Origin of the sequence: Mesorhizobium sp. M4B.F.Ca.ET.203.01.1.1 (genome assembly GCF_004791025.1) — a bacterium.
Lineage (GTDB): Bacteria > Pseudomonadota > Alphaproteobacteria > Rhizobiales > Rhizobiaceae > Mesorhizobium > Mesorhizobium abyssinicae.
In genome coordinates this window covers 1-56,995 of the sequence record NZ_SRUO01000015.1, presented here as the reverse complement: position 1 = coordinate 56,995, position 56,995 = coordinate 1, and the positions used below count along the sequence as shown (strand labels likewise).

The 56,995-nt window shown below is 64.1% G+C and carries 51 protein-coding genes, 1 tRNA gene and 1 pseudogene (1 of these 53 cut by a window edge); 21 read left to right on the top strand and 32 right to left on the bottom strand.

The window, feature by feature from the left end; genetic code table 11:
* Positions 1–1,079, top strand: partial view of a SpoVR family protein gene (locus EN846_RS25880; protein ID WP_127285328.1) — the 3' portion only. Its footprint begins 472 nt before the window's first position; the window shows 1,079 of its 1,551 coding nt (coding positions 473–1,551); its start codon lies off the left edge, out of view; the stop codon is at positions 1,077–1,079.
* A gap of 39 nt (positions 1,080–1,118) precedes the next feature.
* On the opposite strand, the gene EN846_RS25875 is transcribed toward EN846_RS25880, so the two are convergent.
* The 3 genes from EN846_RS25875 to EN846_RS25865 are packed head-to-tail and all read right to left on the bottom strand — an operon-like array spanning position 1,119 to position 3,738.
* A complete protein-coding gene (locus tag EN846_RS25875) occupies positions 1,119–2,012 on the bottom strand; it encodes a transporter associated domain-containing protein (protein ID WP_127285327.1) in 894 nt (297 codons plus the stop codon).
* Positions 2,009–3,130, bottom strand: coding sequence for a 3-dehydroquinate synthase (aroB, locus tag EN846_RS25870; RefSeq protein ID WP_127391144.1), 1,122 nt, complete (start codon positions 3,128–3,130; stop codon positions 2,009–2,011). Before aroB ends, EN846_RS25875 begins: the two co-directional genes overlap by 4 nt.
* Positions 3,127–3,738 (bottom strand): shikimate kinase, encoded by a 612-nt coding sequence (locus EN846_RS25865; protein WP_127310078.1) that lies wholly within the window; start codon positions 3,736–3,738, stop codon positions 3,127–3,129. Before EN846_RS25865 ends, aroB begins: the two co-directional genes overlap by 4 nt.
* Positions 3,739–3,936: 198 nt before the next feature.
* Here EN846_RS25865 and EN846_RS25860 point away from each other — a divergent pair, with 198 nt between their 5' ends.
* The 6 genes from EN846_RS25860 to EN846_RS25840 all read left to right on the top strand — a co-directional run bounded on the left by EN846_RS25860 (position 3,937) and on the right by EN846_RS25840 (position 8,275).
* Positions 3,937–4,089, top strand: a complete 153-nt coding sequence (locus tag EN846_RS25860; RefSeq protein WP_126058048.1) for a histidine kinase — start codon at positions 3,937–3,939, stop codon at positions 4,087–4,089.
* A gap of 10 nt (positions 4,090–4,099) precedes the next feature.
* Entirely contained in the window at positions 4,100–5,011 is a 912-nt protein-coding gene (locus tag EN846_RS25855) for a site-specific tyrosine recombinase XerD (RefSeq protein ID WP_127391145.1), read from the top strand.
* 100 nt (positions 5,012–5,111) lie between these two features.
* Complete coding sequence (locus EN846_RS25850) at positions 5,112–6,062, top strand: acetyl-CoA carboxylase carboxyltransferase subunit alpha (protein ID WP_127286898.1); 951 nt, start codon at positions 5,112–5,114, stop codon at positions 6,060–6,062.
* 234 nt (positions 6,063–6,296) lie between these two features.
* On the top strand, positions 6,297–6,425 hold the full coding sequence (locus EN846_RS36435) for a hypothetical protein (protein WP_281015756.1): 129 nt from the start codon (positions 6,297–6,299) through the stop codon (positions 6,423–6,425).
* Positions 6,426–6,680: 255 nt separating this feature from the next.
* Entirely contained in the window at positions 6,681–7,970 is a 1,290-nt protein-coding gene (locus EN846_RS25845; protein ID WP_127391146.1) for a murein L,D-transpeptidase family protein, read from the top strand.
* 53 nt (positions 7,971–8,023) lie between these two features.
* Complete coding sequence (locus EN846_RS25840; RefSeq protein ID WP_127286900.1) at positions 8,024–8,275, top strand: sulfurtransferase TusA family protein; 252 nt, start codon at positions 8,024–8,026, stop codon at positions 8,273–8,275.
* Positions 8,276–8,293: 18 nt separating this feature from the next.
* Here EN846_RS25840 and EN846_RS25835 read toward each other — a convergent pair whose 3' ends face one another.
* Both EN846_RS25835 and EN846_RS25830 read right to left on the bottom strand, forming a co-directional pair.
* The gene (locus EN846_RS25835) at positions 8,294–9,418 is read right to left on the bottom strand and encodes a GTP-binding protein (RefSeq protein ID WP_127286901.1); all 1,125 of its coding nucleotides are present in this window, start codon (positions 9,416–9,418) and stop codon (positions 8,294–8,296) included.
* Positions 9,419–9,422: 4 nt separating this feature from the next.
* Entirely contained in the window at positions 9,423–10,595 is a 1,173-nt protein-coding gene (locus EN846_RS25830) for a D-alanyl-D-alanine carboxypeptidase family protein (protein WP_127311736.1), read from the bottom strand.
* 217 nt (positions 10,596–10,812) lie between these two features.
* Between EN846_RS25830 and EN846_RS25825 the strand changes: the two genes are divergently transcribed.
* Together EN846_RS25825 and EN846_RS25820 are read left to right on the top strand one after the other, a co-directional pair.
* Positions 10,813–11,976 carry a M20 aminoacylase family protein gene (locus tag EN846_RS25825; protein WP_127391147.1) on the top strand — a complete coding sequence of 388 codons (1,164 nt, stop codon included), beginning with the start codon at positions 10,813–10,815 and terminating at the stop codon, positions 11,974–11,976.
* Between the two features lie 164 nt (positions 11,977–12,140).
* A tRNA-Arg gene (locus EN846_RS25820) sits at positions 12,141–12,217 on the top strand.
* A gap of 39 nt (positions 12,218–12,256) precedes the next feature.
* Here EN846_RS25820 and EN846_RS25815 read toward each other — a convergent pair.
* From EN846_RS25815 to EN846_RS25785, 7 genes are all read right to left on the bottom strand, one after another.
* Positions 12,257–13,060 carry a TerC family protein gene (locus tag EN846_RS25815; RefSeq protein WP_127391148.1) on the bottom strand — a complete coding sequence of 268 codons (804 nt, stop codon included), beginning with the start codon at positions 13,058–13,060 and terminating at the stop codon, positions 12,257–12,259.
* Positions 13,061–13,228: 168 nt separating this feature from the next.
* Positions 13,229–14,794 carry a BCCT family transporter gene (locus EN846_RS25810; protein WP_135913968.1) on the bottom strand — a complete coding sequence of 522 codons (1,566 nt, stop codon included), beginning with the start codon at positions 14,792–14,794 and terminating at the stop codon, positions 13,229–13,231.
* A gap of 404 nt (positions 14,795–15,198) precedes the next feature.
* Entirely contained in the window at positions 15,199–16,194 is a 996-nt protein-coding gene (locus tag EN846_RS25805; RefSeq protein ID WP_348630796.1) for a GlxA family transcriptional regulator, read from the bottom strand.
* A 67-nt stretch (positions 16,195–16,261) separates the two neighbouring features.
* Positions 16,262–18,163, bottom strand: coding sequence for a mechanosensitive ion channel family protein (locus tag EN846_RS25800; RefSeq protein ID WP_127391151.1), 1,902 nt, complete (start codon positions 18,161–18,163; stop codon positions 16,262–16,264).
* A gap of 53 nt (positions 18,164–18,216) precedes the next feature.
* Positions 18,217–19,176, bottom strand: a complete 960-nt coding sequence (locus EN846_RS25795) for a formylglycine-generating enzyme family protein (RefSeq protein ID WP_245493358.1) — start codon at positions 19,174–19,176, stop codon at positions 18,217–18,219.
* Between the two features lie 37 nt (positions 19,177–19,213).
* Positions 19,214–20,719, bottom strand: coding sequence for an arylsulfatase (locus EN846_RS25790; RefSeq protein WP_127391152.1), 1,506 nt, complete (start codon positions 20,717–20,719; stop codon positions 19,214–19,216).
* Positions 20,720–21,361: 642 nt separating this feature from the next.
* A complete protein-coding gene (locus EN846_RS25785; protein WP_127391153.1) occupies positions 21,362–22,156 on the bottom strand; it encodes a hypothetical protein in 795 nt (264 codons plus the stop codon).
* 223 nt (positions 22,157–22,379) lie between these two features.
* Between EN846_RS25785 and EN846_RS25780 the strand changes: the two genes are divergently transcribed.
* Positions 22,380–23,354, top strand: a complete 975-nt coding sequence (locus EN846_RS25780; protein WP_127391154.1) for a helix-turn-helix domain-containing protein — start codon at positions 22,380–22,382, stop codon at positions 23,352–23,354.
* 246 nt (positions 23,355–23,600) lie between these two features.
* The gene (locus EN846_RS25775; protein ID WP_128346335.1) at positions 23,601–23,924 is read left to right on the top strand and encodes a hypothetical protein; all 324 of its coding nucleotides are present in this window, start codon (positions 23,601–23,603) and stop codon (positions 23,922–23,924) included.
* A 362-nt stretch (positions 23,925–24,286) separates the two neighbouring features.
* On the opposite strand, the gene EN846_RS36430 is transcribed toward EN846_RS25775, so the two are convergent.
* From EN846_RS36430 to EN846_RS25710, 13 genes are all read right to left on the bottom strand, one after another.
* Positions 24,287–24,628: an ATP-grasp fold amidoligase family protein gene (locus tag EN846_RS36430; RefSeq protein WP_210236123.1), complete on the bottom strand. Its 342-nt coding sequence runs from the start codon at positions 24,626–24,628 to the stop codon at positions 24,287–24,289.
* Complete coding sequence (locus EN846_RS36425; protein ID WP_135913966.1) at positions 24,625–25,323, bottom strand: ATP-grasp fold amidoligase family protein; 699 nt, start codon at positions 25,321–25,323, stop codon at positions 24,625–24,627. Before EN846_RS36425 ends, EN846_RS36430 begins: the two co-directional genes overlap by 4 nt.
* Positions 25,324–25,512: 189 nt before the next feature.
* Entirely contained in the window at positions 25,513–26,571 is a 1,059-nt protein-coding gene (ugpC, locus tag EN846_RS25760; protein ID WP_127393413.1) for a sn-glycerol-3-phosphate ABC transporter ATP-binding protein UgpC, read from the bottom strand.
* Between the two features lie 37 nt (positions 26,572–26,608).
* Positions 26,609–27,430, bottom strand: coding sequence for a carbohydrate ABC transporter permease (locus EN846_RS25755; protein ID WP_127393414.1), 822 nt, complete (start codon positions 27,428–27,430; stop codon positions 26,609–26,611).
* Entirely contained in the window at positions 27,431–28,369 is a 939-nt protein-coding gene (locus tag EN846_RS25750) for a sugar ABC transporter permease (RefSeq protein ID WP_127282663.1), read from the bottom strand. It lies immediately after the preceding gene.
* Positions 28,369–29,706 carry a sugar ABC transporter substrate-binding protein gene (locus tag EN846_RS25745; protein ID WP_127393415.1) on the bottom strand — a complete coding sequence of 446 codons (1,338 nt, stop codon included), beginning with the start codon at positions 29,704–29,706 and terminating at the stop codon, positions 28,369–28,371. Before EN846_RS25745 ends, EN846_RS25750 begins: the two co-directional genes overlap by 1 nt.
* 63 nt (positions 29,707–29,769) lie before the next feature.
* Positions 29,770–30,429: a GntR family transcriptional regulator gene (locus EN846_RS25740; RefSeq protein WP_127282661.1), complete on the bottom strand. Its 660-nt coding sequence runs from the start codon at positions 30,427–30,429 to the stop codon at positions 29,770–29,772.
* 18 nt (positions 30,430–30,447) lie between these two features.
* Complete coding sequence (locus EN846_RS25735; protein WP_127393739.1) at positions 30,448–31,332, bottom strand: dihydrodipicolinate synthase family protein; 885 nt, start codon at positions 31,330–31,332, stop codon at positions 30,448–30,450.
* Positions 31,333–31,529: 197 nt separating this feature from the next.
* Positions 31,530–32,921 carry a multicopper oxidase family protein gene (locus EN846_RS25730; RefSeq protein ID WP_127393738.1) on the bottom strand — a complete coding sequence of 464 codons (1,392 nt, stop codon included), beginning with the start codon at positions 32,919–32,921 and terminating at the stop codon, positions 31,530–31,532.
* Between the two features lie 208 nt (positions 32,922–33,129).
* Positions 33,130–34,512, bottom strand: coding sequence for a chromate efflux transporter (chrA, locus tag EN846_RS25725; RefSeq protein ID WP_127393737.1), 1,383 nt, complete (start codon positions 34,510–34,512; stop codon positions 33,130–33,132).
* Positions 34,509–35,327 carry a chromate resistance protein ChrB domain-containing protein gene (locus EN846_RS25720; protein ID WP_128274853.1) on the bottom strand — a complete coding sequence of 273 codons (819 nt, stop codon included), beginning with the start codon at positions 35,325–35,327 and terminating at the stop codon, positions 34,509–34,511. Before EN846_RS25720 ends, chrA begins: the two co-directional genes overlap by 4 nt.
* Before the next feature lie 158 nt (positions 35,328–35,485).
* Entirely contained in the window at positions 35,486–36,274 is a 789-nt protein-coding gene (locus EN846_RS25715) for a 3-hydroxybutyrate dehydrogenase (RefSeq protein ID WP_127391308.1), read from the bottom strand.
* Positions 36,275–36,595: 321 nt separating this feature from the next.
* Positions 36,596–37,135 carry a TetR/AcrR family transcriptional regulator gene (locus EN846_RS25710; RefSeq protein WP_127282655.1) on the bottom strand — a complete coding sequence of 180 codons (540 nt, stop codon included), beginning with the start codon at positions 37,133–37,135 and terminating at the stop codon, positions 36,596–36,598.
* Between the two features lie 145 nt (positions 37,136–37,280).
* Between EN846_RS25710 and EN846_RS25705 the strand changes: the two genes are divergently transcribed.
* On the top strand, positions 37,281–38,543 hold the full coding sequence (locus EN846_RS25705) for an efflux RND transporter periplasmic adaptor subunit (protein WP_245493363.1): 1,263 nt from the start codon (positions 37,281–37,283) through the stop codon (positions 38,541–38,543).
* Positions 38,540–41,623, top strand: a complete 3,084-nt coding sequence (locus EN846_RS25700) for an efflux RND transporter permease subunit (RefSeq protein WP_127282653.1) — start codon at positions 38,540–38,542, stop codon at positions 41,621–41,623. Before EN846_RS25705 ends, EN846_RS25700 begins: the two co-directional genes overlap by 4 nt.
* A 153-nt stretch (positions 41,624–41,776) precedes the next feature.
* Here EN846_RS25700 and EN846_RS25695 read toward each other — a convergent pair whose 3' ends face one another.
* Positions 41,777–42,235, bottom strand: coding sequence for a L,D-transpeptidase (locus EN846_RS25695; RefSeq protein WP_127311127.1), 459 nt, complete (start codon positions 42,233–42,235; stop codon positions 41,777–41,779).
* A gap of 347 nt (positions 42,236–42,582) precedes the next feature.
* Between EN846_RS25695 and EN846_RS25690 the strand changes: the two genes are divergently transcribed.
* Positions 42,583–42,915: a hypothetical protein gene (locus tag EN846_RS25690; RefSeq protein ID WP_127282651.1), complete on the top strand. Its 333-nt coding sequence runs from the start codon at positions 42,583–42,585 to the stop codon at positions 42,913–42,915.
* A gap of 32 nt (positions 42,916–42,947) precedes the next feature.
* The gene (locus tag EN846_RS35275; RefSeq protein WP_187331470.1) at positions 42,948–43,115 is read left to right on the top strand and encodes a hypothetical protein; all 168 of its coding nucleotides are present in this window, start codon (positions 42,948–42,950) and stop codon (positions 43,113–43,115) included.
* Between the two features lie 64 nt (positions 43,116–43,179).
* Here EN846_RS35275 and EN846_RS25685 read toward each other — a convergent pair whose 3' ends face one another.
* A complete protein-coding gene (locus tag EN846_RS25685) occupies positions 43,180–43,866 on the bottom strand; it encodes a response regulator transcription factor (protein ID WP_127282650.1) in 687 nt (228 codons plus the stop codon).
* Positions 43,867–43,912: 46 nt separating this feature from the next.
* Between EN846_RS25685 and EN846_RS25680 the strand changes: the two genes are divergently transcribed.
* Together EN846_RS25680 and EN846_RS25675 are read left to right on the top strand one after the other, a co-directional pair.
* Positions 43,913–44,689, top strand: a complete 777-nt coding sequence (locus EN846_RS25680) for a response regulator transcription factor (protein WP_187331469.1) — start codon at positions 43,913–43,915, stop codon at positions 44,687–44,689.
* A 230-nt stretch (positions 44,690–44,919) separates the two neighbouring features.
* Positions 44,920–47,007, top strand: coding sequence for a hybrid sensor histidine kinase/response regulator (locus EN846_RS25675; protein WP_245478382.1), 2,088 nt, complete (start codon positions 44,920–44,922; stop codon positions 47,005–47,007).
* A gap of 262 nt (positions 47,008–47,269) precedes the next feature.
* Here EN846_RS25675 and EN846_RS25670 read toward each other — a convergent pair whose 3' ends face one another.
* Positions 47,270–47,674 carry a hypothetical protein gene (locus EN846_RS25670; protein WP_127282675.1) on the bottom strand — a complete coding sequence of 135 codons (405 nt, stop codon included), beginning with the start codon at positions 47,672–47,674 and terminating at the stop codon, positions 47,270–47,272.
* A 513-nt stretch (positions 47,675–48,187) separates the two neighbouring features.
* On the opposite strand from EN846_RS25670, the gene EN846_RS25665 reads away from it, so the two are divergent.
* Positions 48,188–49,390: an aromatic ring-hydroxylating dioxygenase subunit alpha gene (locus EN846_RS25665; RefSeq protein ID WP_127391306.1), complete on the top strand. Its 1,203-nt coding sequence runs from the start codon at positions 48,188–48,190 to the stop codon at positions 49,388–49,390.
* Positions 49,391–49,660: 270 nt separating this feature from the next.
* Here EN846_RS25665 and EN846_RS25660 read toward each other — a convergent pair whose 3' ends face one another.
* Positions 49,661–51,079, bottom strand: coding sequence for an aminotransferase (locus EN846_RS25660; RefSeq protein ID WP_127391305.1), 1,419 nt, complete (start codon positions 51,077–51,079; stop codon positions 49,661–49,663).
* A 315-nt stretch (positions 51,080–51,394) separates the two neighbouring features.
* On the opposite strand from EN846_RS25660, the gene EN846_RS25655 reads away from it, so the two are divergent.
* The 3 genes from EN846_RS25655 to EN846_RS25645 are packed head-to-tail and all read left to right on the top strand — an operon-like array spanning position 51,395 to position 54,262.
* A complete protein-coding gene (locus EN846_RS25655; protein WP_127286991.1) occupies positions 51,395–52,312 on the top strand; it encodes an ABC transporter permease in 918 nt (305 codons plus the stop codon).
* A complete protein-coding gene (locus tag EN846_RS25650) occupies positions 52,309–53,133 on the top strand; it encodes an ABC transporter permease (RefSeq protein ID WP_127391304.1) in 825 nt (274 codons plus the stop codon). The genes EN846_RS25655 and EN846_RS25650 overlap by 4 nt, the downstream gene beginning before the upstream one ends.
* A gap of 55 nt (positions 53,134–53,188) precedes the next feature.
* Positions 53,189–54,262: an ABC transporter ATP-binding protein gene (locus tag EN846_RS25645; RefSeq protein WP_127391310.1), complete on the top strand. Its 1,074-nt coding sequence runs from the start codon at positions 53,189–53,191 to the stop codon at positions 54,260–54,262.
* Here EN846_RS25645 and EN846_RS25640 read toward each other — a convergent pair.
* The 3 genes and pseudogenes from EN846_RS25640 to EN846_RS25625 form a co-directional block, all read right to left on the bottom strand.
* The gene (locus EN846_RS25640) at positions 54,226–55,536 is read right to left on the bottom strand and encodes a flavin monoamine oxidase family protein (protein WP_127287035.1); all 1,311 of its coding nucleotides are present in this window, start codon (positions 55,534–55,536) and stop codon (positions 54,226–54,228) included. The two genes, EN846_RS25645 and EN846_RS25640, sit on opposite strands and share 37 nt — an antisense overlap.
* On the bottom strand, positions 55,533–56,609 hold the full coding sequence (locus EN846_RS25635) for an extracellular solute-binding protein (protein WP_127391303.1): 1,077 nt from the start codon (positions 56,607–56,609) through the stop codon (positions 55,533–55,535). The genes EN846_RS25640 and EN846_RS25635 overlap by 4 nt, the downstream gene beginning before the upstream one ends.
* 284 nt (positions 56,610–56,893) lie before the next feature.
* Positions 56,894–56,995 (bottom strand): annotated as a pseudogene (locus tag EN846_RS25625) (IS110 family transposase); the annotation flags it as partial.

Here is a 56,995-nt window from a genome sequence, read left to right as displayed (position 1 = left end):
GCGAGGAGCGGCATGGGCTGGCGGCGGTCGAGGCGGTCCTCGATTCGGCGCATGCGTTGATGGAACAGGGCGTGTTCCGCTACCGCCGGCCGCCGAAGCTGTCGTCGGAGCGGCAGCGCGAAGGCCTGCGCGAGCGCCTCGAATATGAGGAACGCTCCTACAATGATTTGTGGCGCACGCTGCCGGCCTCGCACGAGGCCGGCAAGACCGGCGAGAAGGACGAGAGCCTGGCGGAACGGAAGAAGTCGCTCAATCTACCCGAGGAGAACCTGCTCTATTTCCTCGAGAAGAACAGCCTTGTGCTGGAACCGTGGCAGCGCGAAATCGTCCGCATCGTCCGCATCATCGCGCAATATTTCTACCCGCAGCGGCAAACCCAGGTGATGAACGAGGGTTGCGCCACTTTCGTGCACCACACGCTGATGAACCTGTTGTTCGATCGCGGGCTGATCGGCGAGGGCGCCATGCTCGAAATCCTGCGCAACCATTCCAATGTGGTCTTCCAGCCCGGTTTCGACGATCCCCGCTTTTCCGGCATAAATCCCTACGCGCTCGGTCTCGACATGATGCAGGACATACGGCGCATCTCGACCGAGCCGACGGCGGAGGACCGCGACTGGTTTCCCGACATTGCGGGCCGCGGCGACTGGCGCGAGACGCTGCTCGAGGCATGGGCCGACCATCGCGACGAGTCCTTCATCCGCCAGTACCTCAGCCCAACACTGATCCGGAAATGGCGGCTCTTCGCGCTTGCCGATCGAGCCGACGAACCGCATCTGGAGGTCGCGTCGATCCACAACGAGCGCGGCTATGAGAAGATACGCAGCGCCCTGGCCCACAGCTACGACGTGGGGGCGAACAGGCCCGACATCCAGATTGTCGATGTCGACCTGCGCGGCGACAGGCAACTGCGGCTGCAGCACAAGGTGAAGGCCGGCATCCTCCTTGAGGAAGGCAGCCGCGACGCGACTTTGCGCCATATCCGCAGCCTCTGGGGCTACGAGGTCAGTCTTGCGGCGGTCGACGCCGAAACAGGCGCGACGCTGCACGAGCGCTCGACCAGGGAGATCGTGGAGTAGCGCCGGAGGCAAGCCGCGTCGCTCACCCCGTGTGTTTGATTAAGCGTCGCCCGCCGGCTTTATCCGCAGCCTGGCGATGCGGTTCTTGTCGCGCTTCATGACCACGAAGCGCTTGCCGTGGAAAGTGAAGGCCTGCTTTTCATCGGGGATCGACTGGGTCTCGTGGATGACGAGGCCGGCAATCGTGGTGGCCTCTTCGTCCGGCAGGTTCCAGTCGAGCGCCCGGTTGAGATCGCGGATCGCCACCGTGCCGTCGACCACGACCGAGCCGTCGGCCTCCTGCTTGACGCCCTGGATGTCGACGTCGTGCTCGTCGGCGATCTCGCCGACAATCTCCTCGATGATGTCCTCCAGCGTCACCAGCCCTTCCACTTCGCCATATTCGTCGACGACGATGGCGAAATGCGCCTTGCGGCGCAGGAAGGCGTTGAGCTGGTCCTGCAAGGTGGTGGTGTCCGGCACGAACCAGGGCTTCGACGCGATCTTCATCACGTCGATCCTGGAAAAGTCGTTGCCGACCTCGTTCAGCGCCCTCAGCAGGTCCTTGGCGTGCAGCACGCCGACGATGTTGTCGAGCGAGCCCTTCCACAACGGCATGCGGGTATGCGGGCTGTTCAGGATCTCGCGCACCACCGCTTCCGACGGGTTGTCGGCATTGACCGAGCGCATGTTGGTGCGGTGGACCATGACGTCGGACACTTCGAGTTCCTCGAGGTCGAACAGTCCCTCCAGGCGATTGCGCTCCTCGCGCGCACCCTGGCCGTCGCGGCGGAAATCGTCGGCCGGCTCGCGCGATTGGTCATCAGCGAAACCTTGCGGATCGACTGGCCGCAATTCGTAGCCGAAGGCAGCGAGCAGGCGGGCACGAAACAGCAACGCCAGCAGTACCAGACCGGCAAGGATGGCCGCGACGATCCAGCCGGGCTCGTTCATCCCGGGTGGTTTTCCGCAAGGAAGCCAAGCACTTCCGACGCCGGCACGTCCCTGGCGATGAAGGCCTGGCCGACACCGCGCGTCAGGATGAAGGTCAGCGCGCCGCGGGACACCTTCTTGTCCTGGGCGATGTACGAGAGCAGCGCCTCAGCGTCGGGCAGTTCGCCCGGTATGTCGGCCATCCGCCATGGCAAGCCGACAGCGCGAAGATGCGCCTCGACGCGCCCCGCATCGTCCGGGCTCGCCAGGTTGAGCCGCGCCGAGAAGCGATGCGCCAGCGCCATGCCGATGGCGACCCCCTCGCCGTGGACGAGCCGGGCGCCGTCATAGTGCGTGGCGGCTTCCAGCGCGTGGCCGAACGTATGGCCGAGATTGAGCAGTGCGCGGTCGCCGGTCTCGAACTCGTCGCGGGCGACGACATCGGCCTTGGCGCGGCAGGCCTCGGCGATCGCCTCAGCCCGCGCCGGACCGCCGGCGAACACGTCCTGCCAGTTCGCCTCCAGCCAGGCGAAGAAGGCGGGGCGGTCGATCAGCCCGTACTTGGCGAGCTCGGCGTAGCCGGCGCGGAATTCGCGGATCGGCAACGTGTCGAGCACGCCGGTGTCGGCCAGCACCAGCTTCGGCTGATGGAAGACGCCGACAAGATTCTTGCCGCGCGGACTGTTGATGCCGGTCTTGCCGCCGACCGAGGAATCGACCTGTGCGAGCAGCGAGGTCGCGATCTGCACGAAATTCATGCCGCGCCGCACGATGCCGGCGGCAAAGCCGGCAAGATCGCCGATGACGCCGCCGCCGAGCGCGATAACGATATCGCCGCGTTCGAGCTTGGCGGCGAGCACGCCGTCGACCACCTCTTCGAGATGGGCAAAACTCTTGGTCTTCTCGCCCGCCGGCAAGGTGATTACGGCCGGCTGGATGCCACTGGTCTCGAGACCGGCCTTCAGCGTGCCGAGCTGCGCGGCGGCGACGTTCTCATCCGTGACGACGGCCGCTCGCCTGCCCGGCAAGCGGCGCGAGATCTCCTGGCCGGCGCCGGACAGCAGGCCGGGGCCGATCAATATGTCGTAGCCGCGCTCGCCGAGCCCGACTTCGACGGTGACAGGTGCGATGGCGCTCATGGCCGCGCCTCGTCGCCGGCCGCGACCATGGCGACGCCGAAATGTCCGCAGAGCGCGGCGACGACCTCGGCGGCGATGACCTCCTTGCGGTCGTCGCGGGTCGGCACGGTGACGTCCGATGTGGCGTAGACCGGATAGCGCTCGCCCATCAGCCTTTCCAGCACAGCGCGCGGATCGGGGCTTTTGAGCAACGGCCGGTTCTGCTTCTTGGACACGCGCTCCATCAACAGGTCGAGCTCGGCCTTCAGCCAGACCGACACGCCATGGCCGGCGATCGCCTCGCGCGTTTGCGCGTTCATGAAGGCGCCGCCGCCGGTCGACAGCACCTGCGGGCCGTTTTCAAGGAGCCGCAGGATGACGCGCTGCTCCAGCGCGCGGAATTCCGTCTCGCCATAACGCTCGAACAGTTCGGGCACGGTCATGCGCGACACGCTTTCGATCTCCTGGTCGCTGTCGATGAAGGGCAGCGAAAGCATCGCCGCCACCTTGCGGCCGATCGCCGTCTTGCCGGCGCCCATCAGGCCAACGAAGACGATGGAGCGGGTGCCCAGCCGCTCGAGCAGCTCGGTATGGCCTTCAGCGGGTGGATTTGCTTGTAGCGCGTTCATACGGGCCCCTTTGCCGGCGTTATCGACATCAAAAGCCTGGTTGCGTCAAGCATGGCGCGCAGCTCCCGGAAAAGTGTCATACGGTTTTCCGAACAGAACCCGCGCCAGGACGACAGGCTTCTACCTTGAATTGGACGGATTGGCGTCCCATAAGGGCACAGGGTTTGGAAATGCAGAACAAGAGACGGGCGCATATTGATGCCGACACTGTTTCGCTTTGTCGTGACGCTGACGATTCTGGCCGGCATTGCCTATGGAACGATGTTCGCGCTGGCCATGTTCGTCGAACCGAAAAAGGCCGAAATGAGCGTGCGCATTCCGCCGGAAAAGCTGAACCCCAAGAAGAACTGATGCCCGGGACATGAACAGCGCGGCGCGCATCGAGGCCTTTCTGGAGATGATGAGCGCCGAGCGGGGCGCGGCCGAAAACACGCTGTCCTCCTATCGCCGCGACCTGGAAGACGCTTCGATGGCGATCAGCGGCGGGCTTGCCGCCGCCGCGGCCGCCGACATCCGCGCCTATCTCGACGATATCGCCGCGCGCGGCTTCGCCGCCACCTCGCAGGCGCGCAAACTGTCGGCGATCCGCCAGTTCTTCAAGTTCCTCTACGCCGAGGGCCTGCGCGGCGACGACCCGACCGGCACGCTGGACAGCCCGAGGAAGGGCCGGCCGCTGCCGAAGACGATGAGCGAGGCCGAAACCGGCCGGCTGATCGACCGCGCCGCCACGGAAGCGGGCGAAGCCGACGGCGACGATCGGCTGGCGCGGCTGCGCCTGCATGCGCTGGTCGAGGTGCTCTACGCCACCGGCCTGCGTGTTTCCGAGCTGGTCGGCCTGCCGGTGACGGTGGCGCTGCGCGACGACCGCTTCTTCATGGTGCGCGGCAAGGGCAACAAGGAACGCATGGTGCCGCTCTCGGCCAAGGCGCGCGCCGCGATGCGCGCCTGGCTTGCCGCCAGGGCAGAGCGGCCGGCGCTCGCTAACAGCCCCTTCCTGTTTCCGGCCGCCTCCGACACCGGCCATCTGTCCCGCCAGGTCTTCGCCCGCGACCTGAAAGGCCTTGCCGCAAGGGCCGGCATCGCCTCGGCCAAGATCTCGCCGCATGTGCTGCGCCACGCCTTCGCCAGCCACCTGCTGCAGAACGGCGCCGATCTCAGGGCCGTGCAGCAGCTGCTCGGCCACGCCGACATCTCGACCACGCAGATCTACACCCATGTGCTGGAGGAGCGGCTGGTGCGGCTGGTCAATGATCATCATCCGCTTGCCGACTAGGCCTCATGTCGCTATGTGAGGACGACGTTCCACCGCCCGGAGCCCCGGTTTTCGAGGGTTTCGCCAGCCACTGCCTTCCGAACTGTCGGTCCGCTCAAGAATGTACAACTACCTCGATTTCGAAAAGCCGGTGCAGGATCTCGAAGGCAAGATCCTCGAGCTGAAGAAGCTTGCCGAGAACGGCGAGGCCGTCGATGTCGGCGATGAGATCAGCCGCCTGGAGAAGCGTTCGCGCGACGCGCTGCGCGAGGCCTACAAGTCGCTGACGCCCTGGCAGAAGGTGCAGGTGGCGCGCCATCCCGACAGGCCGCATTGCGTCGACTACATCAAGGCCCTGCTCAGCGATTTCACGCCGCTCGCCGGCGACCGCAATTTCGGCGAGGACCAGGCGATCGTCGGCGGCTTCGCCCGCTTCCGCGGCGAGCCGGTGGCGGTTATCGGCCAGGAGAAGGGCTCGGACACGGCGAGCCGGCTGAAGCACAATTTCGGCTCGGTGCGGCCGGAAGGCTATCGCAAGGCGGTGCGGCTGATGGAGCTAGCCGACCGCTTCAAGATCCCGCTTCTGACGCTGGTCGACACCGCCGGCGCCTATCCCGGCGTCGGTGCCGAGGAACGCGGCCAGGCCGAGGCGATTGCCCGCTCGACCTCGGCCTGCCTGGCGCTCAAGGTGCCCTCGATCTCGGTCGTCATCGGCGAAGGCGGCTCCGGTGGCGCCATCGCAATCGCCACCGCCAACCGCGTCTACATGCTGGAGCATGCCATCTATTCGGTGATCTCGCCGGAGGGCGCTGCCTCGATCCTGTGGCGCGACACCACCCGCTCCAAGGATGCGGCGACCAACATGAAGATCACCGCCCAGGATCTTTACGAAATGAAGATCATCGACGCCATCGTCCCCGAGCCGCTCGGGGGCGCCCATCGCGCCCCCGAAACGGTGATCGCCGCCACCGGCGACCTCATCGCCAAGACGATGAAGGATTTTGCCGGCGCCAACACCGATTTCCGCGAGCAGCGTCGCGAGAAATACCTTGCCATGGGCCGCAGCCTCTAGTGCCCGGAAATGTGGGCGGTTCCGGGAGGGCTTAAGGCGCGTCGCCTGACTCCGTTTCAGCCCGACGCGCTTTATATCCGGGCAATTCCAGCAAACTTCTGGAACGGTTTTCCGTCCGGAAGGTGCCACCACATCGGTGGTCCAGGGCAACGATCCGGTGGTTCGGAGCGGGGCCGCCATAGACACTTTGCTTTAACGGCTGCTAATTAAGCTTCTCGTTTCGGGGGATTTGAAATGAAGAAATACGAGAAACCCACGCTGATCAAAGTCGCCCGCCTGCAAGCAGTGACGGCTCAACAAGCGACTTCCCAGCCGCCAGTGGAAAACGGCAACAGCAATGGCAGCGGCACCGACATCAACTAGTCCCCGTCAAATCCGTCTCTATCAAAACGTTTGATCGCCTTGGAATAGCTTCGGCCGCTACGCGGCAAAGTGGTGTACGGGCACGATTCCGCCACAAAAATGCCGCCGCGTTCGGCTCAATGAAATTGCCGCGAGGGGTCGTTCGAGGCTTGCGGTAAGGATTTTTCAAGGTTAACGGGCTTACGGTCCGCTAATGTTCAGCGTGCGGGCCTGGCGGTTGAACCCGTGGCCCGAGGGAAAGACTAAGCCGTACCCATGTTTGCCAAGCTTGCCCGCACCGGAGTCCTGATCGCCGCCATCGGCGTCGCCGGCTGCAACGATTCCTCGATGAAGGACTTCGCGCCGGAGGCCAACAAGCCGCTGCCGGACAAGATCCTGGCCGACATGAAGGCCAAGGGCATGGTCCGCACCTCGTCGGTGATGGCCCGTATCTTCAAGGAAGAGGGCAAGCTGGAGATCTGGAAGGCCAAGACCAATGGCCGCTACGAGATGGTGGCCAACTACGACATCTGCAAATGGTCGGGCAAGCTCGGGCCGAAATACACCGAGGGCGACCGCCAGGCGCCGGAAGGTTTTTATACGGTTCGCCCTTCGCAGATGAACCCGCGCTCGAACTACCATCTGTCCTTCAACATCGGCTATCCCAACGCCTACGACCGCGCCAATGGCCGCACCGGCTCCAATCTGATGGTGCATGGCGCCTGCTCGTCGTCGGGCTGCTATTCGATGACCGATGCCCAGATCGAGCAGATCTACGCTTTCGGCCGCGATGCCTTCCAGGGCGGGCAGACCGAGTTCCAGATCCAGGCCTTTCCATTCCGCATGACCGCCGCCAACATGGCGCGTTACCGCAACGACCCGAACTACGATTTCTGGAAGATGCTGAAGGTCGGCTACGACAATTTCGAAATCACCAAGGTGCCGCCGAAGGTCGACGTCTGCGAAAAGCGCTACGTCTTCAATCAAGTGGCGCCGGAGGGCACGACCTTCGATCCCACCGGGCCCTGCCCCGCCACGACGCAGCCGGATTCGCTGAAGAGCGCCTATAGCGCCTATCAGAGCACCTATGACTCGGCCTTCAACGGCGCCGTCAAGTCGAGCGCGCCGGCGCCCAAGCCGACGATTGCCGGCATCAAGGAAGCCAGTATCGTTTCCGACTGGTCGAAGCGCCGGGCCCGCGGCGAGCGCGTGCCGATCGACCCGCCGTCGATGAATGGCGACGGCTCGGTGACCGAGACCGCGCGCATGGGCCGCATCGATTCGCCGCTCGGCCGCAAGATGGCCGCGCTCGACGCCGAGAAGGAAGCCAAGCGCAAGGCCGAGGAACAGCGGCTCGCGGCCATACAGGCAGCAAAGGCCGCCAAGGAAGCTGCCAAGGCCCAGGCATTGGCCGAGGCGGAAGCCGCCAAGCAGGCTGCCCAGCAGCCGGTCACCACCGCGGGCGTCGAAGCGGCCGAGCCGGCAGCCGAAACGCAGGCCGCGAGCGCCGACGACGGCACGGTGACGAAGCTGAAGAAGAAGCTGCTCGGCATGTTCGGCGGCTGAGGCTTTGGCTGATGCATGTCGCCCAAAAGTGTGGGGCGGTTTGAGACAACGACATGCATGAAAAAACAGAAAGCAAGCGCCCTGCCGTCTACGATCTCAAGGGGCTGAACTGTCCCCTCCCCGTGCTCAAGGCGAAGAAGCGCCTGGCCGCGATGCGGCCGGGTAGCCTGCTCTGGCTGGAAACCACCGATCCGCTTGCCGTCATCGACATTCCGGCCTTCTGCTCGGACGCAGGCCATCAGCTCGTCGAAACGGCCGCGGTGTCCGGCGGCCATCGCTTCCTGGTCGAGCGCGGCGACGCCTGAGTTCGCGGTCCTGGCTCCCTACCGCCGCCCGGCTATGGCCAGCGGATTGTCCTCCAGCGCCGCGCGGTCGGGCGTGTCGATCGACGGCCTGTTGGTGAAGGCGGCGAACAGCCGGCGCACATAGTCCTCCGGCATGTCGAGCGTGATCAGCACCAGCCTGGTGCCGCGATTGCCCTCCGGCCAGGCCGGCAGCCTTGCCGGCGGGTGCAGGATCTTCTGCACGCCATGGATGACCAGCGGCCGCGACGGATCCTCCAGCAATTCGATGACGCCTTTCATACGCAGCAGCTTCTCGCCATGCGTCGAGCGCAGCAGATCGAGAAACATCTCGATCGCCGAGAACGGCACCGGACCGTCATGGACCAGCGAATGCGAGCGCACACGCGAATCGTGGCGATGCTGGTGATCGTGATGATGATCGTCGCCATGATGGTGGTGGTGGCCATCATGATCATGGTGATGATGACCAGCCTCTTCGCCCAGCCAGCGCTGCACATCGGCCGATTTGGTTTCGGGGTTGTAGAGCCCGCAGTCGAACAGCGCCGCGGCGCCGGTTCCGCTGTCATCGGCATCGAGCAGAACGGCGCCGGGATTGAGCTGACGCAGGCGCGCTCGCAACGCCGCGACATCGCCGGCATCGGTGACGAGGTCGGTCTTGGTGAGCACGATGCGGTCGGCGACCGCCGCCTGTTTCACCGCCTCGACATGAGCGTCGAGGGTCGCATTGCCGTTGACCGCATCGACCAGAGTGATCACGCCGTCGAGCCGGAAAGCCTGCACCAGCGCCGGATGCGCCATGATCGACTGCAGCACCGGCGCCGGATCGGCAAGCCCGGTGGTTTCTACCACGACGCGCGCCAGCCTGGCGATGCGGCCGGTCTGCAGCCGGTCGACGAGGTCGGCCAGCGTATCGACCAGTTCGCCGCGCACCGTGCAGCACAGGCAGCCGTCGGAAAGCTGGATGATGCCGTCTGAGGCCTGCTCGACCAGCAGATGGTCGATCGCCACCTCGCCGAACTCGTTGATGATGACCGCCGTGTCGGTAAGTTGCGGGTCCTTCAGCAGCCGGTTGAGCAGCGTCGTCTTGCCGGCGCCGAGGAAGCCGGTGAGCACCGAGACCGGGATGGGAAAGCTGCCGCCCATCGGGCTAGTTCGCGGCCTTGACCGGCTGGTCGCCCTGCACGGCAACCGCGGCCGTCCCGCTTGCGGCCGGCTCGGCGCCGGTCGGTGCCGGAATGTCGGGCCGCCAGCTCGGCAGCGGCACATCGGCATATTCCTGGCCCGACTGGTCGAGCATCGCCTTCGGCGTCGGCCCGGTTGCGCCGCCGAGGCCGACGGCGACCAGGGTCGGGTGAGCGAGCTTCACCTGGTAGGGCGACTTCGGCGCATCCTTGGCGGCGACGGCGGGGGCGGCCTCCGACTGCTCCGCCTTCGGCTTCTTCTTGCAGATCTCGTCATGCAGATCGTTGGGCGACAGCGTATCGCCATAAGACGGCAAGGCGGCAAGCGTAGCCGAGCCGGTCGCCGGCGTGTCAAAACCCTGGTCGAGCAGCTTCGCCACGGTCTCGGCGCGGCTGACGGCGGATTTCTCGCCGAGCACCACGGCGACCAGCGTGCGCCCGTTGCGCGTCGCCGAGCCGATCATGTTGAAGCCAGAGGAACAGACGAAGCCGGTCTTCATGCCGTCGGCGCCCGGATAGCGGCCGATCAAGAGGTTGTAGTTCGGGATCGCCTTCTTGCCGACCGCCAGCCCCTCGATCGAGAACCAGGGCGCGTATTGCGGAAACTCGCTGCGGATTGCCGTCACCAGCAGCGCGAGATCGCGCGCGGTGGTGTACTGGTCCGGCGAAAACAGCCCGTTCGGATTGACGAAATGGGTTCCCGTCATGCCGAGGCGCGCCGCTTCCGCGTTCATGCGGTCGGCGAAGGCCGCCTGCGACCCGCCGATATTCTCGCCGACGGCCATGGCGATGTCGTTGGCCGATTTGACCAGCATCATCTTCAACGCATTGTCGAGCCGCATCACCGAGCCCGGCTTGAAGCCCATCTTGCTGGGCGGCTCGCCGGCGGAATGTTTCGTCACCTTGATCGGCGAATCGAGCTGAACCTCGCCGGCGGCGATCGCCCGAAACGTCACATAGGCCGTCATCAGCTTGCTCAGCGACGCCGGATACCAGCGCTTGAAGGCGTCCTGGTGCTCGAGGATCTTGCCGCTCTGCAGGTCGAAAAGGATCACCGGGTTGGCGCGCGCGACGCCCGCCAGCATCGGCAAAGCCAGCGCGCCGGCCAGCAATAGTTTGAGGAAATGCCCGTGCCGCATCATGGAATCCGAAATCGCCTCTTGCCGTAGTCGCCCCTGGCTCCGTAAGATTTCGTTACGCGATCGCCAGCATGGTGCGCCCGGCCCTCGATTCCCCAGGCTGCATTGTTGCGGTGCTATTTACCCTATGTGACGTCAACATGGCAAAGCGCCTGGCAATCACAATTACAATGCAGCAGGCTGGAACTGGCTGCTTCAACGATGAAATGGGACAATCATGCCGATTTTGAACCGCGCCGCCGAGATGCAAGACGAGGTCGCCGGCTGGCGCCGCCATCTGCACCAGACGCCGGAACTGAATTTCGACGTTTTCCGGACCGCCGCCTTCGTCACCGGAAAGCTGAAGGAGTTCGGTTGCGACGAGGTGGTGACAGGCCTCGGCAAGACCGGCGTCGTCGGCATCATCCGCGGTCGCAACGGCGACGGCACGACGATCGGGCTGCGCGCCGACATGGATGCGCTGCCGATCAGCGAGATCACCGGCAAGCCCTATGCCTCGACCGTTCCCGGCAAGATGCATGCCTGCGGCCATGACGGCCACACGGCGATGCTCCTGGGCGCCGCCAAATATCTCTCCGAAACCCGCAATTTCACCGGCTCGGTCGCGGTCATCTTCCAGCCGGCCGAGGAGGGCGGCGGCGGCGGCAACGAGATGGTCAAGGACGGCATGATGGAACGCTTCGGCATCTCAAAAGTGTTCGGCATGCACAACATGCCGGGCCTACCGGTCGGCCAGTTCGCCATCAGGCCGGGCCCGATCATGGCGGCGACCGCCGAATTCACCATCACCGTCAAGGGCCGGGGCGGCCACGCGGCGATGCCGCACGGCACCATCGATCCGATCGTCATCACCAGCCAACTTGTCGGCGCGATGCAGACGATCGCCTCGCGCAGCACCGACCCGGTCGAGTCGGTGGTTGTGTCGGTGACGAAATTCCATGCCGGCGACGCCTACAACGTCATCCCCGAAAGCGCCGAGATCGCAGGCACGGTGCGCTCGCTGAAGAAGGAAGTGGCCAAGAAGGCCGAGGAGCGCATCCGCGCCCTTTGCGACGGGTTGGCCGCCGCCTTCGGCGCCACCATCACCTTCGACTACGAGCCCAACTATCCGGTCACCTTCAACCATCCCGAAGAGACGGTCTTTGCCGCCGACGTCGCCGCCGACATCGCCGGCAATTCCCAGGTTCACCGCGCCATCCAGCCGGTGATGGGCGGCGAGGATTTCTCCTACATGCTGGAAGCGAGGCCGGGCGCCTTCATCTTCATCGGCAACGGCGACACGGCCGGCCTGCACCACCCCGCCTACGACTTCAACGACGAGGTCATCCCGCACGGCATGAGCTATTGGGTGAAACTGGCGGAGACGGCGCTGGCCGCCTGAGGCTGGTTCCGGCAGGGAGCTAATCCTCGGGCACGGCGAGGCGTTGCCCGGGCATGGCGCAGGGACCGGGGCAAGAGTTGTGAGCCCTGCGCGACGGCGCCCCGATTTGCGTTCACTACGCCTCTTGGCGAACCGGTCCGAAGCGGCTATGTGTCGGGCCGCGTGGTCCCGTAGCTCAGTAGGATAGAGCGGCAGATTCCTAATCTGTAGGTCACAGGTTCGATTCCTGTCGGGATCACCATAATTTTCAGGCACTTGCCGAGAAATACGCCGCGTCGCGTCAGGCTTCCTGTTTGCGTGTTTGAGCGACCGCCGCGGATCGCGCGTATCCGTCGTTGGCCGCAACCGCAGCCTCCGGTCCATACTGATTGTGCAAATGAACCGGCCTGGCTTTTCGGCGGTGCAGCATGTTCACGCCTTCGACCGCCATCGAGAAAATCATCGCCGAATAGATGTAACCCTTGGGGACATGGACGCCAAAGGCGTCCGCGACCAACGTCATGCCGATCATGATGAGGAAGCCGAGTGCCAGCATCTTCACTGTGGGATGGGCATCGACGAATTTTCCAACCGGTCCGGCGGCAGCGATCAGGACGGCCATCGACGCGACGACAGCGACGGCCATGACCCAGATCTGGTTGGCCATGCCGACGGCGGTCACGATCGAGTCGATGGAAAACACGAGGTTGATCAGGGCGATCTGCGACACGACGGCTAAGAAACCTGCGCGCACGGTAGCGCCGATGTGGCCCTCTTCTCCCTCGAGACTTGCATGTATCTCCTGGGTGGCCTTGTAGATGAGGAACAGACCGCCGCCTGCCAGGATGAGATCCTTCCCGGAAAAGCCGTGCCCGAAGGCCTCGAACAAAGGCTCGGTCAAGCCGATGATCCAGCCGATGAACAGCAGCAGGATCAGTCGTGGAACCAGGGCCAGCGTCATTCCAAGAAACCGCGCCTTTGGCTGCAGCTCGGGAGCAAGTTTGCTGACCAGAACCGAGATCACGACCAGGTTGTCGACACTCAGGACGATTTCAAGCGCTGTAAGCGTCAGCAGGCTGAGCCAGATTTGCGGGTCGGTTATCATCTTCGCCCTTCCTTCGAGCACCCGGTTGGATTTGCTTTTGGCTTGATCTTGTCGCGCTGCTGGTGACGACGATGAGGAGCGCCGCCCGGCTGGCGCGGAACGGCAAACCGCACCTGAAGTTCGTTTTCAGATGCGGTTTGCCGGCCGCCTGGATGGCGGTGCTGCGGTTTACTCTGCCGCTGCGGCGACAGGCTGGGCGTCGGGCAACAGAGAGACGGGTTCACTCCGCCCCTCGAGGTCGTCCAGCAGCGCCATCCACAGCGAGATGCACAGCCCGACCATGACGACAAGGAAGGGTGCTGCTGCGATGATCGAAGCGGTCTGCAGGCCCTCCAGACCTCCCATCACCAGCAGCACACAGGCCGACGCTCCCGCAAGGACGCCCCACAGGACGACGACGATGCGCGCGGGCTCGAGCGTGCCGCGTGACGACAGCATGCCCATCACGATCGAGGCGGCATCGGCTCCCGAGATGAAGAAGATCGCCACAAGGAAGATCGCGACGAACGAGGTGATCGCTGTTCCCGGATATTGCTCGAGCAGGGCAAACAGCGAGATGGCGGCACCCTTGGTGTTGACCGCCTCGACAAGTCCGCCGACCCCCATCAGTTCGGAGTGCAGCGCGGTGCCGCCCATGATGGTGAACCAGAGAAAGGTCACGCCGCTCGGGATGAGCAGAACGCCGATGACGAATTCGCGGATCGTCCGCCCCCTGGAAATGCGGGCAATGAAAACGCCGACGAAAGGCGCCCAGGAAACCCACCACGCCCAGTAGAAGATGGTCCAGCTGCTCAGCCATTTGCCGTCGCTGAAGGCGGCGGTGCGGAACGACATCGTGACGAGGTTGGTCAGGTATTCGCCGAGCGCTTCGGTGAAGGTGTTGAGGATGAAGACGGTCGGTCCGACGACGGCCAGGAAGAGCAGCAAGGCGGCGGCGACAACCATGTTCATGTTGCTCAGGAACTGGACGCCCTTGCCGACACCGGACACTGCCGAAAGGATGAACAGCACCGACAGCACGGCGATGATCGCAAGCGCAATGCCTGTCCCCTCGCCGGTTCCCCAGAGAAAATTCAGACCGCTGTTGATCTGCTGTGCGCCGAGGCCGAGCGATGTCGCCGTGCCGAACGGCGTGGCAATGAGGGCCAGAATATCGATCGTCTTGCCGATCGGCCCGTTGACGGCACCGCCGAGCAAGGGGGTGAATGCGCTCGATATCAGGATGGGCAGGCCCTTGCGGTAGGTGAAGTAGGCGATCGCCAGACCGACAATGGCGTAGATCGCCCAAGGGTGCAGCGCCCAATGAAAATAGGCATATTCCATCGCGATCAGCGCAGCTTCCTTGGACTGCGGGGCGGCCAGCCCGTGAGGCGGCGCGCCAAAATGGAAAACCGGCTCGGCAACCCCCCAGAACATCAGTCCGATGCCCATGCCGACGCTGAACATCATGCACACCCACGAAACTGTAGTGAACTCCGGCTGCTCGTCGTCGGCTCCAAGCCTGATCTTGCCGAAACGGCTGATCGCCAGGAACCCTGCAAAGACCAGAAACATAGCCGTCGATACGACAAAGCCCCATCCGAAACCATTGATGATGGCCGCGAGCGTGGCGTTCGTCACGGAGGCGAGGCTATCCGGGGCAGCGGCTCCCCATAAAATGAACGCGGCTGTTATGAGTAGGGCCGGCCAGAATACCGCCGTATCTATGCCCCGTAACCTGCTTGTAGTCGACATGCGTGACCTCCCAAATCAATTTCGAAACCAGTTCCTGAAAAACTCCCCTTGGACGTCAAAGACCCCGACCTCCTGCGAGACCAGGGTCGCGGACGGCGCACGCTGAAGCGTCCGCCGTTGGCGCCGTTTCGAAGTGTCGGATTAGGCCCTCCGCCACCACACCCGTCAGGGTAGAAAGGGTGGGCAGGCAAGGATGGGAGGAATTTGGCGGGTCAGTGGGGAACCGGCAGATCCCGGGTAGGGAAGAACCTACCCGGGCAAAGGCACGCCATGCCATGGCGCGTCAAAAACACCCTCTGCGAAACCCTTTGTCGAGCCAGCCGGATTGGTCGCTGCGCAAGCCCGTGGACGCACGCACGGCTGCCTGGCCGAACCTGTCGTCGGCGTGGCAAAACCGATGACGCTTATGAGGCGGCGGGGTATTTCCTCTCCAGCCGTTCCTGCTGCGGGGTTTGGGCGTAGAGTTCGCGGTAGCATTTGGAAAAATGCGACGCCGAAACGAAGCCGCAGGCGGTGGCCACCTCGACGATCGGCACGGATGACTGGATCAGCATATGCCGTGCGCGCTCGAGGCGTATCTCCAGATAGTAGCGGGCCGGGGAGCGCCCCATCTCATCGCGGAAGAGACGCTCGATCTGCCGTCGCGACAGCCCGACCTGCCTGGCAATATCGCTTATCGATATCGGTTCGGACGGATTGGCGTCCATCAGCTCGATGATGGTCAGCACTTTTGAATTCTGAATGCCGAGCCGCGCGCGCAAGGGAAGCCGCTGGCCGTCGCTTGCGCCGCGCACGCGATCGGTCAGCACCTGCTCACAGACGCGACTGACCAGATCTTCGTCGAAATCATCGCCGATCAGCTTCAGCATCATGTCGAGCGCGGCCGTGCCGCCGGCGCATGTGTAGATGTCTTGATCGACCTCAAAGAGGTCGGCAAACACATGCGCATTCGGAAATGCCTCGGCGAAGCCCGGCAGGTTTTCCCAATGGATGGCGCAGCGTTTGCCGGAGAGCAGCCCGGCAGCCGCCAGCACATGGGCGCCGGTGCAGAGGCCGCCGATCGCAACGCCGCGATCATGTTCCTCACGCAACCAGGCAAAAGCCGGCTTGTTCGAATAGCGCTCGATGTTGATGCCGGTGCAGACGATGACCATCGATGGCCTGTCGGGGCCGGCCATCATGCGCCGCTCGTCCTGCAACGACGTGTTCACCGCGCACAACACGCCGCTCGAAGCGGGCACGGGCTGCCCGTCGATGCTGGCCAGCCGCCATTTATAGGCTTCGTAACCGAGCATCCGGTTGGCGATGCGGATCGGCTCCAGTGCAGTCGCAAAGGCGACCATGGTGAAATCCGGCACCATAAAGAAGACGAGCGAGCGCTTGATCGGATGTTGAGACATGTTCACTGAAACTAACGTCCGTGTCGCGAAATGGATATCGCGAATGCGCCATCGTCTCGGAATTTGCTCAGGCTGCTCCGGGATTGGATGTCAGTGGCTTTGGGACGGCCTGAATGCCGTTTTCCCGAAATGCCTGGTGCACGGCGAGTAAAACGGCGCGGCGGATCATGAAATTTCTGCCCGCTTTTGCCTTGAACTTGGCCCGGATAACCAGCGTGCCGTCCTCAACCTCGGCAATTCCCTGGCTCTTGAACGGCTCGAGCAGATCTCCAGCAAGTTCCGGGTTGGCCGAAATATCCTGGCCGATCTTCTTGAAAATCTTGCGGACTTTTTCGACATCGGTGTTGAACGCAACGCGAAAGGTCAGTTTCTCGATCATCCAGTCGCGGCTGAAATTCTGAATCTTGCCAATCTCGCCGTAGGGGATTGTCGCCAAGGCACCGCGCTGATGGCGCAGGGAAACCGATCGGACCGAGATTTTTTCCACGGTCCCCTTGGCGCCTGACGTTTCGATATATTCGCCGAAGCGGAATGCGTCGTCGATCAGGAAAAACAGCCCGGAGACCAGGTCTTTCACCAGCGTCTGCGAGCCGAAGCCGATGGCCAGCCCGAACACGCTCAAACCGGCGATCAGGGGCCAGACATTGATCCCGATCGACACCAGGATCGAGAGCAGTGCCAAGGCCAGAATGCTCGACTTGCCGATCCCGCTGATCAGCGGCACAAGCGTGCCCAGCCGCGAACGCGGCGCACCCAGCATCTCGTCGTCACCAACCGCGGGCAACTCCGCGCGCAAGGCGCGAGCCGTCGCTGTGCCGACCACATTCCACAGAAACGCCGCCACCAACATGATCAGCGCAACCCCGGATGCGCCCTTGGCGACCTCTCGCAGATCTATGCCGAACCCGGCAGCCAGCGGAGTCGCCCATAGCGTTCCCAGCATGGCGATCATGATGGCCACGACGGTGAAGCGGGCTGTCTGTCGCCCTGCCGCTGCCAGGATCGAGATGTCGGGAGACTCCAATCCGCGCTGAGCCCAATTCCCGATCATTGCGTCGAGATGAGGCGCGGCGAGAAACAGCAACGCGGTCAGCAGGACGGCCGGCCCACGAAGCGATGTTCCCAGGGTCAGCGCGGCCTGAGCGCTGAGGAAGGTGACTACCACGAAAGCGATCACCACTGCCGGCCACATTTTGGCGAGACGGGTTCGCCAGCGGCTTCTGGGACGCGGACCGGCGACGGCGGCCGCCATTGTGCGCCTGTGCCGCCATACCGCCCATGCAAACATAAGGTAGGTCGGAATTGCCAAACCTGTCCGCAGCAGATCCCCCAGGGCCGGCCCGACGCTCCAGAGCCGCAACGTCGCGAGCAGCGTGGTGGCGATGATCGCCAAGCCAATGGCAAGCGAGAGGTCGCGCACGAGCGCCGCCAGATGGACGGAGCGCTCCGCGAACTCGGTTCGCCGCGATGCCATCAACAGTGATCTGACGGCGGCGAGGATGACGAAGCCGAGCACGGTAGCCACCGTCCAAAGGCGAAGGGTTTGCAAAGGTGCGCCAGAACCGGCCAGCAGCCGCGCGGCAATGAAACCGACCGCCAGCGCCACCACAGCAGCCGCCACGCCTGCGAAGAATCTGCGCCATGCGCTGCTTGCGGCAGCCGCCTTCTTGAACCGACCGGCGAACAGAATGAACACGCCCGCGACGAGCGCAACAACCAGCACAATCTCGAACAGGAGCGCAAGGAGAGATGTTCCGCTGGCCGCGAGCGAGGCCCTCAGGTTTTCAAACTCGACAGGCACGTCGCTCAAAGCCGCAACCCGCGCGAACAGTCCGGAGACGAAACGCTCGGCCAGCTGTTCGAAGCCCGAAATCAACGAAGTAACGTCCGTTTCTGCCGTCGTGCCCACGATTTCCCCCTCTTCAGCACCTCGCAAGCCAGTTTCGGCGGTCGCCCGACCGTCGAACAATTCGCCGCTCGTCTCTCCGGGCGGTCATGCTGTCGAGCGTGGCGCACGCTCCCTCACGACGAACGCCCGATGCAACGGAAGCCGAGGTGGCAAGTGGACGTATCGACAGCTTGCGCCATGCGCGCGGCCGGCCGGTAACGCCGGCAATAACTTGGCGCGCACAGGAAAGACCCGCCTTTGGTCACCTTGCGCGGAATCCTGATGTCGGGCGTCAGCGGATCGTAACTTGCCTCACGCTCGGCACCGTGCGGGTTGGCCATCGTGCAACAAGGGCTGTCGATGCGGCGGTGCTCCTGGTACCAGTCAGTTGTCCACTGCCAGACATTGCCGGCCATGTCATGGAGCCCATAGCCGTTTGCCGGAAACGAGCCGACCGGAGACGTCCATTCGTAGCCGTCCTCGCAATCGTTGCGGAACGGGAACTCGCCTTGGTAGGTGTTGGCCATATGCTGGCCACCCGGGGTCAGGTCGTCGCCCCATGCGAACTCGGCTCCTTCCAGCCCGCCCCTGGCGGCGAACTCCCATTCGGCCTCTGTCGGAAGCTCCTTGCCTGCCCAGCTCGCATAAGCTTCCGCGTCCTCGTAAGCGATGTGCACGACGGGATGATTTTCGAACCCTTTGAGTCCGCTGGCAGGCCCGCGAGGATGCCGCCAATTCGCGCCGCGCACATAGGCCCACCAGTTGTAGTGATTGCCGCGATCAATGCTGCGTGAAGGCCGGACGAACAAGGCCGAAGCCGGTGCCAACGACTCAAGGCTGGCTCCGGGATAGTCCGCGGCATTTGCCGGTCGCTCGGCCAGCGTGGCGTAGCCGGTGGCCTCGACAAAGCGCCTGAACTCAGCATTCGTGACGGCGGTGCGATCCATCCAGAAGCCGCCGACCACGACACGATGCGCCGGCGCCTCTTCCGGATAGTGGTCGTCGGAGCCCATTAGGAACTCACCGCCGGGAATCCAGGCCATATCGCCGTGCGACGAGATTGCTGGCTTTGCGGTAAGTCGTGCCTCAGTCATCGGGCGTCTCGTCTAAACGGCCGAACTCATCTGCCTTTCAGTCCCCCGCAGCGAACATCTCTTCCGGGCTTGGCGTCACCAACGGTGTGAAGAACGTCAAGCGCATGGCTTCCAGCAGCAACAGCGGGGGTTTCATCTGGGTTGCCAGCTCCGTAATCCTTGCCTGCAACTCCTTGACTTTATCAGGGTTCTTGTCGGCCAGATTGGTGGCTTCCGATTTGTCCTGTGCCAAATTGAAAAGCTCTATCTTTTGCGGCAACGCCGCGGCCCACACCAGTTTCCAATCGCCCTCACGCACCGCGCCGACCATGGGATCCACATTGTAGACAATCTCCGTGCGGGGCGAAGGTTTGCCCTCGCTGATGGCCGGCCACATATCCATGCCGTCCAGGGGTTTGTCCTTGCCGGGCTTGGCTCCAGCCAGCCCAGCCAGTGTCGGCAACATGTCAACGACGTGCATAAGGCCGTTGAAGGCGCCGGGCTTGATCTTGCCGGGCCAGTTCATGAAGGCAACCGAGCGCGTGCCTCCCTCATAGAGAGTACCCTTGCCGTCGCGATAGGGACCATTATCGGCGGGAAGCTTGCCTTCCACCTTGGAGTCACCGGTGAACATCGAATTGACGACGCCGCCATTGTCGCTCATGAAAACGATGAGGGTATTGTCGCGTATCCCCTTCTTCTCGAGCGCGGCCACGACATTCCCAACCTCGTCATCGATCACCGAGATCATCGCGGCATAGGCCCTCCGGTTCTCGTCGGTAATGTTCTTATAGCGGTCGAGATATTCTTTCGGCGCCTGGAACGGCGTGTGGGGCGCGGTGAAGGCGAGGTAGAGAAACAGCGGCTTCTTCTGATCGTGGGCCTTGATGACCCGGACGGCCTCCTGACCGAACAGGGTGTTGTCGAAGCCCGGCTCCTTGATCGGCTTGTTGTTGCGGTACCAGTCCGCGACGCCGTGCGAGGAATGTTTGAAATGGTCGATCTCGCCGACGGTGGCCCCGTAGAATGAATCAAATCCACGTTGTTTCGGCCAGTAGGCCGTCTTGGCATGGCCGAGGTGCCATTTGCCACTCATTGCCGTCCGATAGCCCGCGTCTCTGAGGATTTGCGGAAGGAGGGTTTCGTCAAGCGAAAGACCATAGGTTCCTGCAGCGGGGACAACGCCAACCTGCATGCCATAGCGTAGCGGATAGCGGCCGGTCATGAGGGCGCAGCGCGTCGGTGTACACATCGGCTGCACATAATATTCTTCGAGCTTCGCCCCTTCAGTGGCAAGCTTGTCGATGTTGGGCGTCTTGATGTCTGAGCCGTGGTAGCCGACGTCTTTCCAGCCTTGATCGTCCGCAATGATGAAGACGATGTTGGGCTGCGAGGGCTGGGCTGCGGCAACCTGAACACCGGCGAGGCCGGCGAGTGCGCCCGAAAGACCGGCTGGCGCGGCAAATCGCGAAACGGCAGCCGCCGTGCCGGCCATCAAAGCATCCCGCCGCGTGATCCTGTTGGTTGTACCGGCTTCAGCCGGGAAGTCGCGATCGTTGCTCATGTTGTGCCCCTGCTCTGTGTATACGGACCTACTCAAAACAAATGCGCGTCTGCCGTTCTGTCGCCGATCATTCTCCAGGAACCCAGGAGGCAGCGCACAGGGTTTGGCATCCACACGGCCGCCTGCCTGCGCGAAAATCTCTTGGAGTCCGAAATAGGGTGGCCAACACCGTCATGGCCTGTCCGGGAAGCGGCCACCTCCACAAGGCATGCTTGCTGCAGCGGGCTCGATGTCCACTGCGCATTCTTCCGAAATGGTCCTGCCTGTTCATGCTCCCCACTCGCCGTTGGTCGGCGATACTCCCGCGCTGTTTGATCTCGCGCTATTCGGGCTTAAGCTATTCCTAATACAACCGTACCGCTATCCACTTTGCGCAAAGGATGCATTTTTTGGCTCCCGGCCGGGCATCGCTTTCCCACACAGACGTTGCGCTTCAGCCTTGACGAGCCCGCCGATGCAGCCTCGGGGCAGGTGCGTCCGCAGCCGACGACAAAAGCGGCTTGTTAACCGGCTGAGAAGGACAACCTCACCGGCCTGATGTCCAACTCGCCGAACTTGACGAAACGCATCACCAAGAATTGGCACCTGGCATAGATGAAGTTGAGCCGCGCCGCGGACCAACAACTTCGTGTCAATCCCTTCCTATCCCGGATGGGCTGGCGAGAATTGATAGGTGAGCCCCAATATCGGACCTTGCTGAGTGAGTTTGTTCACGAAGCCGTCGTGGCTGTAATTGTCGTGCACGGCCCGATAGCCGACGAACATGGACATCTTGTCGTTGAACTGATAGCCGGCGCCGCCCATCACATCCCACATCGATTTGGACCCTGCGCCGAAACCACCGACGAGGCCCCAGCCGGCCAGGTAGATTCCATTGCCGACATCGGCCTTGAATTTGGCGCCGATCACCGGATCGACCCACGTATCGCCGTCGCTCGCTGAGCTGCCATCAAGCGCACCGCCGTGGAAGTCGAACTTGTTGTCGACCGACCAAAGGCGGGCGCCGGCCACGAGATCGAAATTCGTCCCATCCTGGTAGTAAACGCTGTAACCGCCCAGCGCCGTCCCCATGAAAGTGCTCACCGTCGCATCGATATTCGAGGCGAGTATTCCTTGCGGGGTGCCGATGTTGGCGTCGAGCTTGGCGTAGACTATGTCCGTGCTGATTGTGAAAGGCCCGTTGCGGGCTTCCGTGAGCCCCATGAACCCGAATTTGAGGTGTTGCAGCACGTCGCTGAAGCTCACATCGACATCCTGAGGCGGGAATCCGAAGAGGCCGCTTTCGCCCTTGATTCCTGATGCCCACAGATACGGGGCGACAGTGAAGGTCCAACCTTCATCCTGTGGCTTGGCGATGTCTGCTGCAAAAACATTGGCCGCACCAAGTCCCAATACACCTGCCATTGCCAGGGCGGCCAAACGAAATTTCTTCATCATCGTCCCCATTTATCGTTTTTGCTGCCCGAACTACGCCAAGCAGAGGTTTCTCTTCCATACTGGATGAACCCTCGCTTTGCGCTCTGTCAACTTGGCCGCATGGTCTATCCCCACTAGGCCGTTCGTCGGGGTACCTAAGTGCCAATTGATCTCGCGCAATTTACGCTTAAGCTAAACCTAATATAGTCGTTCTTCTATCCACTTTGCGCAAAGGACGCCTTGCGTGACCACGTGGCCTTCATCGCCTTCGTACAGGGATGTGCTGCTTGGCCCAGACGACCTGACCAGCGCCGCCTCTGGTCTGCCCGTAGAGGTCGACAGGCTTTCGGCAGGCTGGCGTCCCTCGCGCATCCGGCAAATCCAGTCCCCCGGTAAGTGGGCGCTCGACCTGCCAGAATTCAATTGCGCCTTCCGCGCCAGAGGCGGTTTCGATCCAGGTTCGGTGGCGTTAGTGGCTATCGAGCGGGCCTGTGGGTCGACAATATGCGGCGTTCCGCTCGAAGACGACTTGATCCTGGCAATCCCTGCCGGCACGGGTGTGACGGCTACGGTCCGGCCCGGCCTCACTTACGCTGTCGCCATTGTTCCCACCGCGACCTGGATGGAGATCCAGTCGGTTGCCGCGGGGATGGTTATCGAGAAGATCAACAATCTCCCCTCGGCAATTCGGCTCGCCACCAAGGAAGCGCAAAGAATCCGACGCCAGATGAAGTCGATGGCAGACTACCTCGGGACAGTCGGAAGCGAGTCGGTTTTGCCGGAGCAGCCTCCAGCTGCGTTCGAGGAATATCTGGGGGCAGTGGCTGACGCCTTCGCAGGGGCAGACAGTCGCGGGAGCGGAACAGTCGATTGCGCGAGTCGCCACTTTAGACAAGCGTCGGCGGCCGAGGATTTCATTCGCACTCATATCCGGGAAGACATACCCATTGTTCGGCTGTGCCGGGAAATCGGTGTCAGCCGTCGACAGCTCGAATACGCCTTTCGCACCACGTTCGCGGTAACCCCGCTCGAATTCATAAGAGCGCTCCGCCTCAACGAAGCAAGACGGCTCCTTGTCACGGCTCGCGCCAACGGCTTGAGCGTTACGACGATCGCTATGGACGTGGGGGTCACCCATCTGGGCCGCTTCGCCGCGAATTATCGCCTGTTCTTCGGCGAGTCTCCCAAGGAAACGCTTCAGCGTGCCGGGAGATCGTGACCAAGGCGTAAGGTGCGCCGAGAAATTGCGCCACGTCATCAGTGCAAGCAGTTCGACTGGGTTTGCGCAATCCGGATAGAAGTCGCACTCGAGAATTAGTACATTCTAAAATGCTTATAACGCACCGCCTCTGGCCCGCTGGGTCAGCGAGCAGGTCCGCCGATTTGGGTTGGCGCAGGCTCGCGCCGGGCGTGGTCGGCAGCGAGTCAAAACGCACTGAGTGGCGAGTTCTTGGGAGGATGCAAGATGACGAGATCCAGCTTGAGATTGACCGGCGCCGCCGGAATCGTCGTTGCCTTGATGTTTGCCGATCTGGCCGATGCGGTTATCCCGTTCGCGCCCTTCGTTGGCAACGCGCAGGCGAAAGTTGGCCGTCCGCTCACACCTGGCAGTGTCGCAGGGGTCGCGAGGCGTACCACACGCCGAACGATCCGCCGCTCGACGATCTACGTGACCCGGCTCCCGGCAGCGTGCGTGAAGACCGCGATCAACGGCACCGTGCTGTGGCACTGCGGCAGCACGTATTATCAACCCTACGGCGGACGCTACGTCGTCGTGCACATACAGTGAATGAAAGTGGGCCTCGTCCCCTTGGTGGACATGGTGGATCACATTCCGCCAGCAAAGGCTGATCGGCACGGCGTTCGAAAGCCGTGTCGATAGCACCCCGTGTCGATTGGGATGCTCGCAGGTCTTCGATTTGCTCCCTGGCGGCGCTCTGGGCTCCAAAGGATTGATGTTTCCGCCGGTGCGGTGATCGTCCACGCGCGCGGTCGAGATCCTGTTCGAAAGAACTCGGCCGACGCGCCCGATCCCCAACCATCGCCAGCGAGCCGCCGAAGCCTGGCAGGACGCTGCCGCCCACGGCCGCAACCCCCTTCATGACGGTTTGCAGCACGCTGTCATTGACCCGCACACGCCAGTCGGACCGTTCAGGCGTCGTGCGGATCCGGCACACCCAGCGGCGGGTGGATTTCGGCGACCGCAACAGGTTCCGGACTGCCGTTGGCCCGCAGGCATTTTGAGCGCAGCGCGTCGGCGTAGAGTCTGGCAAGCCCGGAATGCCGCCGCCGCAGATAATCCGAGTGATCGAGCCGCCAGCGCCGCTCCATGTCCGCCATGATCGCAGGATTGCTCCAGGTCGCATAACCGCCGGCCGAATAGACGGTGATCTCGCCGGCGTAGAGCCGCTCGCGCGTGACCAGGAAATCGACGCGAACATAATCGAGATCGCCGGCGACACGCGGCGCGATCAGGGCCGCTTGCCTGATCAATTCGACAAGGCCGGCGGTGACGGGCAGCGCCTGATCTCACGCGGATAGTCGATGTCGCGCCCCGCCAGGGGGTTGCCGTCAGGATCGAACAGCCGCGACTTGAGCGCCTCCTTGTCTTCGGCCCGGACATGGCAGACGACGCCGCTGCAGACCTGGACCTTGATTTCGGTGGCGATCTCACCGCCGGCGAGCGGCAGCATCTCCTCGACGAATACCTCCGGCACGATCGGCCAGTAGGCCCACTCGCTGTTGCGGCGACCCTGGCGCTTGCCCAGCCATCGTCTCAGCTGACGCACGATGGAGGCGCGATCCGGCTGGCCGCCGGAGACGAAGATGTTCATGTCGCAGCCATGGTTGGCTTTGACCACCGCCTCGCCTTCGAGCAGCGCCGACGGGATGTCGTCGGGGTCGCGACCGCGCCACAACGTCTTCGGCACTTCCAGCTCCGGGCAGACGGCGCGGATATATTCCTTCACGGCGAGCTTGTCCGACAGCGTGACGAACAACGGATTGTGGTCGATCAGCCTTCGCCAGAGCATGCATTCATTGTAGCGCTCGGGCGCGGCGGGATTGGGCCAATAGCCCATCTTTCTTGCAAATCGCACCACGAGCAGGGGGTGACGTAGCGTGATCAGCAGCCGTGCCGCCGCCAGGACGAAGCGGTGCCGCGCCGGGAAGTCGGACGCCGACCTCATCGAACGGTTACGATTGTCCGGATGAATTTTTTCCCCGGCGACTGAGATCGCTGATCCACGGCAACCCCGCCCATTGACGGCGCACCTAAGCACCGCCGGCGCGCGCCGGCAAGCTGGCGCTATCGGTTCGAGCGGCCAAGCGCCGTCGAAGCCACCAGGACGCTTCGGGCAGGTCCCGCCTTAAGGCGTTCAGATGCGCTGGCCGGTGTTCGCCGCGAACAGATGGGCGCTGGCGCGGTCGACCTCGATGCGCACCGTTTCGCCCTGCTTCAGCTTAAGCCGCTCGCGGAACAGGCAGGAGATTTCCTCGCCGCCGCAATCAACCGTGGCGAAGATCTCCGAGCCCGTCGCTTCCAGAAGCGTCACGGTGCCGGCAATGCCCTCGCTGCGTGCCCGGATGTGTTCGGGACGGATGCCGTAGACGAGCTCGCCGTCCGGGACCCGCGCCGGGTGGAGGTCATGCGGCAGCGGCAGCGTCAGTCCGCTGGCGCTGCGGAACACGCCTTCCTCGATGCGGCCGCGGATGAAGTTCATCGACGGCGAGCCGATGAAGCCGGCGACGAAGAGATTGGCCGGACGATCGTAAAGGTCGAGCGGCGCGCCGATCTGCTCGACCAGCCCGTCATGCAGCACGACGATCTTGTCGGCCATGGTCATGGCCTCGATCTGGTCGTGCGTGACATAGATCGTGGTGGTGCCCAGCCGCTGGTGCAGCGCCTTGATCTCGCCCCGCATCTGCACGCGCAGCTTGGCGTCGAGATTGCTGAGCGGCTCGTCGAACAGGAACACTTGCGGGTCGCGCACGATGGCGCGGCCCATGGCGACGCGCTGCCGCTGGCCGCCAGAAAGCTGGCGCGGATAGCGGTCGAGCAGCTTTTCCAGGCCAAGTATGCTTGCCGCCCGCTTGACCCGGCTGGCGGTGTCGGCCGGGTCGGCTTTCTTGATCTTGAGCGCGAAGCCCATATTGTCGGCCACCGTCATGTGCGGATAGAGCGCGTAGTTCTGGAACACCATGGCGATGTTGCGGTCGCGCGCCCTGAGCTCGTTGACGACCCGCTCGCCGATGGCGATCTTGCCGGCCGAGATCGTTTCCAGCCCCGCGATCATGCGCAGCAGCGTCGACTTCCCGCAGCCCGACGGCCCGACCAGGATGACGAACTCGCCGTCGGCGATGTCGACGCTGACATCGTGGATGATCTTTGCGGTCCCAAAAGCCTTCTGCACGTTGTTGATGGTCACCGATGCCATTTTATCTCTCCACGAAACGTGTGATGTCGGACCGGCCTCAGCCGCCCTTGACGGCGCCGGCGGTCAGCCCGGCGACGATCTGCCTTTGCGCGAACAGGGTCAGCACCAACACCGGCAGCGTCACCACGAGTGCTGCCGCGGCGAGCGGCCCCCAGCTCACCTGCTCGTAGGACAGCATGTTGTAGACGGCGACCGGCAAGGTGCGCGTCTCGCGGCTGGCGAGCACCACGCCGAAGACGAAATTGTTCCACGAGAAGATGACCGACAGGATGAAGGCGACGACGATGCCCGGCTTGGCGATTGGCAGCGCCACCAGCCGGAACACCTGCCAGGAGCTGGCGCCGTCGATGCTGGCCGCTTCCTCCAGCTCCATCGGCGTCGTCTCGAAATAACCGATCATCACCCAGACGACGATCGGCACGGTCACCACCAGATGGATGATGATCTGCGGCCACAGCGTGCCGAGGATGCCGATCCACTGGAACAGCAGGAACAGCGGGATCAGATAGGAAAGGCCGGGCGTCATGCGGGCGATCATGATGACGACGGCCGAGCGCTCGGCCTTGAGCCGGGCGATGCCGTAGCCCGCCGGCACGCCGATCAGGAGCGCCAGCAGCGTCGCCGTGCCGGTGACCAGCACCGAATTCCACAGATAGAGCAGGAAGTTGTTCTCCTCGAACACCTTCACATAGTTCGACCAGGCGAAGCGCTCGGGGATCAGGATCGGCGGATAGGCGCCGTTGTCGATCTCGAATTTCAGCGACAGCGAGATCATCCAGAGGAAGAACAGGATCGCTGGCGAGACGAGCACCAGGGCCGCGAAGAACAGACCGATCCGGTTGAGGAGCCGCGACGTCATCTATTTGCCCTCCGCGTTGATCCATTGCGAGCGCTGGCGCAGCATCAACAGGACGAAGGACAGCGCCACGATCACGACGAAGAACACCACGGCCATGGCCGAGCCGTAGCCGATGTCGTAGTAGGAGAAGGCGGTGTTGTAGAGATAGATGTTGATGGTTTCCGACGCCGTGCCCGGACCGCCCTGGGTCATGGCGTAGATGATGTCGAAGCTCTTCAGCGCATCGATGGTGCGGATGATGACGGCAATCATCAGGAACGGCGCGATCATCGGCAAGGTCAGGTAGCGGAACTGCTGCCAGGCGTTGGCGCCATCGATCTCGGCGCTCTCGAACGGCTCGCGCGGCACCGAGGCCAGCCCGCCCAGCACGATCAGCATCACCAACGGCGTCCACTGCCAGGTCTCGACCGCGACCAGCGAGGGAATGACGCTCCTGGCGTTGAAGATCCATTCCTGCGGCGGGATACCGACCAGCGACAGGAGATAGTTGAGCACGCCGAGCTGCGGATGAAACATCATCGTCCACACCAGCGCCACGGCGACCGGTGTCGCCATCATCGGCATCACGAAGACGCCGCGCAGCAGGCCGCGCAGCGGAACCTTCGCATCGAAGATCAGCGCCGCGACCGTGCCGAGGAACATCGGCGCGACGACCGACAGGAAGGTGTAGGTAAGCGTGTGCCAGAGCGATTCCCAGAACCGCGGGTCGCCCGCCAGGCGCAGATAGTTGTCCATCCCGGCAAAGCTGCGCGACTGGCCGAGCGTCCAGCTGTTGACGCTCATCCACAGCGTGAATGCCCAGGGAAAGACGATCACCGCGCCGACGACGACGAGCGCCGGCAGGACGAAGGGCCAGTAGTTGGGAGCCAGACGCACCGTCTGGCTCCCTTCCATGGCTTCCATCGTCACCCCGGTCCGTTCTGGGGTGGTGGCGGACATCAGCCTTGCTCGCTCCGGTCCAGGACCGGCTGGAACTGGTCGGTGGCCTTCTTCAGCTCGTCCGCCGGATCGGCGCCGGCGATCATGTTGCTCAGCGCGACGCCATAGATGTCACGGAACTCGGTGACCGGGATGATGACCGGCAGCGCCAGCCGGCTGACATTGCCGGAGCCGACCACGGCGTCGAGCCAGCTTGCCGGCATGGTGACGCCCTCGCGCACCTTGGGATCCTCCAGCACCGATTTGCGGAACGGCACGCCGGCCCCGGCCTGCAGCAGCCGCGCGCCCATGGCCGGCGACACCGCCCATTGGCAGAACAGATAGGCCGCTTCCTTCTTCTCGCTGGCGGCGGTGACGCCGATGCCGTCGCCGAACGTGCCGGAGGCATGCGCCTTGGGGCCCTTCGGCATGACGCCGTAGCCGACCTTGCCGACGACCCGCGACTTTTCAGGATTTTCCATCGGCGGCGCGAACCCGACGCCGTCGAACCACATGCCGATCTTGCCCTGCAGGAAGGCCGACTGCGCCTCGGCCCAGTTGAAACCGGTGACGCCGGGAGGCGCCGATTTGGTCATCAGCCGCTGGTAGAGGCCGGCCGCTTCGACCGCCTCGGGAGACAGCGTGCGCAGCTTGCCCTCGGCATCGAGCGGCGTCATGTCGTAGCCCAGCATCAGCGACGTCCACACCGGCGTGTTGGCGTTCTTCAGCCCGCGGGCGACGAAGCCATAGGTGTTGGCCGAAGGATCGGTCAGCGCCTCGGCCGCCGCCACCAGCTGCTCGAAGGTCTCGGGATATTTCAGCCCCTTGGCCTCGAACAGTTCCTTGTTCCAGTAGACGATCCAGTAGTCGACCGAGAACGGCAGCGAGCGCAGCACGCCTTGCGTATCCTTGGCGAAGACCATGCCGGCATCGGCGAAGTCGCTCTCGACCAGTGCCGGATCGGTGAGCGTCGGATCGGCGAGATAGCCGGAGATGTCGGCCAGCCAGCCGCCCTTCTCGAACTGCCGCTTCTGCACGTGGTAGCTGAGATGCACGACGTCGAAGCTCGGCTTGCCTGAGCTGAGCTCGATCACCGTCTTCTGGCGCTGCTGCTGTTCGGGCGTCGCCTCGGCATTGACCTTGATGCCGGTCAGTTCCTCGAACTCGGCGATATATTTTATCAGCGTGTCGCTGCGCGGGCTCTTGACCAGATTGACGTCGAGCGTGGTGCCGGAAAAGCGCTTCCAATCGACGCCGGCGGCAAAGCTGGGGCGCAAGCCGGCGAAGCCGGCGGCGGCAAGAGCGGCTGTTCCGGCAAGCAGTTGCCTTCTGGTTGGGGTGAACGGATTGGACGACATTTCTTCCTCCCGGGGTTGCTGTCGTTGTGGATTGCGCCGCTGCGGCGGCGCGGCTCATTTCCCTCAGATCTGCAGCGCCAGCCGGCGCGCATTGTCGATGTGCAGACTGATCGCCTCGACCGCCTTTTGCGGGTTGCGGCTTTCCATCGCCTCGATCACCGCCAGGTGCTCGCGCATGACCGGCACGACGCGGCCGTCGATGCGGAACCTCTCCTGATGGATCAGCCGGATCTTCACAGAATTGACCAGATAGGCCTTGGCGATGATTTCGTTGTCGAGCGCGTCGATGAAGGTGTCGTGCATCGCCCAGTCGATGGTCTGTGCCCTGGCTTCCATCTCCGGCGTCGCCGGCTGCGCCAGCGCCTCGGCAAGCATCTCCTCATGCTCGCGCCGCAAACGGGCGAGCTCGGCATCGGCGGCGCTGACGGTGAACAGCGCCACCGCCTCGCGCTCCATGAACAGGCGGAACTGGAAGGCCTCGCGGATCAGGTTGATGTCGATATGGGCGATCTGCATGCCGCGCTGCGGAATGGTGGTCAGCAGGCCCTCGGCCTCGAGCCGCGGCACGATCTCGCGAATAGCGCCGAGCGGCAGCCCGGTGAAGGCGACCAGCTCGCGCTGCGACACGAACTGCCCGGGCCTCAGGTCGCGCGCCAGCAGATGCCGCGTGAAGCTGGCATAGGCCTTTTCCCTGAGGGTCGCCGGTTCGCTGCCGTCTTCCATTCAGCGCTTCCTTGCCGGTCAGGCCGGCTCTGTCGCAAACAATTGGTCGTAGGCCGCGGCAAGCTGCTTGCGCCCCTGCTGCGAGGTCGGCTCCAGCGGCGGACGAACGGCAAGCCAGCCGTCGTCGCCGGTGCTGCGCGCCAGCATCGCCTTGACCGCCGGTATCACCGGAAATTTGAGCAGTTCGAGCACGAAATTCTCGACCCGGGCATCATCGCGGCCGTCCACCGCCATGGCGCGGATCTCGCCGGCAACGAAATTGGCCATGCCGGAAATGGCGCCCTGCCCGCCCCGCCGCACGCTCCTCGCCAGATGCCGCTCGTCTCCAATCAGGATCACCAGGTCGCCATGCGCGGCAAGCAGCGCCTCGCTGTAGGTCCAGTCGCCACCCGAATCCTTGACGCCCGCGACCACATTCGGAAAGGCGGCACGCAGCCGGCCAATCAGGCTGAGCGGCAACGGCACCATGGTGACGGACGGGATGTTGTAGAGCAGGACGTCGCGGGCCAGCGGACCGAGCGCCGCGAAGACGGCGGCGAACCATCCGAACAGCCCGTCCTCGCCGACATTCTTGAAATAGCTCGGCGGCGCCAGCAGGATGTTGCGGGCGCCGAGCTGCAGCGCATGCCGCGCCTGCTCGGCCGCGTCCTCGGCCGCATCGACCAGCACGCCGGAAACGAGCTGATGCGCCGGGATGCCGTCGGCAAGCATGGCCTCGACGATCCGGCGCCGCTCTTCGGTGCCGATCGAGGCGCCCTCGCCGGTGGTGCCGAACAGCGTGGCGCTGCCGCAGCCGGCGACAAGGCAGGCCTTGGCCTGCGCGACCATCGCGGGAACCGCGATCTGCCCGGACGCGTGAAAAGGCGTCGCCAGGGCGACCGAAAGACCAAAGCGCGAAGTCACTGCGAAAGCTCTCCTGATATCACTATGCAGGCAGCTTTACCACACTAACATGTTAGTTGTAAATGCAGGGTCGCAGGTTTTGGAAATGGCATCCTGGTCAAGTTTGGAAACGAGCGACGGCGCCTTGTCCAAGCGGCAGCGAAACCAGCCTTTGCCTCCGCGGCGCAAACCGCCCTATGCGTTTGCGACCAGTCCCTTCAGGCTACGCGGATATAGCTCGTCATCCCCGACTTCTGGTGCTCGATGACGTGGCAATGCAGCAGCCAGTCGCCGGGATTGTCGGCCACGAAACCCAGCTGAACCTTCTCGTCGGGCTGGATGAGATAGGTGTCGGAAACCAGCGGCTGGACCGGGCGCGTCGACGACGACAGCACCTTGAAGCTCATGCCGTGCAGATGGATCGGATGCGATTGCGGCGTCAGGTTCTCCATGTCGATGACATAGCTTCGGCCGAGCTTCAGGTCGGCCAGCGGCGCGGTCGGGTCCGGCGTGTCGCCCGGCCACGGCACCTTGTTGATCGCCCAGAAACTGTAGCCGAGCGAGCCGCAGATGCCGTCAGCCGGAACGTTTTCCGCGGTGGCGCTGAGTGCCAGCGAAATGTGCTGGGCGCTGGCGACATCCACCTCCGCCACCGGATTGGCCTCCAGCGGCGCAAGATCGCGAACGTCGCGCTTGAGCGACTTTCCGACCGCGCGCAGCGTCGCCAGTATCTTGGGCTTGGTGCCCCTGACGTCCCTCAGGCTGACGATGGCGCCCTCGTCGTCGGGCATGCGTATGGCGAGATCCAGCCGCTGGCCAGGTCCAAGCTGCAAGGCGTCGGGCGCGAAGCGTTGCGGCACCGGATTGCCGTCGAGCGCGATCACCGCCGCCTCGGCGCCCTCGACACGGAAGGCGTAGACGCGGGTGACGTCGGTGATGGCTGCCCGCAGCCGCACCAGCCCGCCGGCCGGCGCGTCGAATTGCGGCTGGTCGAGCCAGTTGGCGGTGCGCACCGTTCCATAGGTGCCCGCCCTTGCCGCGTCGCGAGGCCGGAACTGGTCGATGAACTGGCCGTCGTCGCCGAGGCGCCAGTCGCGCAGATTGATCACTTTTTCGGCATCGAATTGCGGATCGTTGGGGTTCTCGACCACGATCACGCCGGTCAGCCCGTGACCCATCTGCTCCAGCGTGTTGCAGTGCGGGTGATACCAGAAGGTGCCAGCGTCCGGCGGCGTGAACTGATAGTCGAAATGATCGCCGGTGTAGACATAGGGCTGCACCAGGAACGGCACCCCGTCCATCTTGTTGGGGACGCGGATGCCGTGCCAATGGATCGTCGTCGGATCGTCGATGCCGTTGATCAGCCGCGCGGCGAAGGGCTCGCCCTTCTTCATCCTGAGCACCGGCGGCATGCCGGCCTCGCCATAGGTCAGGACATCCCTGGTCCGGCCGACATCCATCAGCTTCGCCTCGATCCTGGCCGTCTTCAGCGTCACCGGATCGGGCCCGGCCAATGCCCGGCTGACCAACTTCCCCATGGCCGACAGCCCGATCCCTGCCGCGCCGGCCACCGCCGTGGTATTCAGAAATTTGCGGCGCGTCAGCGTCATGTTGCGTTCCAACTCGAAAGACAATCGTGCAGCCGGGCATCGTTGCGGGCACACGCGACAATCCGTGTAGCCTTCGATGCCGGCTGCCGACAACACCATGCCGTTCGATCGGACTGGAAATCACCCTGCCGTGATCGCCCCGGTCGCGACCGGATCGACGCGCTGCTGCAGTGCCGCCACCAGAGAGCGGGTGCTGATGTCGCCGAGGTCAGAGCGCCTGCAGCGCCAGCCCCGCCAGCGCCGATGCAACCAGCGTCGGCAGCATGCCGACCTTCAGCCTGAGCATGGCGACCATCGCCGCCAACGACAGCAGCGCCGCGCGCCAATCGAGCGACGCCAGAACGGGGATCTCCATGCCGACGCCGACGCTGCGCACCGTGCCGAAGACGACATGCAGCGCGAACCACAGCGCGAGGTTCATCACCACGCCGACGACGGCCGCGGTGATGGCGCCGAGCGCCGCCGACAGTGCCTTGTTCTGCCGCAGCTGCTCGATGTAGGGCGCGCCGAGGAAGATCCAGAAGAAGCAAGGCACGAAGGTGACCCAGAGCGTCAGCAACGATCCGAGCGACCCGGCAAGCAGCGGGCTGAGCGCGCCGGCGTGACGGTAGGCGGCGACGAAGCCGACGAACTGCAGCACCAGGATCAGCGGCCCCGGCGTCGTCTCCGCCAGGCCGAGGCCGTCGACCATCTCGCCAGGCGCCAGCCAGCCGAACGACGACACCGCCGCCTGCGCGACATAGGCGAGAACCGCATAGGCGCCGCCGAAGGTCACGACCGCCATGACGCTGAAGAAGCTGCCGAGCTGCGTCCAGACGCTGGCCGGGCCGCCCATCGCCGCAATCAGCGCCACCGGCCCCAGCCAGATCGGCAGCCAGATGGCGATGGTGCGCGGCGCGTGCCATTTCGTCGGCCTGGTGTGTCCGAGCTCGCCGCGCTCGAACATCAGGTCGACAACGCCCCGGCTGTCCTGTTTGGTGTCCTTGCCATGCGCCGATCCGGAAAACAGGCCCGGCGCGAGGCGGTTGCCGACCCAGCCGGTCAGCCCGGCCAGCAGGATGATCAGCGGAAACGGCAGCTTGACGACATAGATGGCGAGGAAGGCGGCGACCGCGATCGCCACCATCGCCCGGTTCTTGAGAGCCCGCTTGCCGATGCGGATGACGGCCTCGACGACCACCGCCAGCACCGCCGCCTTGATGCCGAAGAACAGCGCCTCGATGACCGGCGCATCGTTGTAGAGCATGTAGAAGCTGCTGAGGCCGAGCATCACGAGCGCCCCAGGCAGCACGAACAGGATGCCGGCGACGAGGCCGCCGGCGGTCCGGTGCAGCAGCCAGCCTATATAGACGGCGAGCTGCTGCGCCTCCGGTCCGGGCAGGAGCATGCAGTAGTTGAGCGCATGCAGGAAACGCTGCTCGCCGATCCAGCGGCGCTCCTCGACCAGTTCCTTGTGCATCAGGGCGATCTGCCCGGCCGGACCACCGAAGGAGAGCAGGCCGATCTTCGCCCACAGACGCACCGCCTCCCTGAAGCTCGGCGCCGCCGGCACGGCGGCCTCGGCATCGTCGTCCGCCGCGAGGTCGTTCATGACGGCTTGCTCCCGCTCGGCCAGTTGTGCGTTTCCTCGGTGGCGTCGCGGCACCAGCGGAAGAAAGCGTCATAGAGGAGCATGCCGGCCTCGAGCTGCTCGAGATCGTCGCGGAACATGCGCGACAGGCCGAGCGACGCGGCGAGGAAGCCCGCCGCTTGCGGCACGAGATCGAGCCGCGCCGTGTCGGCCGCACGCACGATGAGCGCCAGGCGATCGAGCGCTTCGGAGGCGAGGCCGAACTCCTCGATCATCGTATCGAAGGTACAGCGCTCGCCGCGATGGCTCCAGAACACATTGTCGATGTCGAAAGGAACCGCCGAAAAGCGGTCGGCCACCGCCGGCACTTCGGCCGCGTCGACGAACAGGAACACCGCTTCGGGATCGACGAAGCGGCGGATCAGCCAGGGGCAGGCGATGCGGTCGACTTTGGGCCGCGCCCGTGTCACCCAGACCGTGCGGCCTTTGTCGTCGCGCGGCGGTATCGCGCCGGCCATGACCAGCGGCGCCTTGGCCGCCGCCCAGGCCTCGAAGCCGCCTTCCAGCGATTCCGCTTCGATGCCTTCATGGCGCAGCCAGGCTGCCACGCCTTGCGAGAGTTTTTGCCCCTTCTGGCAGATGATGACCACCCTGGAGCCGGTGAACTCCCCCGCCCAGTTCGCGACGGTTCTGAAATTGCGCCGGCAGGATGCCGGCAGCAGGCGGGGATCGGCCTGGTAATCCTCGTCGATGCGCACATCGATGAGGACGGGCGCGTCCGGTAAGCCGACGAGGCGGGAAAGTTGCTGTACGGTGATTTCGGTCGTTGACGGCATGGCGTCCACCTCCGGAAAGAGAGAGCTTGGACGCGATCGTTGGGCTGACGCCTCACGGGGTCATCGCGATGAACCCCTTGCCATAATGCTGGAACGATCCTCTCGCCTTGTCAAGAAAGACGCTTTCGCAAACGGCGCCCGCGCCGCGGAGACGGCGCCTACTGCGCCGTCCAACCGCCATCCATCGGCAAGGTCGTGCCGGTGATCTGCTTGGCCGCGTCCGAGCACAGGAACATCGTCAGCGCGGCGAGTTCGTCCACGGTGACGAACTCCTTGGTCGGCTGTGCCGCGAGCAACACGTCGTGCTTGACCTGCTCCTCGGTCATGCCGCGCGCCTTCATCGTGTCGGGGATCTGCTTTTCGACCAGCGGCGTCCAGACATAGCCCGGCGCGATGGCGTTGACGGTGATGCCATTCTGCGCAACCTCCAGCGCCACCGTCTTGGTGAGGCCGGCGATGCCGTGCTTGGCCGAGACATAGGCCGATTTGAACGGCGAGGCGACCAGCGCGTGCGCCGAGGCCGTGTTGATGATGCGGCCCCATTTGCGCGCCTTCATGCCGGGAAGTGCTGCCTTGATCGCATAGAAGGCCGCCAGCAGGTTGATGCGGATGATCGCTTCCCATTTGTCGTCGGGAAACTCGTCGATCGGCGCGACATGCTGGATACCGGCATTGTTGACCAGGATGTCGAGGCTGCCGAACGCCTCTTCGGCCTCACGCACCATGGCGCTGACCGCCGCGCCATCCATCATGTTGGCGTCTGAATAGCAGCACCTGACGCCAAAATCCTTCTCGATGCCGGCGCGCTCCTGCTCGATCGCGGCGGCATCGCCGAGCCCGTTGATGGTGACATTGGCCCCCTCTGCGGCAAAGGCACGGGCGATTGCCAGGCCGATACCGCTGGTGGAGCCGGTGACGAGGGCGTTCTTCGAGGACAGAGAACCCATGATGATCTCGCGGCAGGTGGAATACGATATTGCCGCACATAGTTTGTGCGCCGCAACATAACAATGCCATGGCCATATGTCGGTGCGATTACAATGTTGTGATGCCGTCCGGGAGCGCGCGCGCTGGCGCTCGCCGGGCGTGACATGGCATTGTCATGGTGCCGTGCAACATAATCCTCTTGCGCGTGTCGCGCACCTCGCGCCGCCGGATTGATTGAGCGGATGATCCGGTCTCGGGATCCCCGCCTCGCTAGGTGTGACGGCTTGCCAGACCAACTTGGGCGAGTGATTGATAGTTGGCCTAGCCTGTCGCGGCCGGCGTCAATTCACCTTGGCGATCTCCAGCAGCGACGCCAGCAGCAGCCGGCGCTCGTCCGGCGAAAGCACATCGGAATCAAAGAGATTCATGCTGCGAAGCCCCTCGATGGCGAGAAAGCAGACCAGCAGCGCCTTGAGGTCGTTCGTCTCGCCCTTCAGCCGCTCGAACAGCTGCCGCTTGAAGGATTTTATCGGTGTCAGGAAATCCGGATCCTCGGCGATCGCCGAGAATATCCATGAGGCGGAAGGCTGCGGCTCCTCGCAATCATTGGCCGAAAGCCGGATATAGGCCTCGAGCGGCGTTTCGCCGCCTGCGTCCGCCGTGCGCGTCTCCAGCGCCTGCTCGAACGCCTTCAGATAGTCCTCCACCAGGCCCTGCATCAGCTTGGCCTTGGTCGGGAAATTGTAGAGCAGACCGCCCTTCGAGACGCCGGCGCGGCTGGCGACGGCGTCCAGCGACAGGCTGCCCGGCCCCGCCTCGCGCGCCACGTCGGCGGCGGCGGCGAGTATCCTGTCACGCGAATTTGCTCTGCGGGCTTTCATCGGTGCCTCCCCCTTACATTAGCCTAGGCGGAATTGACAACACCGTCCAGACGGTACAGTAAGATCGCCATCATTTGAAAGCGGGGCCTGTCTTCGATATTTGTCCCGCTGTTCGACGACTATGCCGGACGCCGGCCGAGGGGGACTGTTCGTGAAGCGCTTCTTGATCATCACCGGAATTTTGCTTCTGCTCATCCTGGTGTGCGGCGGCATCGTTGGCTTCAACCTGTTTCGCGACAGCGCGATCAAGCAGTATTTCGCCACCATGAAGCCGCCTGCGGCGACCGTGTCGACGGTCATCGTCAAGCCGTCCGACTGGACGCCCGGCGTCGAGGCGATCGGCACCGTCAGCGCCGTGCGCGGCGTCGATCTGACCGTTGAAACCGCCGGCATCGTCAAGAGCATCATGTTCCACGCCAACCAGAAGGTTGCCGACAACGCCGTGCTGCTGCAGCTCGACGATGCCGTCGAGCGCGCCGATCTCGCGGCGGCCAAGGCGCAGAACGTGTCCGACCAGACGGCGCTGGAACGCGCCATCGAATTGCAGCGGCGCGGCGTCGGCACCGACGCCACGCTCGACACCGCGCGGGCGACCGCGTCGGCCTCCGCCTCGCAGGTCAACAAGCTGCAGGCGGTGCTCGACCAGAAGCAGCTGACGGCGCCCTTCGCCGGCACGGTCGGCATCCCCAAGATCGACCTTGGCCAATATCTCGCCACCGGCTCCTCGGTGGTGACCCTGCAGGACCTCGACACCATGCGGGTCGACTTCTCGGTGCCTGAACAGCAGCTGCCGCTGCTCAAGATCGGCCAGACGGTGCGGCTTGGCATTGGCGGCGGCAGCAGCGACATGCCGTTCGCCGGCGCCATTCGCGGCATCGACCCCAAGATCGACCCGGCGAGCCGGTTGGTCTCGATCCGCGCCGAGGTCGCCAATCCCGAAGGCAAGCTGACGCCGGGCCAGTTCGTCCAGGTGCGCGTCGAACTGCCGGAGGAGCCGAATGTCCTCGGCCTGCCGCAGACGGCCCTGACCTCCAGCCTCTATGGCGACTTCGTCTTCGTCGTCCGTCCGGCAAAGCCCGCGGCCGGCGCTGCCGCTCCGGCGGCCAAGCCCGAAGAGAAGCCGGACGCGACAAAGACCGGCTCAACCCCGCAGGCCAAGCCGGACGAAAAGCCCGCCGATGCCGCGGCCAAGCCGGCGGAGGGCGAAAAGCCGGAGCTCGTGCTTGCCCAGGTCTTCGTCAAGCCCGGCCGCCGCAATGCCGGCATGGTCGAGATACTGGAGGGCATCGCCGCTGGCGATGAGGTCGTCACCGCCGGCCAGAACCGGCTCTTCAACGGCATGTCCGTTGCTGTCGACAACACGATCGATCCGACCAAGCCGGCAAACAAGCAGGCCGCACAGCAATGAATTTCTCCGACATCTTCATCCGCCGGCCGGTCCTGTCGACCGTGCTTGCCTGCATGATCCTGCTGCTGGGTTTCCAGGGCATCTTCAACCTGTCGATCCGGCAGTATCCGAAGGTCGAGGAAACCGCCATCACGATCACCACGGCCTATCCCGGTGCTAGCGCCGACCTGATCCAGGGCTTCATCTCCGCCCCGATCGCCCGCGCCGTCGCCTCGACCGAGAACATCGACTACGTCACCTCTTCGAGCCGGCCGTCGTCCAGCACCGTTGTTGTTCAGATGAAGCTCGGCTCCAATCCCGACGTGGCGCTGACCGAAGTCCTGTCCAAGGTGCAGGGCGTGCGCGGCACTTTGCCTGATGCCGCCAAGGATCCGGTGATCGTCAAGGGCACCGGGCAAGAGTTCGCGATGATGTACATCTCGATGCAGAATCCGAACATGACGAAGGAGCAGCTGACCGAATATATCGAGCGTGTCATCCGCCCGCGCATGTCGACGGTCGAGGGCGTCGCCGACGTGCAGATCTTCGGCGCCGAGGAATATTCGATGCGGGTGTGGATCGACCCGGTCAAGCTTGCCGCGCGCGGCGTGACGGCTGCCGAGGTGCTGACCGCCATCAACGACAGCAACTTCCTGTCGGCGCCCGGCAACACCGAGAACGAATACGTCGTCTCCTCGATCACCGTGCGCTCGACCTTGCAGACGCCGGAGGCTTTTGCCGCCCTGCCGCTGCGCTCCAAGGACGGCAATGTGGTCAGGCTGCGCGACGTGGCGCGCGTCGAGCTTGCCGCGGCAAGCACCGACACCCGGGTGAGCTTCAACGGCAAGCCCGGCACCTTCCTTGCCATCTTCCCGACGCCGGCCGCCAATCCGCTGACCACGGCGGCGGCGATCCACAAGCTGGTGCCGACGATCCAGGAGACGCTGCCGCAAGGCATGTCGATCGAGGTCGTCTACGATTCCACCGAGCAGATCAGCGCCTCGATCGAGGAAGTGTTCAAGACCATCGGCGAGGCGGTGGCCATCGTCATCGTCGTCATCCTGCTCTTCCTCGGCTCGTTCCGCTCGGTGATGATGCCTATCGTCACCATTCCGCTGTCGTTGATCGGCGTCTGCTTCCTGCTGTTTGCGGTCGGCTACTCCATCAACCTACTGTCGCTGCTGGCCATGGTGCTGGCCATCGGCCTCGTCGTCGACGACGCCATCGTGGTGGTGGAAAACATCCATCGCCACATGGAAGAGGATCACATGTCGCCGATGCAGGCGGCGTTCAACGGCATGCGCGAGATCCTGTCCGCCATCGTCGCCATGACCATCACGCTGGCCGCCGTGTTCGCCCCGCTCGCCTTCACCGGCGGTCTCACCGGCGCCCTGTTCCGCGAATTCGCGGTGACGCTTGCCGGCTCGGTTGTGCTTTCGGGCATCATCGCCATCACCATCACGCCGATGATGTCGGCGCGCATTCTCAAGGCAGGCTCGCACAGCCGCTTCCAGCGCATTGTCGACGGCACTTTCGGCCGCGTCGAGCGCGTCTACGAGAGGATGGTCACCAGCTCGCTCAGAAACCGTCCGGTGACGCTGCTGATCGTGGTCGCGCTGGTCGCGCTCACCGGCTTCATGTTCACCAAGACCTCGAGCGAACTGGCGCCGGAGGAGGATCAGGGCTTCCTGCTCTCGATCGTGACCGCGCCGCGCTATGCGACCTCGGATTATACCGAGACCTACGTCAATCAGATCCTCGGCCTGGTCAGGGACATCCCCGAGACGCGCGCGCAGTTCTCGGCCGTCGCCTTCGGCGGCGCCACCAACGGCGCCTTCGTCGGCTTCGCCTTCAAGGACTGGGCCGAGCGCAGCCGCAGCTCGAAGGAGATCCAGGAGGACATCACCGGCCGGCTTGCCAAGGTGGCCGGCGTCGAGGCATTCGTCTTCGCGCCGCCGACGCTGCCCGGTTCGGGCGGCGGCCTGCCGATCTCCTTTGTGGTGCGTTCCACCGGCGACGCCTCCGAAGTCTACCAGGCGGCCGAGGATATCAAGAACAAGGCGCAGGCCTCCGGCCGCTTCATCGTCGTGCAGAACTCGATGTCCTATGACGCGCCGCAGGTGACGGTCACGATCGACCGCGACCGCGCGGCGGCTCTCAACCTGCCGATCGCCGATATCGGCCGCACGCTGACGCTGCTCGTCGGCGGCGCCGAGGTGGCGCAGTTCGACCGTGACTCCAACAGCTACGACATCATCCCGCAGGTGCCGCAGGAATTCCGCGACAACCCGGAAAAGCTGTCGCAGTATTTCGTCCGCAGCGCCTCGGGCGACATGGTGCCGCTGTCGGCGGTGGTGAAGATTTCCACCAACGCGGCGCCCGCCGCGATCGAGCAGTTCAACCAGCTGAACTCGGCGACGATCTCGGCCCTGCCGCTGCCCGGTGTCACAACCGGCGACGGGCTGAAGGCGATCGAGGACATCGCCAAGGAGACGCTGCCCGAAACCTTCTTCGTCGACTATGCCGGCCAGTCCCGGCAGGAGAAGGAGCAGGGCAACACGATCATGATCGCCTTCGCCGCGGCCGTGCTCGTCATCTACCTGGTGCTGGCGGCGCAGTTCGAAAGCTTCCGCGACCCGCTGATCATCATGATGGCGGTGCCGCTGTCGATCTTCGGCGCCATCGTGCCGCTCAATATCGGGCTCGGCACGCTCAACATCTACACCCAGGTCGGCCTGATCACGCTGATCGGCCTGATCACCAAGCACGGCATCTTGCTGGTCGAGTTCGCCAACCAGCAGCGCGAGCTGCATGGCATGCGTCGGCGCGACGCGATTGTCGCTTCGGCCAAGGTCCGGCTGCGGCCGATCCTGATGACCACGGCGGCGATGGCGCTCGGCGTCGTGCCGTTGATCACCTCCAGCGGCGCCGGCGCCGCCGCCCGTTATTCGATGGGCCTGGTGATTTTCACCGGCATCCTGGTCGGAACCATGTTCACGCTGTTCGTGGTGCCGATGTTCTACACCTTCATCGCCAGCAAGGACCTGCCGCATCATGCCGAGAAGCCGGATCCCAACCTGATGCCGGCGCTGCAGGACTGACGGAAACGAAAGACAAAAAAAGAGGCCGGAAAATTCCGGCCTCTTTTTTGGTTGGGCGTTTACCGCGGAAGAAGCAATGCCTCTTCAGGCGGGAGGCGGAACGGATGAGAGGAGGTTTTGCCGACCCTCCTCGCCGCCTTCGACCACAGCCAGCTACTTGACGATGACGATGCTGGTGTTCGACGGGCCGAAGGCCTGGACGAGCTGGTAGAAATCGGCCGCAGCATCCGGGTGCAGCCGCACGCAGCCATGCGAGGCCGGCTGTCCGAGGCGCTTGATGGCATAGGTCGCATGCACGGCGTAGCCGCCGCTGAAGAACACCGAATGCGGCATCGGCGCGTTGTCGTACTTCTTCGAATACCACATCTCGTGCAGGCGGGTCGGCTTGAACGAGCCGGTCGGCGTGACATGCGACCTGTCGCCGGTCGAGACCTTCCAGGCGAAGGTCGGCCGGCCGTCCACCAGCACTTCCATGGTCTGCTGCGAAAGCGAGACGCGCGCCAGGATCTGGTTGGCGTGGGCGGCGCCGCTGCCGGCGCCGAAAAGCAGGGCCGCGCCAGTCAGGGCAGCGGCGGTGATGTTGATAAGCCTGGCGGAAATGGTGGTGCTCATGTTGTCCCCTCTCTCTGCCGGTCGGGGCCGGCTCCAATTCGATGCCGGACTTATCGCTGGGTGATGTTTCAAGCCGATTTCGCTTGATGCTCACATTTGTTTCGAATCTGTTTCCCCTGGTTAACAAGCCCGACGTTGGGCGTGGTCGGGCGCATGCCGTATGGTTAACGCCTGGTTACCGGCTTGGGGCTGCAACCCCCCCAAACGAAAGCCGTATGTCTCTGATATGAAAGCGATACGGCCGACGCCGAAACCAGCCTGCAACAAAGCGCAGCCCGTGCGGCATGATCCCGATACAAGCCGGCAGCACAGTTGACGCAACGGGAACAGACGACAGCAAAACGAAAATGGGCAGGAAAACGAACCTACGCTCCTGGCTTCTCCGGATAAGCGTCGCTGCAATCGTCCTCGGCGGTGTCGGCTCTGTTGCCGGCAACCCGGCGACGACACTTGCAGCCATGAATTCCGGCGAGATTTCGACGCTGCATGCCGCGCTGTTCATCGCCACGGTCTGGATCGTGTCCAGCCTGCGCGTTAACCGGCTGAAGGCCCTCTGGCGGGTCGGCCTTCGGCTGAAGTGGATGCGCGGCGCCTCCGGCTACTTGCTGCCGAGAGGACCGAAGGCCCGCGCCGCTGCGGGGGGCTCCGTGGGCGGCGCGGGCGCTTCGGGGGTTTCCTGAAGCGAAACCGCATAGTTGAAGGGATGGAGCCAATGAACACGAAATCTGCCGCAGCCGTGCTTTCCGCATTGCTCTACGCGCAAGGCCTTCTGGGCTTTGCCGGCCTTGCCACTGTCCTCTTGCGCGACCGTGCCCAGGCTGAGGTGGTCGCCATCGCCAGCGATGCGCCATCCGGCCCATCGGCCATCGTGCTGCGCTGAGCGAGAGCATCGGACCAGAATGGAAACCGGTCCGATGCTGAAACAATCGTACAGTCTGGCTGATTCAATCGACGCGCTGCGTCGGCGGGTCGAACCGGTAGCCGGCGCCGCGTATCGTGGTGATGGTTTCGGTGTCGAGCTTGCGGCGCAGCCGCACGATGCGCGAATCGATCGAGCGGTCGAAGGCGTCGGCGTTTTCGGCCGGCGCCGCGGCGATGATGTCGTCGCGCGTCAGCACCTTGCGGGGGCTTGCCAGAAACAGCTTGAGCAGCGCCACCTGGCCGGGCGAAAGCTGGTCTTCCGCGCCCGAGCGGTGCATGACCATCGCCGACCGCAGATCGACGGTCGCGTTCTCCAGCACGATCAGTTCCCCGGCGGCCCTGCCGCGCCGCGCCAGCAGGCCGCCGATGCGCGCGGCCAGTTCCCTGACGTTGAGCGGGCTCTCGACGACGTCGGCGGCACCGAGCTCGAGCGCCAGCACCTTGTCGACCAGGTCGGCCGGCCGGCAGATCAGGATGAAGTCGGGGCCGCCCTCGCCGCCAAAGCGGCGAAGCAGATCGCGCCCCTCGGCCTGGCTCACACTGTCGCCGACAACCACCACATCGATGCCCTTGGCCGAAAGCAGCGATTCCGCTTCCCAGGGCTGGCGCGCCGCGCGCACGTCATGACCGCGCCGCTCGAGATGGTCGGCAAGGTCGCCCGCCACCACTTCGGCGACGGAAACGAGCGCGATGACGGATCGTGCGGCCATTTTTCTCCACCCTGCGACAGACATCTCAAGATGAGTGCTGGACATCATGTTTATACCCAATCTACTTTCCGCTGAAAGCGGGAGCCAGAGCATAGTGCGGGCAAGAATTGTCGTCGTCGAGGACGAGCCTGACCTGAGGGATGCCGTCGCCGAGTATCTCGGCGCCAGCGGGTATGACGTGGCGACGGCCGAAAGTGCCGCCGCGGCGCGGAACCTGCTTGAGACGCAATCCTTTCATCTCGCCATCCTCGACATCGCCATGCCCGGCGAGGACGGCCTGTCGTTCGGTCGCTGGCTGCGCTCCAGGACCCCGATCGGCATCATCTATGCCACCGCTGCCGGCACCGCGCTCGATCGCATCGTCGGGCTGGAGCTCGGCGCCGACGACTACATCGTCAAGCCCTACGAGCTGCGCGAGGTGCTGGCACGGGTGCGCAGCGTGCTGCGCCGCGTTCCGCAACCGGCGGAGCCCCAGGCGGCCAAGCCTGAAACCGGCACTGGCCGGCGCATGAGCTTCGGCGCCTTCCATGCCGATCTCGACGGCAGGCTGGTCACCGGCGCCAACGGCGCGGTCGTCGACATGGCCAAGAGCGAGTTCGACGTGCTGGAAGTCTTCCTGACCCGAGCCAACCGGCTGCTGACACGGGCCGCGATCTCCGAGGCGATCGGATTCGTCGAGGACCCCGAATCGTCCCGCGCGGTCGACATCCGCATCATGCGGCTGCGCAAGAAGATCGAGGCCGATCCGGCCAACCCGAAGTTCCTGCGCACGGTGCGCGGCGAAGGCTATATCTTCTCGCTCCCCGCCGGCGACGGCAACTAGGCCCGAGCCAGGGCGGCCTGGATCGATTTGAGGTGCCGTCATGTGGCGATGACGGCCCGGGATTTTCCAGATCCGCAACCATCGACGCCGCGCATCCTTCCGGATGCGCAAAGAACGCTGTAGCATTTTGGTCCTGCGTATGGTTCCTGCGGGAAACCGTGGTCGATTTTTCCGAGCCTGTGTGCTCAATTTCATATCTTGCCGATCTGGCCCTGGGTGACGTGTTAGACATGACTGCTGCAGCCGCGCGCACCGACACGCAAGCCACCCGCCAGGGCGCGGCAATGGCGGCTGTCCGCGTCGTGCGCCGGCTCCGAGAGGCCGGCGACTGGCAGCGCGAGATGGACGTCATCCTGGAGACGCTCTGCCGCGCCATGGACTGCCAGCGCGGCATCCTGTTTCGACTGCGCGAGCTTCCCGGCCAGGGCTTCGCCCAGTCGGTCTCGGCCTACTGGATCAATCCCGACTTTGGCGGCGAGCTCGCCTCTCCCACCGTCATCATGCAGTCGATCATCAATTCGGATCCGCTGCTGGAGCGGCTGCAGGAGGACGAGCGGCAAGGCAAGGTGTTTGCCGGCCATACCCGCGATCTCGACGGTTTCCTGAGGGCCGACTTCGAGAAGCAGAACATCAAGTCGTTCCTGTCGGTATCGGTTTTCGCGCACGGTCACCTCTGGGGCACGCTGGCGGTCAACGACTGCGTCGCCGAGCGCGAATGGACCGACGAGGAAGAGGCGACGCTGCACATCATCGCGCTCGCCATCGGCGACGCTATCGAGCATTCGCCCTCCGACGCCCATGCCAGCGAGGTCATCCGCCGCACCATGCTGCAGGCCTCCCTCGACGCCATCGTCGTCATCGACGAGACCGGCTCGATCATCGAGTTCAACCCGGCGGCCGAGAAGATGTTCGGCTTCCAGCGCAGCGACATTCTCGGCAAGGACCTGCTCGACACCATCGTGCCGATCTACTACCGCAAGGGCTATGCCTCAGGCGCCGAATACATGTCGGGCCGCGGTTCGCCGATGGTCGGCCAGCGGCTGGAGACCGTGACCCAGAATTCCGTCGGCGAGGTATTCCCGATCGAGCTGACCGCAACCGAGATGCGGGTCGCCGACCGTCGGTTGATCTTCGGCTCGATCCGCGACCTGCGCGACAAGCTGCGCGCCGAGGAGGAGATCGGCCGCCAGCGTGAGAAGCTGCACCAGAACGAGAAGATGGCGGCCATGGGCTCGCTGCTGGCCGGCGTCTCGCATGAGCTCAACAATCCGCTTGCCGTCGTCGTCGCGCAGTCGACGCTGCTGCATGAGTTCGCCAGCGACCCGCAGACCAAGGTGCGCGCCGAGAAGGTGCGTGCCGCGGCCGAGCGGTGCGGCCGCATCGTCAAGAGCTTCCTGTCGATGGTGCGCCTGCATCCGACCGAGCAGGCCGAGACCGATCTCAACCAGGTGATCCGCGCCGCGCTGGAAGTCACCGCCTATGGCGCGCGCTCCAGCGGCATCATCATCGACACCGATTTCGCCGCCGGCCCGCTGCTGGCCATGGCCGATGCCGATCATGTGACGCAGGTGGCCGCCAACTTCCTCGTCAACAGCCAGCACGCGCTGGCCGGCGTCGCCGGCGACCGGCTGATCAAGGTGCGCACGTTTCGCAGCGAGCGCGGCAATCCGGGCTTCTCCGTCGAGGACAACGGGCCGGGCGTGCCGGACGCGATCCGTTCACGCATCTTCGAATCCTATTTCACGACCAAGCCGGTCGGCGTCGGCACCGGCATCGGCCTGTCGATCTCGAAGTCGATCATCGAGCGGCACAATGGCAACATCTGGTTCGAGGAGGTGCAGCCGCACGGTGCCCGCTTCGTCGTCCAACTGCCGGCGATTACCGCCGGCCCGGCTGCCGGCACGGACAGCCCGACACGTTCGAGCGGCCTGCGCCACGCGCTGATCATCGACGACGAGCCCGACGTCGCCGGCTCGCTCTCCGACATACTGGAGTTGATGGGCGTCAAGTCGCGGGTGGTGCCGGCCTGGACATCGGCGGCGTCGATCCTCAGCGGTCAGATGCCGCCCGACATCGTCTTTTCCGACCTGCGCATGCCCGGCACCAGTGGCATATCGATCTATCGCGAGCTGCTCGCCGAACGGCCGGCGCTGGCGCAGTGCTTCGTGCTGGTCACCGGCGATCTCATCGGTGCCAAGGCCGAGATCGAGGCGCTGCCGCCGCACCAGCGGCCGCAGATCCTGGAAAAGCCGTTCAGCACGCTCGATGTGCGCGGCGTGCTTTCGGCGATAGCCGAGCAGGCTTCCGTCGAGAGCTAGGATTAGGCGCCCTCGGGATCTGTCAGGCCGAGCCGGGAATGGCGGTTTGAGAGAACCGGAACGCAGCGTACTTTTGCTACGCGAGTACCGGTAGCGACCGCCCTACGCAGGCCGGCCTCACTTGAATATCAATAGATCCCAAAAAAGAGGCTCCCAACCGACTATGCGGTGGGAGCCTGACTCGAGCGCAGGAGGAGCGCTCTGGGGAGGTCAAAGCGTGATTGCGAAGCGGGGAACTGTTTCGCGGATCACGTTCGACAAATCAGAAGACGTTCGGCGTGCTGGTCAGCGGAGCGGCATTGGCGATCATGCGCACCGCGCGTTCCCTGTGCTTGCCGGACTGCTCGGCAATGGCGCGCAGGCAGTCGGCGCTCTCGGCGCCCCAGGCCTGGCCCTTGCAGGCGAAATCGATCTGCGGCATCGGCAGACGCCCGGTCTTGATCGTGGTCGGCGCGCCATCGACGACACCGGCCGGCGGGTCGAACGACGCGAAGGCGGGGCCTGCCGCCGGTGTGAAGAACATGCCGGCGAAGGCAATGGCGCCAATCGCCATGAACATTGCCATCGGATGGTCGCTGGCGCGCTGGCGCAGCGCCAGCTTCGGACGCCGGTCGCTGCGCTCCGGAGCCTGGAGGCGCTGGTTGGCGGTCTCGACTTTCGTGAACATCGCAATCCCCTTCGTTGTCTTTCTTTTTTCTATGAAACGAATTTAATCGCACCCGGTAACGGGGGAATGATACGCGAGGCCTGCCCGTGTAACTGGCTTGAAACAGAAAAATCGGGCACGATCGGGCATATTCGGTCATGCGCCGATTTTCGTGTTCGTTTGCGATGCTGTTCCATAAGCGAGACCTGAAAGAGCGACATCACAAGCCGGAGCAATGCGCCGACGCGACGTTGCGGACTATGAGCAACCTCACACTTCGCGAGCGAAATCGCGTCGGGTCATATCGCCGGGGAACTGCCGTTTTCGCGGCCCGGCCTGCTCAATCCGGACGCGGCGGTGCCGGCGTCCGGAACCCCAGTTAACGCTCGGATTTTCCGCGATTTTTCCCAACCAGACGGGCTGAAGATCGACGCAGGCCTTGCGCCGCGAAAATTTCATACTTTCGCAAACCATTGCATTTCAATGGAAAATATGTTTATATTGAATGAGCATTCAACAAAAGAAGAGCCTCCCATGAACCCGCATCTGCGTGACGTGGCGATCCCCAACGATTGGGACCGGCGGGGTTTGCCGGGCTGGAGCTATCACTCCAACGCCCTTCTCGAACTCGAGAAGGAATACGTCTTCCGCAACCATTGGCAGATCGCCGGACATGTCTCCGACGTGCCCAATCCCGGCGACTATCTGACCATGGATGTCATCGGCGAGCGGGCGCTGATCGTGCGCGGCAAGGACGGCGTCGTGCGCGCCTTCAACAATATGTGCCGCCATCGCGGCAGCCGCGTCGTCGCCGACAGCCAAGGCACCTGCAAGAACGCACTTGTGTGCCCGTTCCACGGCTGGGTCTACAATCTCGACGGCACGCTGCGCGGTGCTGCTCGCCCGCGCTCTTTCCCCGACCTCGACAAGACCGAGTTCGGCCTGATGCCGCTCGACCTCGAAATCTGGATGGGCTTCATCTTCATCCGCTTCCGCAAGGGCGGGCCGCAGCCTTCGGTGGCGGAGCTCTTGAAGCCGATCGAGGCCGAGATGGCTCATTACAACGTCGCCGAGATGGTGCCGTCCTGGGGCATCTGGACGCAAAAGTCGCCGGTCAACTGGAAGTCGGTGCGCGACGTCGACAACGAAGGCTATCACGTCGCCATGGCGCATCCTGCGCTGCAGGATCTCTATGGCGCGACTTATTTCGACGAGCCCTTCGTCAACGGCGTGTCGCGCTCCTTCGCCACCTACAACCCGCATGCCGGACGGCGCTGGAGCGTGCGCGAATACATCAAGCTCGCGCCCGACGCCTCGCACCTGCCGGAGCACCTGCGCAAGGCCTGGATCTATTACGGCATCTTCCCCAACAACGCGCTGTCGATCATGCCGGAATCCGTGCAGTTCTATCAGGAGTTCCCGTTGTCGACCGGCGAGACGCTGCTGCGCGGCGCGATCTACCGCTACAAGGACGAGACCAGGGAGCAGGCCGCGGCGCGCTACCTCGCCTACCGCATCGACCGCGACACCATGAACGAGGACGTCCAGCTCTCGGTGTGGTCGAACGAATCCATGCTGTCGGAAGCGTTCGGAGGGTTCTATCTCTCCGACCTCGAATACGGCGTGCGCACCCACCACGACCATCTGCGCAGGCAGGTCCCCGTGCTCGGCCTGGAGACGGCCCCGGAGGAAAAGGACATGTGGGCGCTGAACGACGCGTTGCGGTCGAGGGGGTAGCACCTCTCTTCCTTCTCCCCGTTCCACGGGGAGAAGGTGCCCGAAGGGCGGATGAGGGGCGGCACCAACGCCTTATGATTATGCTTGCTCGCAACCTCAAGGTTGATCGTCAAACTGAAGGTCGTAAGCTGGCGCTGCACGGCGCTGGGCCAGGACGGTTATGATTTCAGGCAGATGAGGTCCTGAACCGCAGCCAATCGCCAATGTCGGCGCCGCCCCTCATCCGCCTGCCGGCACCTTCTCCCCGTGAAACGGGGAGAAGGAAGAAAATCACCCCCGCCAGACGCCCTCTTTCCTGAGATCGTCCATCGTGCGTGAAATGCCTTCGCGCAGGATCGCCACCATGTCGTCGATCTGTTCGCGCGAAATGATCAGCGGCGGCGACATCACGCACATGTTGATCAGCGGCCGGACCAGCAGGCCAAGCTCGTGGCAATGCGCGTCGATGCGTTTTCCGACGTCCTTGTCGAGCTGCAGCGGATTCCTGCTTTCGCGATCGGCGACGCATTCGATGCAGGCCATCAGCCCCATGCCGCGCACCTCGCCGACCAGCGGCAGTTCCTCCAGCGTCTTCAGCCGCGCCTGGAAATAGGGCGCGACCTCGCGCGCGTGCGCCAGCACGCCCTCTTCCAGCAGGTCGAGGTTCTTCAGCGCCACCGCGCAGCCGATCGGATGGCTGGTGTAGGTGAGGCCATGGCCGAACAGCGCGTCCGGATGGTTGGAGCGCCGCAGCTGCTCCAGCAGCCGTTCCGAGATGATGACGCCGCCGAGCGGGAAGTAGCCCGAGGTGACGCCCTTGGCGAAGGTGATCATATCCGGATCGATGCCGAACACGTCGCCGGAGGCAAAGACGTGCCCGAGCCTGCCGAAGCCGGTCACCACCTCGTCCGAAACATAGAGGATGTCGTTGTCGCGGCAGATCTCGCGGATGCGCTGGAGATAGCCTTCCGGCGGCACGATCACGCCGCCGGAAGCCTGCACCGGCTCGCCGACGAAGGCGCCGATCCTCTCGGCGCCGACGCGGGCGATGGTGTCGCGGAACTGACTGACCAGGAAATCGGTGAAGGCAGTAGGGCTCATCTCCTTCGGCCGCCGGAACGGGTCGGGCGAGGAAAGCTTGACCACCAGCTCGTCGGCGCCGTCCATCCAGTCGCGGTCGCGCGGACGGCCATTGAGCGAGGCCGACAGATAGGTCGAGCCGTGATAGGCGCCGCCACGGCTGAGGATCAGCTTCTTCTCAGGCCGTCCCCGCACATTGTTGTAGAACTGCATGAAGCGCAGCGCCGTCTCCACCGCGGACGAGCCGCCGGTGGTGAAGAAGACATGGCTGAGCTCGCCTGGCGCATGGCCGGCGATGCGCCAGGCGAGTTCCGCCGACGGCGCATTCATCGTGTACCACGGCGTGTTGTAGGAGAGCGCCATCGCCTGGTCGTACATCACCCGCGCCAGCTCCTCGCGGCGGTGGCCGACATTGAGGCACCACATGCCGGCCGGCCCGTCGATCAGCCGCTTGCCGGACGCGTCGGTGATGTAGATGCCGTCGCCCTCGCCGATCAGCGCGCGCGCCTCGGCACCGACCGAGCCGGCATACGGCCAAGGCTGGACGAGGTGGCGCTTGGCCAACTCCACGGCATCGTCATCGCCGGCCTCGTTGCCTTCCCGCGCCCTGATCTCCCTTGCAGCCGCCATAATCGCCTCGTGTGGTTGTGGGCCCTTCGGTGGACACAGAATGACGCGACAAGTCCCGGAAAATCGGTCTTTCTTCACTTCATTTTGAATGTCCGTTCAATCAATATTGCAGAAATAGCGCTTGATTTCAATTGGCGGATGCGCTCATGATGAAAGAAAGCCGGCAAGCCAGGGCGCGGCCAGCAAGACGGGTCACCGGTTTGCATTGGGTCGCGCTACAAGGACAAATGGGAACAAGCCGCCGGGCCTGAGAGATGGGAGCCACATGGCGGAATTGTTCGTGCCAGCAAGCGAAATCACGCCCGGAGCGCTGCAATGACGGCGGCTGCCGAAGGGTCGCCTCCGCTGCGCATGACGCAGGTCAGGCGAAGTGCCCTTCTGCAGTCGGAACCCGTCCAGGGCTTTGCCCTGATCAGTCCCACCTTCCTCTATGCCCTCATCCTGCTGGTGCTGCCGATCCTGGTGGTCTTTGCCCACTCCTTCTGGACGCAGAACTACCTCACCATCGACCACACCTTCACGCTGGAGAATTACCGCGTCGCGCTCACCGAGCCGATCTATCGCGATCTGTTATGGCGCTCGCTCTACATTTCGCTGACGGTCAGCGTGCTCACCGTGATCCTCGCCTACCCGATCGCCTATTTCATTTCCTTCCATGGCGGTCGTCACAAGAGCCTGTGGCTGTTCCTCATCACCATCCCGTTCTGGACCAGCTACCTGCTACGGGTCATGTCGTGGAAGGTGATCCTCGGCTACAACGGCGTCTTGAATTCCGGCCTGATGGGTCTCGGCATCATCGATGAGCCGTCGACGGCGCTGCTCTACAATTCGAGCGCCGTCATCATCACGCTGACCCATGCCTGGGCGACCTTCGCCATCCTGCCGATCTTCGTTTCGCTGGAGAAGGTCGACCGTACGCTGGTCGAGGCTGCGACGGATCTCGGCGACGGCCCGCTGCGCTCGTTCCTGCGCGTGACGCTGCCGCTGTCGACGCCGGGCGTCGTCTCGGCGATGCTCATCGTCATGATCCCGACGGTCGGCGACTATGTCACGCCGAAGCTGGTCGGCGGCAAGGACGGCGTCATGATCGCCAACGCCATCCAGGCGCAGTTCGGCAAGGCGTCGAACTGGCCGCTGGGCGCCGCGCTCTCGGTCACCACCATGGTGATCGTGACGCTGATGGCGGGCGCCACGGTGCTGATCATCCGCGCCGCGCAGAGGCTGGCTCGATGATGGCGATCAAACGCTTGCTCCCAGGCGGCTGGCTCTCGGCCTATGCCTTCCTCTATGTCGCTTTCCTCTATCTGCCGGTGATCTTCCTGCCGATCTTCTCGATCAACACGGCAGCGACGCCGAAATTCCCGCTCTCAGGCGTCACGCTCAAATGGTACGAGGACCTGCCGCGCACGCCGGCGCTGATCGACGCCACGTGGAACAGCCTGATCGTCGGCGTCTCCGCTTCGGTGCTGTCGACCGTGCTTGGCATCCTGGCCGCCCGCTCGATCACCCGCTATCGCTATCCCGGACGGCGCGCCATCAACGGCCTGATCATGGCGCCGCTGGTGCTGCCTGAGGTCATCGTCGCCATCTCGATGCTGCTGGTGATGCTGCAGCTGGGCCTCAGCCTGTCGCTGTTCACCGTCGTGCTCGGCCATGTGCTGGTCTGCATACCCTATTCGATGACGGTGCTGACCTCCGGCTTCGAGGGCTTCGACCGCAGCCTGGAGGAAGCCTCCGCCGATCTCGGCGAGAGCGCCTTCGGCACCTTCCGGCGGGTGACGCTGCCGATGGTGATGCCGGCGATCATCTCCAGCCTGCTCGTCTGCTTCACCATCTCGCTCGACGAGTTCATCATCGCCTTCTTCCTGACCGGCACCGAGGCGACGCTGCCCATCTACATCTGGGGTCAACTGCGTTTCGCGGCCAAGCTGCCGGGTGTGCTGGCGCTGGGCACGCTGCTGCTCTTCGCCTCGTTCCTGCTGATGACCATTGCCGAGATCCTGCGCCGCCGCGCGGCCAGCCGCACCCGGAACGAGGGAGGCCTCTATGCCTGAATTGTCCCTGGCCGAACGGCCCCACCAGTCCGAGCGACCCCAGTCCGAGCGGGCCATGATCGAGATCCGCGACGTCACGCGCAGCTACGGCGCCTTCAAGGCGCTGGACGATGCCTCGCTGACCATCAAGGAAGGCGAGTTCTTCTCGCTGCTTGGTCCCTCGGGCTGCGGCAAGACCACGCTCTTGCGCATGATCGCCGGCTTCGACAATCCGACCAGCGGCTCGATCGCCGTCGGCGGCCAGCCGATGGATGGCATCCCCGCCAATCGGCGGCCCACCAACATGGTGTTCCAGAGCTATGCGATCTTCCCGCATCTCAACGTCGAGCAGAACGTCGCCTACGGGCTGAAGCGGCTGAAGCTGCAAGGCGACGAGGAACGACGCCGCGTCGAGGAGGCGCTGGCGCAGGTGTCGCTGACCGGCCTCGGCAAGCGCGGCGCTACCGAACTTTCCGGCGGCCAGCGCCAGCGCGTGGCGCTTGCCCGCGCGCTGGTCATGCGTCCCAAGGTGCTCTTGCTCGACGAGCCGCTCTCGGCGCTGGACAAGAAACTGCGCGAGCAGATGCAGGTCGAGCTGCGCCGCCTGCAGCAGGCGGTCGGCATCACCTTCGTGCTGGTAACCCACGACCAGTATGAGGCGCTGGCCATGTCGGATCGCATCGCCGTGATGTTCGGCGGCAAGATCGCGCAGGTCGCCTCGCCGAAGGAAATCTACCAGCGGCCGGTCAACCGCCAGGTTGCCGACTTCCTCGGCGGCATGAACTTCGTCAAGGCCGAAATCGTCGAGGAGAACGGCGCCTCGCTGGTGCTCGACACGCTGGGCTTTGGGCGTGTGAGGACAGACAAGCCGAAGGCCTTCGTCCGCAACGGCGGCCAAGCGACGCTCGGCATCCGGCCGGAACGGCTGCGCGTGCTGTGGGACAATGCGACGGCGAAATTCGAGGTTGCCGGCAAGGTGGTCGAGCGCCACTATTTCGGCGAGATCACCCACCTGATCGTCGAGATCCCCGGACTGGAAAAGCCGCTCTCGGTGACCGAGACCAACGATTTCGGCGCCGACGACATCCCGGTCGGCGCGCCGATCCGCCTCGCCTACGATCCCGAGGCCCTGGTGGCGATGGCGGACTGAAGGCCAGCCAGGATTTTTCCGGCGGCGATGCGCCCGGCCACGATCGCGCCTTCGACATAGGCGGGGAATGACGGCGACACCTCCGACGAGGCGAAATGCACCGGCGGCGCGCCGGCGAGGATCGTGCGCTCGGCATCCCGCGCCGTCACATCGACAATGAGGTCGCTATAACCACCGCCGCTCCAGCGGTCATCCGTCCAGTCGCGCTGGTTGAAGTCGAGGATATCGGCCGCCTCAGGACCGAGCGCATCCACGAGCTTGGCGGTGACTTCGGCGCGCAGCGCCGCGGCGCCCAGCTTGCGGCAGCGCAGCGCCAGGGGTCCGCCGATGAAGACGACCAGCGCCGCATGCCCTGCATCCTTGCTGGCGTCGCAGGCAAACAGGCCCGGCATGTCGCGCCACATCACCATGCCGCTCAAGTCCCGATCGCGCCAGAACGGCTTGCGGTAACGGACCAGGATCTTGACCACGGCGCCGCTTTCCCAGACGCCAAGCGCTTTCGCCAGCTTCGTCGGCAGGGCGGGCGCGAAATCGATCTTCGCGGCCGTGGCTGGCGGCACCGCAACCAACGCTTGGCGCGCCTCGATCGTACCGCCGGCCGTGGTGACGCGAACGCCTTGCGGTCCGTGCTCGACCCGCGTCACCGGTTCGTTCAATCGCAACCGGTCGCCGAGATCGCCGGCCAGATCCTCGGCCAGCGACTGCATGGTCTCGCGCAGAAAATATTGCAGCTCCGGCACCTCGTTGGTGATGCGGCGATCATTGTCGATCAGATACCAGAGCGGCACCTTCTCCAGCGCCAGGCACCAGAGACCCTCGATCATCGAACGGAAGGCCGCCTTCGCGTCGGCGCTGTCCTTCTGGCGCCCGAGCCAGTCGGCGACGGTCAGCCCGGCAATCGCCGGATCGTCCGGCTCGATCCCGTTCAGCCGGTCGCGGATCGCCATCGCCGCGACATAGGTCCGCTCCGCCTGCGCGGCCGACATCGGTGGATGGGTGATGAAATCGCCATCGACATAGGTCTCGACGAATGTCTTGCCGCGCGCCCTGGCCAGCGCCATCAGCTCCGGCATGTCCTCGCACAGGAACTGGCCGCCACTGTCGATCCGTTCGCCGAGCCCGTTCAGGATGGCCTCGACCCGCCCGCCGACCCGGTCACGCGCTTCGAGAAGCAGGAAATCGATGCCGGCGCGCTTCAGCTCGAGCGCCGCCGTCAGGCCGGTGAAGCCGCCGCCGACGAGGACGACCTCGGTTCTTTCGACTGCTGTCGTCAATAGCCGGCCTTGATCTTCTCGAACTCGGCCACCATCCGCTGCTTCAGCTCCGGCGCCACCGGCTGCTGGAACAGCGTCTTGTCGAGGAACTTGTCCAGATTGTCGAAACCGCGCTCGGCCAGGATCTTGTGGTCGAGCGCCGCCATGCCGGCGGCGTTGCCGTGACCGTAGCCGAAGGTCTTGACCAGATAGTCCGATACGCCGGGCGCGTTGACGGCGCTGAGGAAATCATAGGCCTGGTCGAGCTTGCCCGGCGCGTCCTTCATCAGCACGTAGCCGCACACCCAGGTCGACAGGCCTTCCTTGGTGTCGCGGTTTATCTCGATCGGCATGCCCTGGCCCTTGAGCGTCACATAGGTCTCGTTCCAGCCCCAGACGAGATCCACCTCGTTGCCGGTGAAGGCCTGGTTGAGGTCGGTGTCGTCGGTCCAGTAGAAGCGCACATTCTTGTGCACCTGGCGCAGGAAGTCGGACGCCTCCCTGAACTTGGCATCCGTCATCTTGGTCCAGTCCTTCAATCCGATCACCAGGCTCGCCAGCGCATAGGCGTCGTCGACATTGTCGCCGATGGTGACACGCCCCTTGAACTTCGGATCGGCGAAGATCCTGAGCGATTGCGCTTCTTGCGCCGTCACCTTGTCGATGCGGTAGAGCAGCGAGGTGTTGCCCCAGTCGAAGGGCATGAACCAGGCCTTGCCGTCGGCTGTGGTGGCGAGATCCTTCATCGCCATGATGCCAGGGTTGAGGTCCTTCCAGCCAGCGATGCGGTTGGTGTCGAGCGGCTGCAGCAGGCCTGCCTCGCGCCATTTGACCACGCTTTGCGAGCAGGGATGCGCGATATCGGCCTTGAAGCCGGCGCGCATCTTCTCGAACGCCTCGTCCTCGTCGCCGAAGAAGGAGAAGGTCGGTTCGGCGCCGTATTTCGCCGCGTAGCCGGAATGCAGCAGCGGGTCCTCATAGCCCGACCAGTCGAAGACGATGAGATCGCCGCCGCCCTCCGCAAGCGAGTAGGCCACGCCGGCTCCGACCGTGCAGGCGGCGGCGAGAGCAAGGCGGCGAAGCATGGAATTCATGACGCGAAACTCCCCCATCGCGAATACGTTTCCGCGAGGTTAGGAGAATTGCGGGCCCTTGGCGAGGCCGCTCGCTCCGCTTCAATCTATGGCTGAGATCACGAAATTGTCGAAGTCTGCGCAGCCCCTCATCGCCCTGCCGGGCACTTCTCCCCGTATAGTGACGGGGAGAAGGGGCTGGCCGCAACCTCGTCGCCTTTCCTGAAACGTTAGCGATTGGCGAAACCGGCGATGACAGCGCCCCTCTCCCCGTCACTATACGGGGAGAGCGACTGTCTTGGCTGTCAAGCTGTTTGCCATGGTTTTTGGTCGCGGATGATGGCGTTGAGAATGGTCAGCAGCTTTCGCATGACGGCCACGACGGCGACGATCTTCGGCTTGCCGAC

Bases quoted from the DNA above. Each gene is read 5' to 3' on its own strand.
- EN846_RS25785 (WP_127391153.1), bottom strand. From the start codon at position 22,156: ATGATGAAGAAATTTCGTTTGGCCGCCCTGGCAATGGCAGGTGTATTG.
- EN846_RS25695 (WP_127311127.1), bottom strand. From the start codon at position 42,235: ATGAGCACCACCATTTCCGCCAGGCTTATCAACATCACCGCCGCTGCC.
- EN846_RS25655 (WP_127286991.1), top strand. From the start codon at position 51,395: ATGACGGCGGCTGCCGAAGGGTCGCCTCCGCTGCGCATGACGCAGGTC.
- EN846_RS25690 (WP_127282651.1), top strand. From the start codon at position 42,583: ATGGGCAGGAAAACGAACCTACGCTCCTGGCTTCTCCGGATAAGCGTC.
- EN846_RS25845 (WP_127391146.1), top strand. From the start codon at position 6,681: ATGTTTGCCAAGCTTGCCCGCACCGGAGTCCTGATCGCCGCCATCGGC.
- EN846_RS36425 (WP_135913966.1), bottom strand. From the start codon at position 25,323: ATGAGGTCGGCGTCCGACTTCCCGGCGCGGCACCGCTTCGTCCTGGCG.
- EN846_RS25715 (WP_127391308.1), bottom strand. From the start codon at position 36,274: ATGGGTTCTCTGTCCTCGAAGAACGCCCTCGTCACCGGCTCCACCAGC.
- EN846_RS25750 (WP_127282663.1), bottom strand. From the start codon at position 28,369: ATGTCCGCCACCACCCCAGAACGGACCGGGGTGACGATGGAAGCCATG.
- aroB (WP_127391144.1), bottom strand. From the start codon at position 3,130: ATGAGCGCCATCGCACCTGTCACCGTCGAAGTCGGGCTCGGCGAGCGC.
- EN846_RS25660 (WP_127391305.1), bottom strand. From the start codon at position 51,079: ATGGCGGCTGCAAGGGAGATCAGGGCGCGGGAAGGCAACGAGGCCGGC.
- EN846_RS25815 (WP_127391148.1), bottom strand. From the start codon at position 13,060: ATGATAACCGACCCGCAAATCTGGCTCAGCCTGCTGACGCTTACAGCG.
- EN846_RS25775 (WP_128346335.1), top strand. From the start codon at position 23,601: ATGACGAGATCCAGCTTGAGATTGACCGGCGCCGCCGGAATCGTCGTT.
- EN846_RS35275 (WP_187331470.1), top strand. From the start codon at position 42,948: ATGAACACGAAATCTGCCGCAGCCGTGCTTTCCGCATTGCTCTACGCG.
- EN846_RS25650 (WP_127391304.1), top strand. From the start codon at position 52,309: ATGATGGCGATCAAACGCTTGCTCCCAGGCGGCTGGCTCTCGGCCTAT.
- EN846_RS25745 (WP_127393415.1), bottom strand. From the start codon at position 29,706: ATGTCGTCCAATCCGTTCACCCCAACCAGAAGGCAACTGCTTGCCGGA.
- EN846_RS25710 (WP_127282655.1), bottom strand. From the start codon at position 37,135: ATGAAAGCCCGCAGAGCAAATTCGCGTGACAGGATACTCGCCGCCGCC.
- EN846_RS25720 (WP_128274853.1), bottom strand. From the start codon at position 35,327: ATGCCGTCAACGACCGAAATCACCGTACAGCAACTTTCCCGCCTCGTC.
- EN846_RS25645 (WP_127391310.1), top strand. From the start codon at position 53,189: ATGATCGAGATCCGCGACGTCACGCGCAGCTACGGCGCCTTCAAGGCG.
- EN846_RS25665 (WP_127391306.1), top strand. From the start codon at position 48,188: ATGAACCCGCATCTGCGTGACGTGGCGATCCCCAACGATTGGGACCGG.
- EN846_RS25755 (WP_127393414.1), bottom strand. From the start codon at position 27,430: ATGACGTCGCGGCTCCTCAACCGGATCGGTCTGTTCTTCGCGGCCCTG.
- EN846_RS25795 (WP_245493358.1), bottom strand. From the start codon at position 19,176: ATGACTGAGGCACGACTTACCGCAAAGCCAGCAATCTCGTCGCACGGC.
- EN846_RS25840 (WP_127286900.1), top strand. From the start codon at position 8,024: ATGCATGAAAAAACAGAAAGCAAGCGCCCTGCCGTCTACGATCTCAAG.
- chrA (WP_127393737.1), bottom strand. From the start codon at position 34,512: ATGAACGACCTCGCGGCGGACGACGATGCCGAGGCCGCCGTGCCGGCG.
- EN846_RS25790 (WP_127391152.1), bottom strand. From the start codon at position 20,719: ATGAGCAACGATCGCGACTTCCCGGCTGAAGCCGGTACAACCAACAGG.
- EN846_RS25865 (WP_127310078.1), bottom strand. From the start codon at position 3,738: ATGAACGCGCTACAAGCAAATCCACCCGCTGAAGGCCATACCGAGCTG.
- EN846_RS36435 (WP_281015756.1), top strand. From the start codon at position 6,297: ATGAAGAAATACGAGAAACCCACGCTGATCAAAGTCGCCCGCCTGCAA.
- EN846_RS25670 (WP_127282675.1), bottom strand. From the start codon at position 47,674: ATGTTCACGAAAGTCGAGACCGCCAACCAGCGCCTCCAGGCTCCGGAG.
- EN846_RS25635 (WP_127391303.1), bottom strand. From the start codon at position 56,609: ATGAATTCCATGCTTCGCCGCCTTGCTCTCGCCGCCGCCTGCACGGTC.
- EN846_RS25855 (WP_127391145.1), top strand. From the start codon at position 4,100: ATGAACAGCGCGGCGCGCATCGAGGCCTTTCTGGAGATGATGAGCGCC.
- ugpC (WP_127393413.1), bottom strand. From the start codon at position 26,571: ATGGCATCGGTGACCATCAACAACGTGCAGAAGGCTTTTGGGACCGCA.
- EN846_RS25685 (WP_127282650.1), bottom strand. From the start codon at position 43,866: ATGGCCGCACGATCCGTCATCGCGCTCGTTTCCGTCGCCGAAGTGGTG.
- EN846_RS25860 (WP_126058048.1), top strand. From the start codon at position 3,937: ATGCCGACACTGTTTCGCTTTGTCGTGACGCTGACGATTCTGGCCGGC.
- EN846_RS25740 (WP_127282661.1), bottom strand. From the start codon at position 30,429: ATGGAAGACGGCAGCGAACCGGCGACCCTCAGGGAAAAGGCCTATGCC.
- EN846_RS25850 (WP_127286898.1), top strand. From the start codon at position 5,112: ATGTACAACTACCTCGATTTCGAAAAGCCGGTGCAGGATCTCGAAGGC.
- EN846_RS25810 (WP_135913968.1), bottom strand. From the start codon at position 14,794: ATGTCGACTACAAGCAGGTTACGGGGCATAGATACGGCGGTATTCTGG.
- EN846_RS25805 (WP_348630796.1), bottom strand. From the start codon at position 16,194: ATGTCTCAACATCCGATCAAGCGCTCGCTCGTCTTCTTTATGGTGCCG.
- EN846_RS25700 (WP_127282653.1), top strand. From the start codon at position 38,540: ATGAATTTCTCCGACATCTTCATCCGCCGGCCGGTCCTGTCGACCGTG.
- EN846_RS25675 (WP_245478382.1), top strand. From the start codon at position 44,920: ATGACTGCTGCAGCCGCGCGCACCGACACGCAAGCCACCCGCCAGGGC.
- EN846_RS25875 (WP_127285327.1), bottom strand. From the start codon at position 2,012: ATGAACGAGCCCGGCTGGATCGTCGCGGCCATCCTTGCCGGTCTGGTA.
- EN846_RS25830 (WP_127311736.1), bottom strand. From the start codon at position 10,595: ATGCGGCACGGGCATTTCCTCAAACTATTGCTGGCCGGCGCGCTGGCT.
- EN846_RS25825 (WP_127391147.1), top strand. From the start codon at position 10,813: ATGCCGATTTTGAACCGCGCCGCCGAGATGCAAGACGAGGTCGCCGGC.
- EN846_RS25680 (WP_187331469.1), top strand. From the start codon at position 43,913: ATGTTTATACCCAATCTACTTTCCGCTGAAAGCGGGAGCCAGAGCATA.
- EN846_RS25835 (WP_127286901.1), bottom strand. From the start codon at position 9,418: ATGGGCGGCAGCTTTCCCATCCCGGTCTCGGTGCTCACCGGCTTCCTC.
- EN846_RS25730 (WP_127393738.1), bottom strand. From the start codon at position 32,921: ATGACGCTGACGCGCCGCAAATTTCTGAATACCACGGCGGTGGCCGGC.